44 protein-coding genes and 1 pseudogene (2 of these 45 cut by a window edge) are annotated in these 57,671 nt (G+C 72.6%); 19 read left to right on the top strand and 26 right to left on the bottom strand.

The genetic code is table 11. The annotated features are described in order from the left end of the window. The 6 genes from WMF39_RS39050 to WMF39_RS39025 form a co-directional block, all read right to left on the bottom strand. Positions 1-361, bottom strand: the 5' portion of a protein-coding gene (locus WMF39_RS39050; protein WP_437741550.1) for a PAS domain S-box protein. 1,661 nt of this gene lie to the left of the window's left edge; 361 of the gene's 2,022 nt are visible here — the first part of the coding sequence; its start codon is at positions 359-361; its stop codon lies off the left edge, out of view. Between the two features lie 109 nt (positions 362-470). Beyond that, positions 471-1,493 (bottom strand): Holliday junction branch migration DNA helicase RuvB, encoded by a 1,023-nt coding sequence (gene ruvB / locus WMF39_RS39045; RefSeq protein WP_437741549.1) that lies wholly within the window; start codon positions 1,491-1,493, stop codon positions 471-473. Positions 1,494-1,573: 80 nt separating this feature from the next. Further along, positions 1,574-3,493 (bottom strand): sensor histidine kinase, encoded by a 1,920-nt coding sequence (locus WMF39_RS39040; RefSeq protein WP_437741548.1) that lies wholly within the window; start codon positions 3,491-3,493, stop codon positions 1,574-1,576. Next, the gene (locus WMF39_RS39035; RefSeq protein WP_437741547.1) at positions 3,490-5,052 is read right to left on the bottom strand and encodes a sensor histidine kinase; all 1,563 of its coding nucleotides are present in this window, start codon (positions 5,050-5,052) and stop codon (positions 3,490-3,492) included. Before WMF39_RS39035 ends, WMF39_RS39040 begins: the two co-directional genes overlap by 4 nt. A gap of 85 nt (positions 5,053-5,137) precedes the next feature. After that, entirely contained in the window at positions 5,138-5,713 is a 576-nt protein-coding gene (locus WMF39_RS39030) for a GNAT family N-acetyltransferase (protein ID WP_437711120.1), read from the bottom strand. Positions 5,714-5,717: 4 nt separating this feature from the next. Then, complete coding sequence (locus tag WMF39_RS39025; protein ID WP_437741546.1) at positions 5,718-8,435, bottom strand: serine/threonine protein kinase; 2,718 nt, start codon at positions 8,433-8,435, stop codon at positions 5,718-5,720. A gap of 661 nt (positions 8,436-9,096) precedes the next feature. On the opposite strand from WMF39_RS39025, the gene WMF39_RS39020 reads away from it, so the two are divergent. The 4 genes from WMF39_RS39020 (at position 9,097) to WMF39_RS39005 (ending at position 13,021) form a co-directional block, all read left to right on the top strand. After that, entirely contained in the window at positions 9,097-9,435 is a 339-nt protein-coding gene (locus WMF39_RS39020; protein ID WP_012239819.1) for a P-II family nitrogen regulator, read from the top strand. Positions 9,436-9,609: 174 nt separating this feature from the next. Continuing rightward, on the top strand, positions 9,610-11,022 hold the full coding sequence (gene glnA / locus WMF39_RS39015) for a type I glutamate--ammonia ligase (protein ID WP_437545073.1): 1,413 nt from the start codon (positions 9,610-9,612) through the stop codon (positions 11,020-11,022). A 407-nt stretch (positions 11,023-11,429) separates the two neighbouring features. Next, complete coding sequence (locus WMF39_RS39010; RefSeq protein WP_437741545.1) at positions 11,430-12,515, top strand: serine/threonine-protein kinase; 1,086 nt, start codon at positions 11,430-11,432, stop codon at positions 12,513-12,515. A gap of 158 nt (positions 12,516-12,673) precedes the next feature. After that, positions 12,674-13,021, top strand: a complete 348-nt coding sequence (locus WMF39_RS39005; protein ID WP_437741544.1) for a hypothetical protein — start codon at positions 12,674-12,676, stop codon at positions 13,019-13,021. Positions 13,022-13,135: 114 nt separating this feature from the next. On the opposite strand, the gene WMF39_RS39000 is transcribed toward WMF39_RS39005, so the two are convergent. Both WMF39_RS39000 and WMF39_RS38995 read right to left on the bottom strand, forming a co-directional pair. Beyond that, on the bottom strand, positions 13,136-15,004 hold the full coding sequence (locus WMF39_RS39000) for a permease (RefSeq protein WP_437741543.1): 1,869 nt from the start codon (positions 15,002-15,004) through the stop codon (positions 13,136-13,138). A gap of 174 nt (positions 15,005-15,178) precedes the next feature. Then, positions 15,179-15,631 (bottom strand): Fur family transcriptional regulator, encoded by a 453-nt coding sequence (locus WMF39_RS38995; RefSeq protein WP_437741542.1) that lies wholly within the window; start codon positions 15,629-15,631, stop codon positions 15,179-15,181. Positions 15,632-16,398: 767 nt separating this feature from the next. Here WMF39_RS38995 and WMF39_RS38990 point away from each other — a divergent pair. Beyond that, a complete protein-coding gene (locus tag WMF39_RS38990) occupies positions 16,399-17,307 on the top strand; it encodes a zinc metalloprotease (protein WP_437741541.1) in 909 nt (302 codons plus the stop codon). Positions 17,308-17,382: 75 nt separating this feature from the next. Here WMF39_RS38990 and WMF39_RS38985 read toward each other — a convergent pair whose 3' ends face one another. From WMF39_RS38985 to WMF39_RS38960, 6 genes are all read right to left on the bottom strand, one after another. Further along, positions 17,383-18,183 carry a hypothetical protein gene (locus WMF39_RS38985; RefSeq protein WP_437741540.1) on the bottom strand — a complete coding sequence of 267 codons (801 nt, stop codon included), beginning with the start codon at positions 18,181-18,183 and terminating at the stop codon, positions 17,383-17,385. A gap of 359 nt (positions 18,184-18,542) precedes the next feature. Further along, the gene (locus WMF39_RS38980) at positions 18,543-19,379 is read right to left on the bottom strand and encodes a CPBP family glutamic-type intramembrane protease (protein ID WP_437741539.1); all 837 of its coding nucleotides are present in this window, start codon (positions 19,377-19,379) and stop codon (positions 18,543-18,545) included. Then, positions 19,361-20,512, bottom strand: a complete 1,152-nt coding sequence (locus tag WMF39_RS38975; RefSeq protein ID WP_437741538.1) for a peptidase MA family metallohydrolase — start codon at positions 20,510-20,512, stop codon at positions 19,361-19,363. The genes WMF39_RS38980 and WMF39_RS38975 overlap by 19 nt, the downstream gene beginning before the upstream one ends. Continuing rightward, entirely contained in the window at positions 20,509-21,444 is a 936-nt protein-coding gene (locus WMF39_RS38970) for a hypothetical protein (protein ID WP_437741537.1), read from the bottom strand. Before WMF39_RS38970 ends, WMF39_RS38975 begins: the two co-directional genes overlap by 4 nt. Positions 21,445-21,502: 58 nt before the next feature. Further along, entirely contained in the window at positions 21,503-22,501 is a 999-nt protein-coding gene (locus WMF39_RS38965; RefSeq protein WP_437741536.1) for an NAD-dependent epimerase/dehydratase family protein, read from the bottom strand. Positions 22,502-22,631: 130 nt separating this feature from the next. Further along, the gene (locus tag WMF39_RS38960) at positions 22,632-23,768 is read right to left on the bottom strand and encodes a hypothetical protein (RefSeq protein ID WP_437741535.1); all 1,137 of its coding nucleotides are present in this window, start codon (positions 23,766-23,768) and stop codon (positions 22,632-22,634) included. Positions 23,769-23,969: 201 nt separating this feature from the next. On the opposite strand from WMF39_RS38960, the gene WMF39_RS38955 reads away from it, so the two are divergent. Beyond that, a complete protein-coding gene (locus WMF39_RS38955) occupies positions 23,970-26,213 on the top strand; it encodes a cyclic nucleotide-binding domain-containing protein (protein ID WP_437741534.1) in 2,244 nt (747 codons plus the stop codon). Between the two features lie 75 nt (positions 26,214-26,288). Here the strand turns inward: WMF39_RS38955 and WMF39_RS38950 are convergent, their stop codons facing one another. Together WMF39_RS38950 and WMF39_RS38945 are read right to left on the bottom strand one after the other, a co-directional pair. Next, positions 26,289-27,980, bottom strand: coding sequence for a serine/threonine protein kinase (locus tag WMF39_RS38950; protein ID WP_437741533.1), 1,692 nt, complete (start codon positions 27,978-27,980; stop codon positions 26,289-26,291). A gap of 85 nt (positions 27,981-28,065) precedes the next feature. Beyond that, positions 28,066-29,034, bottom strand: a complete 969-nt coding sequence (locus WMF39_RS38945) for a serine/threonine-protein kinase (protein WP_437741532.1) — start codon at positions 29,032-29,034, stop codon at positions 28,066-28,068. A 455-nt stretch (positions 29,035-29,489) separates the two neighbouring features. Here WMF39_RS38945 and WMF39_RS38940 point away from each other — a divergent pair, with 455 nt between their 5' ends. Next, a complete protein-coding gene (locus WMF39_RS38940; protein WP_437741531.1) occupies positions 29,490-30,200 on the top strand; it encodes a helix-turn-helix domain-containing protein in 711 nt (236 codons plus the stop codon). A 113-nt stretch (positions 30,201-30,313) separates the two neighbouring features. Here WMF39_RS38940 and WMF39_RS38935 read toward each other — a convergent pair whose 3' ends face one another. Further along, entirely contained in the window at positions 30,314-30,841 is a 528-nt protein-coding gene (locus WMF39_RS38935) for a hypothetical protein (RefSeq protein ID WP_437741530.1), read from the bottom strand. Between the two features lie 565 nt (positions 30,842-31,406). Then, entirely contained in the window at positions 31,407-33,221 is a 1,815-nt protein-coding gene (locus tag WMF39_RS38930; protein WP_437741529.1) for a PE-PGRS family protein, read from the bottom strand. Between the two features lie 246 nt (positions 33,222-33,467). Between WMF39_RS38930 and WMF39_RS38925 the strand changes: the two genes are divergently transcribed. After that, entirely contained in the window at positions 33,468-34,616 is a 1,149-nt protein-coding gene (locus WMF39_RS38925) for a vWA domain-containing protein (protein ID WP_437741528.1), read from the top strand. 301 nt (positions 34,617-34,917) lie between these two features. Further along, positions 34,918-37,164: a hypothetical protein gene (locus WMF39_RS38920; RefSeq protein WP_437741527.1), complete on the top strand. Its 2,247-nt coding sequence runs from the start codon at positions 34,918-34,920 to the stop codon at positions 37,162-37,164. Between the two features lie 135 nt (positions 37,165-37,299). Here the strand turns inward: WMF39_RS38920 and WMF39_RS38915 are convergent, their stop codons facing one another. Then, the gene (locus WMF39_RS38915) at positions 37,300-38,136 is read right to left on the bottom strand and encodes a ferredoxin--NADP reductase (protein WP_437741526.1); all 837 of its coding nucleotides are present in this window, start codon (positions 38,134-38,136) and stop codon (positions 37,300-37,302) included. On the opposite strand from WMF39_RS38915, the gene WMF39_RS38910 reads away from it, so the two are divergent. The 3 genes from WMF39_RS38910 (at position 38,135) to WMF39_RS38900 (ending at position 43,459) form a co-directional block, all read left to right on the top strand. Continuing rightward, complete coding sequence (locus WMF39_RS38910; protein WP_437741525.1) at positions 38,135-38,398, top strand: hypothetical protein; 264 nt, start codon at positions 38,135-38,137, stop codon at positions 38,396-38,398. The genes WMF39_RS38915 and WMF39_RS38910 overlap by 2 nt on opposite strands. Positions 38,399-38,580: 182 nt before the next feature. Continuing rightward, positions 38,581-42,624 carry a hypothetical protein gene (locus tag WMF39_RS38905; protein WP_437741524.1) on the top strand — a complete coding sequence of 1,348 codons (4,044 nt, stop codon included), beginning with the start codon at positions 38,581-38,583 and terminating at the stop codon, positions 42,622-42,624. A gap of 94 nt (positions 42,625-42,718) precedes the next feature. Next, on the top strand, positions 42,719-43,459 hold the full coding sequence (locus WMF39_RS38900; protein WP_437741523.1) for a Crp/Fnr family transcriptional regulator: 741 nt from the start codon (positions 42,719-42,721) through the stop codon (positions 43,457-43,459). 69 nt (positions 43,460-43,528) lie between these two features. Here the strand turns inward: WMF39_RS38900 and WMF39_RS38895 are convergent. Further along, a pseudogene (locus WMF39_RS38895) lies at positions 43,529-43,771 on the bottom strand (sigma factor-like helix-turn-helix DNA-binding protein); the annotation flags it as partial. Between WMF39_RS38895 and WMF39_RS38890 the strand changes: the two are divergent. The 6 genes from WMF39_RS38890 to WMF39_RS38865 all read left to right on the top strand — a co-directional run bounded on the left by WMF39_RS38890 (position 43,770) and on the right by WMF39_RS38865 (position 48,281). After that, positions 43,770-44,081, top strand: coding sequence for a hypothetical protein (locus tag WMF39_RS38890; protein WP_437711098.1), 312 nt, complete (start codon positions 43,770-43,772; stop codon positions 44,079-44,081). The pseudogene WMF39_RS38895 and the gene WMF39_RS38890 sit on opposite strands and share 2 nt — an antisense overlap. Positions 44,082-44,270: 189 nt before the next feature. After that, entirely contained in the window at positions 44,271-44,651 is a 381-nt protein-coding gene (locus WMF39_RS38885) for a dihydroneopterin aldolase (RefSeq protein ID WP_437741522.1), read from the top strand. Between the two features lie 43 nt (positions 44,652-44,694). Continuing rightward, complete coding sequence (locus tag WMF39_RS38880; RefSeq protein WP_437741521.1) at positions 44,695-45,414, top strand: molybdopterin-dependent oxidoreductase; 720 nt, start codon at positions 44,695-44,697, stop codon at positions 45,412-45,414. Between the two features lie 35 nt (positions 45,415-45,449). Next, positions 45,450-45,839, top strand: a complete 390-nt coding sequence (locus tag WMF39_RS38875) for a YidH family protein (RefSeq protein WP_437741520.1) — start codon at positions 45,450-45,452, stop codon at positions 45,837-45,839. A 455-nt stretch (positions 45,840-46,294) separates the two neighbouring features. Beyond that, on the top strand, positions 46,295-47,284 hold the full coding sequence (locus WMF39_RS38870) for a hypothetical protein (protein WP_437741519.1): 990 nt from the start codon (positions 46,295-46,297) through the stop codon (positions 47,282-47,284). Between the two features lie 454 nt (positions 47,285-47,738). Continuing rightward, positions 47,739-48,281, top strand: a complete 543-nt coding sequence (locus WMF39_RS38865) for a hypothetical protein (RefSeq protein WP_437741518.1) — start codon at positions 47,739-47,741, stop codon at positions 48,279-48,281. Between the two features lie 33 nt (positions 48,282-48,314). Here WMF39_RS38865 and WMF39_RS38860 read toward each other — a convergent pair whose 3' ends face one another. From WMF39_RS38860 to WMF39_RS38835, 6 genes are all read right to left on the bottom strand, one after another. Then, a complete protein-coding gene (locus tag WMF39_RS38860) occupies positions 48,315-49,403 on the bottom strand; it encodes an AAA family ATPase (RefSeq protein ID WP_437741517.1) in 1,089 nt (362 codons plus the stop codon). Positions 49,404-49,439: 36 nt separating this feature from the next. Further along, positions 49,440-53,369: an AAA family ATPase gene (locus WMF39_RS38855; protein WP_437741516.1), complete on the bottom strand. Its 3,930-nt coding sequence runs from the start codon at positions 53,367-53,369 to the stop codon at positions 49,440-49,442. A 217-nt stretch (positions 53,370-53,586) separates the two neighbouring features. Then, positions 53,587-54,612 (bottom strand): MvdD family ATP-grasp ribosomal peptide maturase, encoded by a 1,026-nt coding sequence (locus WMF39_RS38850; RefSeq protein WP_437741515.1) that lies wholly within the window; start codon positions 54,610-54,612, stop codon positions 53,587-53,589. After that, the gene (locus WMF39_RS38845; protein WP_437748089.1) at positions 54,609-55,601 is read right to left on the bottom strand and encodes an MvdC family ATP-grasp ribosomal peptide maturase; all 993 of its coding nucleotides are present in this window, start codon (positions 55,599-55,601) and stop codon (positions 54,609-54,611) included. The genes WMF39_RS38850 and WMF39_RS38845 overlap by 4 nt, the downstream gene beginning before the upstream one ends. Positions 55,602-55,652: 51 nt before the next feature. After that, positions 55,653-55,889: a microviridin/marinostatin family tricyclic proteinase inhibitor gene (locus tag WMF39_RS38840; RefSeq protein WP_272103913.1), complete on the bottom strand. Its 237-nt coding sequence runs from the start codon at positions 55,887-55,889 to the stop codon at positions 55,653-55,655. A gap of 367 nt (positions 55,890-56,256) precedes the next feature. Beyond that, complete coding sequence (locus WMF39_RS38835) at positions 56,257-56,481, bottom strand: microviridin/marinostatin family tricyclic proteinase inhibitor (protein WP_437741514.1); 225 nt, start codon at positions 56,479-56,481, stop codon at positions 56,257-56,259. A 173-nt stretch (positions 56,482-56,654) separates the two neighbouring features. Between WMF39_RS38835 and WMF39_RS38830 the strand changes: the two genes are divergently transcribed. Beyond that, positions 56,655-57,671, top strand: partial view of an HlyD family secretion protein gene (locus WMF39_RS38830; protein ID WP_437741513.1) — the 5' portion only. Its footprint extends 153 nt past the window's final position; the window shows 1,017 of its 1,170 coding nt (coding positions 1-1,017); its start codon is at positions 56,655-56,657; its stop codon lies off the right edge, out of view.

The raw sequence follows: 57,671 nt of genomic DNA, 5'->3' as shown, positions 1-57,671 counted from the left end.
GCCCGCGGATGCGCGCGATCAGCTCGGCAGGGCGGAACGGCTTGCGGATGAAATCGTCGGCGCCGAGCTCGAAGGCGCGGGCGACGTCCTCGTCCGCGTCGAGCGCGGTCAGCACGACGACGGGGACGTCCTGCGTCCGGGGGGCGTCCCGCACGGCGCTGAGGACCACGTAGCCGTCAGGGGGCGGCATCACGAGGTCGAGCAGCACGAGCGCGGGCACGCTCGCCTTGAGCCAGGCGAGCGCGTCCGCGCCCGAGGTGACCGCGACGGCCTCGATGCCCGCGTCGGCCAGCGCGTGCAGCAGCATCTGCCGGCTGACGGCGTCGTCGTCCACGACGAGCACGGGATCACGGCGAGGCACACGCCAAGCTTAGCGACTCCAGGCTGGAGCGATGAGAGAATTCCGGGTCTTGGCGCGGCGTTGCGCGCGGCGTTGCGCACTGCATTGCGCTGCCCGCGCGGCGCTGGGATCAGGAGAAGAGATCTCCCTGCTTCGTCGCAGGAGCCGCGAGGCCCAGGTGCTCGTAGGCGCGGCGGGTCGCGACCCTGCCGCGCGGCGTGCGGCCGACGAAGCCCTGCTGGAGCAGGAACGGCTCGTACACGTCCTCGATCGTGTCGCGCGGCTCACTGAGCGCCGCGGCCAGCGTGTCGATGCCCACAGGGCCGCCGTCGTAGTGATCGACGATGACGCGCAGCAGCCGGCGATCCATCTCGTCGAGGCCGGCCGCGTCGATCTCGAGCCGCTCCGCGGTCTTCCGCGCGATCTCCATCGTGATCGCGCCGTCGCCCAGCACCTCGGCGAAGTCGCGTACGCGGCGCAGGAGGCGGTTGGCGACGCGCGGCGTCCCCCGCGCGCGCGCCGCGATCTCGCGCGCTCCGCCGGCGTCGATCGGCACATCGAGCAGGCCGGCGCTGCGCTGCACGATGCGCTCGAGCTCCTCGACGGGGTAGAAGTCGAGGCGGACGACGTGGCCGAAGCGCGACAGCAGCGGCGCGGTGAGCAGCCCGGTGCGGGTCGTCGCGCCCACGAGCGTGAAGGGCTTCAGCGCGAGCTGGATCGTCGTCGCGTAGGGGCCGTCACCGGTCATGATGTCGATGTTGAACGACTCGATCGCGGGGTAGAGGCTCTCCTCGACCGCCGGCGTGAGCCGGTGGATCTCGTCGATGAACAGCACGTCGTTGCGCTCCAGCTTCGTCAGCAGGCCGGCCAGCGCGCCCTTGTGCTCGATCGCCGGTCCGCTCGTCACATGGAGGGCGACGCCCATCTCGCGGGCGATGATGTGGGCGAGCGTGGTCTTGCCCAGGCCGGGCGGGCCACAGAACAGCATGTGGTCGAGCGGCTCGCGCCGCCGGCGCGCGGCTTCGACGAAGACCTTGAGGTTCTCCGTGTGCTTGACCTGGCCGACGTACTCGGCGAGCGAGGCAGGCCGGAAGAGGCGGTCGAAGCGATCGTCGTCGCCTGTCTCGGCAGGAGAGAGCGCCCGTTCAGGCATGCCACGGGCGTACCGCGTGCAAGCAGCGAAGGGAAGCGATCCGCGTGGCGGCGTGGGTCGCCGCGGGGCGCTGGTCGAGGTCAGCCGAGCGCAGGGACAGAGGACAGGCGGGGACGCCGGGGGGGCGGGATGCGCGGCAGACGAGCGCGGCAGAGCGGCCGGCCGTCGGGGGCGCCGTCCACCTCGAGAGAGCCGCCGTGGAGCTCGATCACCGATCGCGCGTGGCTGAGGCCCAGCGTCAGGCCGCGCCCGCGCGCCGTGGTCTGCCGGCTGAACAGGGCCTCGAGCTCGTCCGGCGGCACGTCGCGGCTGCCGTACTCGATGTCGATGCGGACCTCGTTGTTGAACTCGCCGGCCATCGTCGCCGTGAGGCGCACGAGGCGGGCCGACGGGTCGGCCGCGCCCGTCCGGAGCGCGTGCGCGACGATGACCGCGATCGCGCGCGTCGCGTAGGCTTGATCGACGGGGATCAGCGGCAGGGTGTCGCCGACCTCGATGACGACCTCGCCGCCGGCGTCGCTCGCGAGCTCGCGCGCCTTGCGCAGCGCGCCCGCGATGAGCCAGCCGACGGACGTCGGCTGAGGCTCGAGCGTGAGCTGCCCGGCCTCGACGCGGGCGGCGTCGAGGATCGACTCGATGAGGCCAAGGAGCTCCCGGCCGCGCGTCGCGATGAGCTCCAGGCTCTCGCGCTGCGCGGGGGTCAGATCCTCCTGGCCCACGAGCTCGGCGAACCCGAGGATGGCGTTCAGCGGGCTCTTGAGATCGTGGCTCACGCTCGCGAACAGGAGGCCGCGCATGCGCTGCGCCGCCTCGCGGGACTCGAGCGCGCGCTCCTGCGCCGCGGCGAAGACGCGGAAGCGCTCGGCGAGGTCCTCGATGGCGTGCCCGAGCCGGGCGACGACGGCGAACCGGGCGGGGCGCGCGATCTGGGTGGCGCCGCGCAGCACGCTGTCCGTGCCGAGCAGGCGCACCTGCTTCGTGGCGTGCACGAGATCGGCCGCGAGGACGCGGCCGAACAGGTTGCCGAGCGCGCCGGCGACCAGCACCGCGAGCAGCGCGACGAGCGCGCCCCAGATCGCGGCAGAGGGCTCGAGGTCGGCGGAGAACCGGGTGTTGACGCAGCCGTAGTCGAGCGGCGTGATCACGGCGATCTGCCCGTCGGCTTCGCGGCCGAAGGAGGGCTCCGAGCCCACGCAGTCGTGCTCCAGGCGCGCGAGGAACCCGAACTCCGCCGCCGAGGCCACGACGTCGTTGCGGCCGGCCGCGTCGATGGCCCCGAGCGACGGGTCGAGCGCCGTGCGCGCGATGAGCCCCGCGGTCGAGCGCCGGCTGCGCTCGATGAACGTCTGGAGGTGCGCGTTCGCGATGAGCACCGCCCCGACGCCGACGAGCAGCACCGGCGTGGCGACGGCCAGGAGCAGCTTGGAGGTGACCCGCCGGCGCGGCGTCTGGTAAAGCTCGGCGGTCTCGAGCAAGGCGCCGATCGCCTCGGCCGGGCTGATCTCGAAGAGGCTGAACGCCGCGGCGCGCGTCAGCACGTAGTGCGGGATCGCGGACGCGCTGAGGATCGTGATCGCGAGGATGAGCAGGCTGACCGCGCGGCCGTCGTCGAGCTTCTCTGGCCTGATCCCGGGGATCATCATGAGGCCCGAGATCGTCGAGCTCGCCAGCACGAAGCGCAGCGCCAGCGAGGTCGGGAGCCCGGCGACCCGCTCGAGCTCCTCGTGATCGATGTCGCGCGAGCCGATCACGAGCGAGCGCAGCAGGTTCTCGTGGGTGCGCAGCCGGAGCAGCGTCAGCAGCGTGGTCGCGCAGATCGCGGCGAGCGCGATCTTGGCGCCGACCGAGAGCACGCTGGCGGCGACGCGCGGCTCCAGGATGAGCAGCTTCGGCGCGAGCGCCGCGATCGCCCCGAACGCGGCGACGCCGACCAGCGCCTGGCGGACGAGCACGCGCCTCGCGAAGTGGATCGCGTCGTCCCTCATGCGCTCCTCGGTCATGCGATCCTCCCCTGGGGGCCGCCGGCGCCGGGGTCGTTCCCCGGCGGCGCCGCCACGTCGGGCGCGGGCGGGGTCGGCGCGAACAGGGGTCGCTGCACGATCCACATCGGCAGGGTGATCGTGAAGGTCGAGCCCCGCCCGAGCTCGCTCTCCAGCTGGATCGTCCCGCCGTGCATCAGCACGAGGCGCCGCGCGATCGAGAGCCCGAGCCCCGTCCCGGCCCGGCGCGAGCGCACGTCGCCGGTCTGCCGGTACTCCTCGAAGACCGCCGACGTCTCCTCCGGCGGGATGCCGGGGCCGGTGTCCTGGACGACGATCGCCGCATAGCGGCCGCGCCCCGTGATGTTGACCGTCACCGAGCCGCGCGCCGTGAACTTGACGGCGTTCGAGACGAGGTTGGTGAGGATCTGCCGCACCCTCCGCGGATCGGCGTGCGCGACCAGGGCGTGGTCCCCGGTGACGCGCAGCTGGAGGGGCTTGTCGCGCGCCGCCGCGGACGCCTCGCGCATCACCTGATCGACGAGGGCGCGGAGGTTGACGGCGCGGCGGGAGAGCTGGAGCTTGCCCGTCTCGAGCGCCGAGAGGTCGAGGATGTCGTCGATGAGCGTGCGCAGGTGCTCGCCGCTCTGCCGGATGACCGACAGCGCCTCGCGCGCGTCCTGGCTGAGCGGCCCGTCGACCTCGCTCTCCAGGACGTGGGCGAACCCGAGGATGGCGTTGAGCGGCGTGCGCAGCTCGTGGCTCAGCCCCGCGAGGAACGCCGAGCGCTCGCGGTCCATCGCGGAGGCCTGCTGGAGGTCCGCCCGGTAGGTGCGCTCCGCCGCGGCGAAGCGGGTGATCAGGAGGTTGAAGGCCGCCGTCAGGAGGCCGACCTGGTCGAGCGACCTGATCGGCACGGGCTCGGCCTGGATCACGTCCGTGGGCAGCGCGCTCTGGCCCTGTCCGCGCGCCATCGCCGTGATGCGCTCGCGCAGGTAGTCGACATCGTCGCGCGCCGACTTGGTGAACGAGAGCGCGACCGCGACAGCCACGCCGAGCAGCAGCACCGTGAGCGCCGCGACGGCGTTGCCGAGCGCGATCGAGTCGGGCGGCGGGCTCGGCGCCGAGACGAAGGTGAGCACCGAGAGGTGAGAGAGCGGCGGGTGCAGCGGGCGCGCCGCGAACCGGACGCGGCCGAGCGAGGTCGTCGTCTCGCCCTTGCCCAGCGTGAGCATCTGGACGAGGCCGGCCCTGGCCGGCGCGCTGAAGCTCTCGTTGATCAGCACGTGGCCGCCTTGATCGACGAGCAGGATCTCCGACCCTGCCCGCCGCGCCGCCTCCCTCAGGAGCGCCGCCCGCTCCCCCTCGATGGTCCCGCGGAGCCGCGCCGAGAGCGTCGCGGCCAGCACCTCGGCGCGCAGGCTCGCGGCCTGATCGCTCATCTTCGCGAGCTGGCCGATGCCGATCAGCGCGATCGCCACCGCCGTGGCGATCCCCACGACGATCACGATCGCGGGCGCGAGCGGCACGAGCGGCGTCGTGCCGCGGGGCCAGCGGATGAGGCGACGACGGCGGGCCAAGGCGGAGTCAGGATGCTAGCGCGCTTCGGGCGGCGCACGGGCCACCTCGGTCGCCCGAAGGGAGCGAGCGCGCTCGTGGGCGGCTTTACCTGGGATCGGTCGCCAGGAGCGCGAAGACGGAGTGGTCGAGCCAGCGACCGTCGCACCACTCGGCCTGCCGGGCGATGCCCTCGAAGCGGAAGCCGAGCCGGCCGATGACCGCGAGGGAAGGATGGTTGTCCGTCGCGGCCGCAACCCGCACCCGGTGCGCGCCCATGTGGCCGAACGCGAACCCGAGCGCGGCCCTCGCGGCCTCGGTCATGAGCCCGCGCCCGGTCGCCTCCTTGCGGAGCCAGTAGCCGAGCTCGCAAGAGCGGTGCAGGTGTACGCACGCCTCGAGCCCGACCACCCCGGCGAGCGAGCGGTGCGCGCGCTCGCGGATGACGAAGCGCAGCGCCCTGCCGTGATCCCAGTCGGCGGCGCACGCCTCGGCGAAGCGCACGCTCGCGGCCGGATCCGTGTGGAACTGCACCCAGGGAAGCCAGCGCTGGAGGATTGCGCGCGAGCCGTTGACCGCGAGCCAGAGCTCGGGCCCGTCGGACGGGTCGATCGGCACGAGGATCAGCCGCTCGGTCTCGATGGGACGGGCGCGAACCTCGCTTCGAGGTGGGAGGATGAGCATGGGGTCACCGGCACTGGATGCGAGCGGCGTAGGGCTCGAGATGACCCGCCTCGTAGTCAAGCCAGGCGACATACCACTCTCCGGGCTTCGCGCCGGGGCTCATCGAAGGCGCCGGCTGATCCCCGCTGATGCGGGCGAATTTCGTGGGCGTGCCGATGCCGTCGCGGTTGATCGACGCGGTGAGCATGCGGCCCCCCTCGAACCAGACCAGCTGGGCCTGCCCGCTCGGCGCGATCGCGATCGACGGGCGCGCGCCCGACTTCGAGAACCGCTTGCGCCAGAGCGGCTGGCCCTTGGCCGGATCGATGTAGGCGGCCGATGCGCCCCCGAGCGGCGCCTCGCCGTGCCAGACGACGAAGCAGCCGCCCGCGCCGCAGGCGAGCGAGGGGCTGTCGCTCCGGACCCGATCGCTGTTCACGAGCGACAGGTCGCCGAGCGCGCGGTCGGCGCGCTTGCCGGGGCTGGCCGGCGGGAGCCCCTTGCCGGCGTTCGCGAGCGGGAGGCGCATGTACTGGATGACCCGCGTCGGCTCGCGATCGAAGCGGAAGGCGAGGTGCATCACGTCGTTCGCCACCGCCACCGAGGGGAAGCGGACGCGCGGCTTCGAGGGGCCCGTCGGGGTGACGTCGGTCAGCCGGATGATCTCGCCCGCCGGATCGAGGTTCGGCGAGAGGCGGCGCATGAAGAGGTCCTCGGAGGCGTTGTCGCCGTCGTCCGACCACGTGATCAGGAACCCCTCGGCGGCGCGCGCGAGCGAGGGCCACGAGTTCCCTCCGCGAGGGAAGGGCGCGACCATCACGGCGGGGCCATCGATCCGCCCGTTGGCGTCGAGCCAGCGCACGTGCACGCCGGCCTCCGGCCCCTTGCCGTCCCAGTACGTGAGCACCAGCCGATCGCCTGCGGAGGTCAGCTCGGGGCGCCCGATGGCGCGGCCCTCGGGCGTCACGTCGAGCGCCGGCGACGACGGCCGCATCGCGCCGTCCAGCGTCGTCGTGTAGGCGTGCTCGGTGCCCTCGTGCGAGTCCGTCCAGGTGACCACCGCGCCGCGCGGCCCGAGCGCGATCGAGGGCCGGCTGGCCCCGACGGCGCGGCCGCCCTCGCGCACCAGATCGTGCGTGCGCGGCCTCGCGAGGCCGGTGAGCGCGCAAGGCGCCTTGCCGCTCGCGTCTTTCAGGGCGACCTGCACGTGCTCGATCAGGGTCCGCGGCACGGGGTGGTTGCCCTTGTCCTGAGCGTCCTTCAGCAGCCTGAGCGCGGCCTTGAGATCGCCGGCGGCGACCGCCTCCTGCGCCTGCGCGACGAGCGGCGGCCACGCCAGGGCGGGCGGCTCGACGCGGGCGTCGGTGCGCGCTGGCACGTTGGCCCCGGCGGACGCCGAGGGGGCGCTGATGGCCGGCGGCGCCGCGCTGCTCGACGAGACGGGCGGCAGGGCCGTCGGCTTGAGGAACTGGCGGTAACCCGCGTAGGCGCCGCCCGCGACGAGCGCGAGCACGCCAAACACGACGAGCGCGCGTCCCGCGCCGCCTCGCTTCGGCGTTGATGCGTGCGCCAGCGGATCGGGGACCGAGGTCTCGCCCGAGCCCCCGGAGAACGTGATCTGCTGCCCCGCGCCCTGGCTCATGCGCCCGGCGATCGCGGCGCCGGGCGCGCCCGAGGTGTCCAGCCCGGCGAACGGATCTCCCCCGCGCTCCGCCGGACCCGACGGGACGGTCCGCCGCGATTCGTTGGGGGTCACACGGACGACCCCCGGCGGGTCGAACGACAGGTCGGCCGGCGCGTCGCCGCCCGGCATGACGAGCCCCGCCTGGGACGGCTCCGCGCCGCGCGGCGGCTGCGCGACGCCGAGCGCGACCGACAGCTCGTCGGCGAACTCCTTCGCGGTCTGGAACCGGCGATCGATGGAGCGGTCGAGCGCCTTCTCGAACCACGTGGTGAAGCTCGCCGGGAGGTCGGGGCGGAGCGCCGCGGGCTGCGGCAGGGGCGCGTTGGCGATCTGCGCGAACGTCATCGCGACGCCCTGCTCGGTCTGCCAGACGGTGCGGCCGGTGAGGCACTCGTAGGTGATGCAGCCGAGCGCCCAGAGATCCGCGCGGTGGTCGACCGCTCCCTGGCCGCGCACCTGCTCCGGGCTCATGTACGCCGGCGTTCCGAAGACCGCGCCCTCGCGGGTGAGGCGCGCCTGCGCGTCGCCGCCGTCGACCGGCGCGTAGAACTTCGCGAGGCCGAAATCGAGGATCTTCGCGCAGAGCCGGCCCTCCTCATCCTTCGTGAGGAAGATGTTCTCCGGCTTGAGGTCGCGGTGGACGATGGAGGCGGCGTGCGCTTTGGTGAGCCCTCGACACACCTGGGACACCACCGTCACGGTCGTCTCGGGGTCGAGGTACCTGATGACGGTCATCCGCTCGTACAGCGACTCGCCTTCGAGGAGCTCGAGCACCAGGAAGGGCCGCCCGTCGTCGAGCTTGCCCGAGTCGTAGACGTCGCAGATGAAGGGGCTGCGGATCGACGCGGCGGCCCGGGCCTCTCGGAGAAAGCGCTCGACCACGACGGCTGAGGTCGTCAGCTCCTGGGCGAGCACCTTGATCGCCACGCGTTTGCCGATGTCGATGTGCTCGGCCTCGTACACGGCAGCCATGCCGCCGCGCCCGATCTCGCGTGTGATGCGGTATTTTCCGGCGAGGACCGTGCCTACCGGGATCTTCGCTTTGTTCGGCAAAGCCATCAGGCAGGGCTGTCCCGCGACTGGATTCGCCAGCGCAGCCTATTCGAGCCGCGTCACAAGAACAATGGCGAGCGCAGCATGACCCGTCGGGGAGGGGCCCGATCCTCTCCCTGGCGCCGCGCGAGCGGGCTCAGCGCTTCCACGAGGGCACCGTGAAAGCGGATTCCACCCCGGGCTGGTCATGGACCAGGGCGGGGCCACCGCTCTGGTGGCGCGGTGCGTAGGCAGGTTCCCACCCCCGGCGCCATCGCCGCGCAGGCGAGCTCTGCCTTGCTCAGGTAGAGCTGTGAAAAAAGTAAGCGGGCTCCGATTTTCTGACGCCCGATGCACTTTTCTCACGCTCGCGCGGTGCGCGAAACATTCCGGAAACATGAGCTTGGGTACACCAGCCTGGACCTTCGGTCGCGCGCCAGCGTCCGGGGTGAAGGGTCGCCGATCCGGCTCCGCTGGATGGGTCCCTGAGTCGTTGACAGTGTCGGGCAAGGCTCGGTGGACCGGGCCGCCCCCGTCACGGATCGGAAGCCGGGCGGCGCCCGGCACATCGATGGGAGGCCGCCGGCGGAGGTGTCCCCCCTTTACCAGCTCTGCTCCAGCGGGGCCTTTCGGGTGAGCGCCCGGGTCTTCTACCCTGGCGCGCACCCGGTCACCACAGGCGTGCGCAATGAAAAAGGTCGAGGCGATCATCAAGCCGTTCAAGCTCGACGAGGTCAAGGACGCCCTCGCCGAGGTCGGGATTCAGGGCATGACGGTGACCGAGGTAAAGGGCTTCGGTCGGACCGGCGGCAAGAAAGAGGTCTATCGAGGGTCGGCGTACGTCGTCGACTTCGTGCCGAAGGTGAAGGTCGACATCGTCGTGCCGGACAGCATGGTCAGCGACGTGATCGACGCCATCGAGAAGAGCGCCAAGACGGGTCGGATCGGCGACGGCAAGATCTTCGTCGTCCCCGTCGAGGAGGCCGTGCGGATCCGCACGGGGGAGCGCGGCGAGGACGCCATCTAGGAGGCGCGCCGCCGGCAGAGCGTCACAGGGCATTCGCGGCGGGTCACAGGCTCGAGGAACGATAGATCGATAGATCGACAGATCGATAGATCGACAACCGAGAAGCGAGCACGAGCCCGCACACCGTCGAGTCACATACAGCGAGAGCAGCGAGTCAGCGAGGTAGAGAAGATCATGAAGGCGAAAGATGTCGTCGCGTTTGCGAAGGAAAACGACGTAAAATTTGTCGATCTCAAGTTCATCGATCTGCCCGGCATCTGGCAGCACACGACCATCCCGGCGTCCCGCCTGAACGAGGATCTCTTCGAGGAGGGGATCGGCTTCGACGGCTCGTCGGTGCGCGGATGGCAGCCGATCAACGCGAGCGACATGCTGATGACGCCCGATCCGTCGACGGCGAAGCTCGACCCGTTCCATGCCCAGAAGACGCTGAGCATGATCTGTAAGATCAGCGATCCGGTGACCGGCCAGCCCTACGGCCGCGACCCGCGCTACATCGCCCAGAAGGCCGAGAACCACCTCCGCGCGAGCGGCATCGCCGACACGTCCTACTTCGGGCCCGAGGCCGAGTTCTTCGTCTTCGACTCGGTCCGCTACGAGAGCTCGCAGCGCGGCGCCTTCTACGAGATCGACAGCGACGAAGCGGTCTGGAACTCCGGCAAGGCCGGCCCGAACCTCGGGCACAAGATCCGGTCGAAGGAGGGCTACTTCCCCGTCGCGCCGACCGACACGCTCGGCGATCTGCGCGGGCAGATGATGTCCACGCTGATCGAGACCGGCATCGGGGTCGAGGTCGGCCACCATGAGGTGGCGTCGGCCGGCCAGTGCGAGATCGGCATCAAGTTCTCGACGCTGACGGCGATGGCCGACAACCTCATGTGGTTCAAGTACGTCATCAAGAACGTCGGCCGCAAGAACGGCAAGTCGGTGACGTTCATGCCGAAGCCGCTCTTCGGCGATAACGGCAGCGGCATGCACTGCCACCAGTCGCTCTGGAAGGAGGGCAAGCCGCTCTTCGCCGGCGACGGCTACGCCGGGATGTCCGACACGGGCCTCTGGTACATCGGCGGCATCCTGAAGCACGCGAAGGCGCTCGCGGCGCTCACCAACCCGACGACGAACAGCTATCGCCGGCTCGTCCCGGGCTATGAGGCGCCCGTGAACCTCGCGTACTCGAGCCGCAACCGCTCGGCGTCGATCCGCATCCCGCTGGCCCCGGGCAACAGCCCGAAGGGCCGCCGCATCGAGGTCCGCTTCCCGGACGCGAGCTGCAATCCGTACCTCGCCTTCGCCGCCATGATGATGGCCGGCCTCGACGGCGTCCAGAACCGGATCGATCCGGGCGACCCGCTCGACAAGGACATCTACGCGCTCTCGCCCGAGGAGCTCAAGGAAGTGCCGCACATGCCGGGCTCGCTCGACGAGGCCCTCGGCGCCCTCGAGCGCGACCACGAGTTCCTGCTCCGCGGCGACGTCTTCACCCGCGACATCCTCAAGACCTGGCTCGACTACAAGCGCGAGCGCGAGGTCGACGCGGTCCGGCTCCGCCCGGTCCCGCACGAGTTCTTCCTCTACTACGACGTCTGATCGCCCCCACCTCCGAGGGCAGCGCAGGGGCCGGCGCACAAGAAAATTGCGCTGTGCCCCTCGCTGCCCGGCCTCTTCATCGCTCGCCGTCGTGTCCGGCGAGCGCCGGTGACGCCGAGTCGAAGCGTCGCGGTATCGGAAAATCCCACGGATCTCTGTGCCCGCGGAGGCGGCGAGGCGGGTTGTCGCCCCTCGCGCCGCGAACTTTTGCTTCCTTCTGGAGCGCGCCGCACCGCGGTACCGCTCGTCCATGGCTCGGGTTATCCTCCGGTCCGGCTCCGATGGGGGCGGCGTAAAGCCAGCTCCTCCTCGGTTCCCTGGTCCCGCGGTCCTCCGGTCCGCCTGTTTCTTCGGTTCCCTCAGTTCCTTCGGCTCCCTCAGTTCCCCAGCGACACCTCGGCGCAGCAGTGAACCCCGGCGATCTCATCCAGTCTCGCTACCGGCTCGTGAAGCTCCTGGGCCAAGGCGCCAGCGGGTCGGTGTGGGCCGCGAAGAACGTGCTCATCGACCGCGACGTGGCGCTCAAGGTGATGAGCCCCGAGGTGGCCGGGGACGCCGTCGCGCTCCAGCGCTTCTTCAACGAGGCGAAGGCGAGCGGGCGCCTGCGGAGCCCGAGCATCGTCGAGATCCTCGACCTCGGCCAGGCCGAGGACGGCTCTCCGTTCCTCGTGTTCGAGCTGCTCGTCGGCGAGGGGCTCGACGAGTGGCTGCGGCGCGAGGGCACCATCGAGCCGGAGGTGCTGGTCGAGCTCTTCCTCGGCCTCGCGCGGGCGCTCGACATGGCCCACCAGCAAGGGATCATCCACCGCGATCTGAAGCCCGCGAACATCCATGTGCATCGCAACCACCTGGGCGAGCTCGTGGGGAAGATCCTTGACTTCGGGATCAGCAAGGTCCTGGAGAAGGAGCACAACTTCTCGCTGACCCGCACGGGCTGCGTCGTCGGCTCGCCGGCGTACATGTCGCCCGAGCAGGCCGCGGGGCGCGAGGACGTGGACGCCCGCGCCGACATCTGGTCGCTGGGCGTCGTCATGTACGAGGCGTTGACCGGGACGACCCCGCATCAGGCGCCGAACTACAACGCGCTGATGGTCCGGATCCTGAGCAAGGACTGCGATCCGATCGCCGCGCGCAGGCCAGGGCTCCCGCCGCGCCTCTGCCAGCTCGTCGAAGCGTGCCTCCGCCGCGAGCGCGACGAGCGGATCGCCTCGGCGGACGCGCTCGCGAAGGAGCTCGAGGCCGTTCTCCGCGAGCTGCGCGCCGAGCGCTTCCGGGGACAGAAGGGGCGGCGCGCCTCGGACATCGGCCTCGGCGGCGACGTCGGCCTCGCGCCCGAGAGCGCGGCGGCGCGGAGCGGCGACGCCGCCGGGACGCTGGGACGGCTCGTGCAGCACGGCAGGCGCCTGCCAAAGGCCATGCTCGTCGCGGCGGGCATCGGGGTGGTGCTCTGGGCAATGGCGCTCGTGCTCATCGGCAGGTACTGGATCCGCTGAGCGCCGCGGCGCCGCAGGGCGAGCGAGCGTGGTCGGCTCGCCCACGGCATGCGCGCCAGGTTGCTCCTTGCGGCGGTGCGCGTCGGGGCCCCATGTTGGCCCCACGTCGAGCCGTTACCCGAGCTCGAAGCGAGCATTGATGGAAAGGATGCAAGTCGATGAACGACCACCAGACGCATGAAGCGCACGCCCATGTTCATGGGCAGGGATGTGGACATCAGGCGTTGCGGCATGAAGGCCACGTCGATTACCTGCACGACGGACACCTGCATCACCCGCACGGCGATCACTTCGATGAGCACGTGCTCTCGGTCGGCAACGAGAACCCTGACGCGTGCACGCCGAGCCATGCATGCGCCGATCACGAGAAGGCGCACACGCACGGGGCAGGCTGCGGCCATCAGGCCGTGCCCCACGGCGATCATTCCGATTACCTCGTCGGGGCGCACCTGCACCATCCGCACGGCGATCACTGCGATCACCACGGCTCGGTCCAGCTAGGGTGATCGCCGCGCCGCCCCGCGCCGGAGCTCCGGCGCGTGAGGTGGAGGCCGCGGGACGACGCGCGAGGGAGAGCGGCGAGCGTGAGCTCCTGGAACGACGTTCCGGGGAGCCCGGCGTCACGCGGGCGGCGCGCCGTGGTCGTCCGGTGCGCCGCTCGCGCTGCAGCGATGTGCGTGTGCGCAGGGCGCATGCGGCCCCTCTGACCCGGACGCACCGGTGTCGCCGGCGCCACGCATGCCGCCGAGCCATGCGCGAGGGCCGAGCCTCATGAAGCTCGAGAGCAGGAGCGCGCCGAGCGCGGCCGCGCAGACCCACGCGATGGTGGAGTGCTCCTGCGACGCGAGGTCGTGGAGGCCCGGGATTGCCGAGAGGGGGACGAAGGCGTTCGCGACGAGGCCGAGCGCGACGGCAAAGGTGACGCTGAAGAGCGCGGAGGCGGCGGCGGCGCGCGCTCCGAACGCCCGATGCAGGCCGCCGAGCGCCGCGATGTGGGTCGCCGGCCCCGCCACGAGAAACGCGAGCGCCGCGCCGACCGGGAGCCCCTTGTGGATCATCACCGCGGCGAGCGGCGCCGCGCCTTGCGCGCACACGTGAGCGGGCACCGCGAGGAGCGCGCTCACGAGGACGTCGTCCGGCGCGCCGAGCGCGCGCGCTGCGGCCGGCGCGATGGCCGCCTCGAGGACGGCGGCGAGCACCAGGCCCGCGACGTACCAGGCGGCCATGTGATCGAGCGCTGGACCGACGGCCTCGGCGACGGCGGCGCGGAGCCGCGCGCCCGGCGATGCCACGGTCCCGGCGACGACGGGCGGCTCGCCGCCGGAGGGCGCGGCGCTCGAGCCTTTCGTCCTGGCCACCCTGGCGACGAGGAGCGCGACCAGCACGGCGAGGAGCGCGCCGCCCGCGACGCGCGCCGCGGTGAACGGCAGGCCGAGCATCCGCAGCGAGAGCAGCGCGCCGGCAGGATCGAGCGCCGGCGCGCAGAGGACGACGGCGACGACCGAGGCGACCGGCGCGCTCGCGCGCGGGAGCCGCTGCATGCGCGGCGCAACGCCGCAGGCGCAGAGGGGCAGCGAGAGGGGCAGCGGCGGCCCGGACGCCAGGCTGCGGGCGGCCCCGGGCAGCGCCGCGCCGCCGCGCAGCGAGCCGATCGAGCGATGCAGGACGCTCGGAGAGAGCGCGCGCAGGAGCCCCGCCATGGCGAGCCCGGCGAGCACGGCGGGCGCCGTCTCGATGAACAGCGGGCCGAGCGACTCGGCGAACGACAGCTCGGACGCGTGCGCGCTCGTGAAGGAGCTCTCCGGGCTGGGGAGCGCGAGCGCGACGCAGAGCCCCGAGGCGAAGGCGATCGCGCTCGCCGTCCGCGCGCGCACCCCCCGAGGCGGCGCCTCGTGCGTGTGGACCACGAGCCGCAGGAGGACGCCGAGGCCGAACGCGATGAACACCTCGAACGACTCGTGGGGGAGGCTCTCCACGGCGCGCTGGCCGAGGAGGGCGCCGAGGACGGTGAGCAGCCCGAGGAGCCCGAGGCGCGCGGCGAGCTGCCGCCAGCCCCAGGCGGGCAGGAAGCGCGCCGCGAGCGACAGCCCCTCGGGCAGCCGGTGCACGAGGACGGCGCTCGCGAAGAGCACCCCGTCCGCGCTGCTGTCAGCCGCAGCCACGGCCAGCGCGAGCCCGGCGCCGTCGAGCAGCCCGTGCACGGCGAGCGCCGAGAACGCGATCTCCCGCCCCAGCACCTCGCCGGTGTCACGCCGCCGGTGCTCCGTGAGCCCGAGCGCCGCGTACCCGAGCGCCGCCCAGAGGAGCGCCTGCGCTCCGATCTCCTCGACGACGTGCGGCAGGTGGCGCGTGAGGACGAGCGCGGGCACGAGGCCGAGCGTCAGCCCGTCGAGCGCCGACGTCGGCAGCGCCTGGCGCCGGCCGAGCGCCACGAGGAGCGGCCCCACGGCGAGGCCGGCGATCGACAGGACGACGACGAGCGCGAGCATGGGCGCGGTGGGCTATGCCCGAGCCACGTAGCCTAATCAATATCAAATTGGTGTTGCAACCAGGATGCGGACAGCAGTCTGTGGTCGCTGAGCGCCGCCGAGCGCCGCGTCATTCACGCGGCTCGGGGCCGCCGGTGGCCGGGGGTCGCCGATGACCGAGGGCTGCTCCGCCGCTCAGGCCTGCACGCACCGATCGCAGCGGCCCTTGAGCTGGATCTGGAGTCCCTTGCGCCGCAACGCGCGCGGCGCGCCGCGCGCCGCCTTGATTTCGATGCTCTCGTCAGGGAGGCAGAGCACATCGCCGCATGTGTCGCACATGAAGTGCGGGTGCTCGTCCGCCGCGTGGGTTCCGGTGGACTCCCGCAGCTCGAACCGCCAGAGGTGGTCGCCCATGTCGGTGCGGCGCACGAGCCCGGCGTTGGTCAAGTCGATCAGGTTCCGGTAGATGGTGGCGCGATCCCACCCTTTCGGGGCGAGCTCAGCAGCGAGCTCCGCGTGGCTGACGGGCGTCCGCGAGCGGCCGAGGCTGTGGAGCACCGCGATGCGCGGCGAGGTGGCCCGCAGGCCGGCCGCCCGGATCTGCTCACGGAGCTCCTCCGCGGACTGACCTGCTTTCGTACGCGCCATGCCAGACATCTACCGTCGCCAGGAGGGTACTGCAATCACGATGCATCGCGCCCGTCGGCCGCGCAGCGCCCGGGTCGGCCGCGTGCCAGTGTGAGCGAGATCGCAGGACCGCCGCCGAGCCCGCCGCGCCACCGCCCGCGAGAACGCAGCGCCTGCCTCGTTCGGACCGCGTGCGCGCGTGCCCGGCGCGGCCCCGACGAGAGGGCCGGCGGCGGCGAGCGCCGACCCGGCTCCGAGAGGATGTGGCAGGCGGAGAGTTTGGATAACGTCGTGCACCTGGCTTCGAGCGTCGCTCGATCTGCACAGACGAGGCGGATGGGCGCGCGGTGCGGCGCTCCTCGGGAAGGCGCCTCGAAATCGGGGTGAGCTCCGCGGGCCCTGATCCCGAAGGCGCGGAGGACATGGAACAGGCGGAACAGCCAGGTCCCCGTCGTCGTCTGATCTCGAGTCGAGGGGCGCTCCCTCGGTCCGCGCCGCTCTCGACGTGTGCTCCATAATGGAGCGATCGATCCAAGTTGGAGCAATCGGCGTGTCCGTTCCACGCGGGCCGCTGCGCCTCGTCATCGCTCTGCATGTCCGGGGGGCCTGTCGGCGTTCGGCGAGAGAGCGCAAGACACGCAAGACGACCAGAACGACCAGAACGACCAAGACATGGAATCTTCCTTGGTCGTCGCGAGTGGAATCAGCCCTTTTGGAATTGAACCGATTGTGATCGCGGATATATATTCATGCTTCCTTTGCGGGGAAATGAACCAAGGAGAGTGTCCATGCGAGCTCGGACGTGTGCGGAAGTATTTGCCTTAGTCTTGATCGCTGCCTTGGGCGTCGCGTGCGGCGCCGACCCCTCGACCCCCGTGGAGGATGCGCCGGCCGTCGTCGACGTCGAGCCCGAGCAGGTCGAGGCGGCGCCGGCGCCCCTGCGGCGCGGCTGCGCGACCGCCGAGCTGAGCGACGTTGAGAAGGAAGCCGTCGAGCAGTTCGTCCGCAGCCAGATGGCGCTCGGGTTCTCGGCGGGCGTGGCGGTCGAGATCCCCGTGCACGTCCACGTCATCAACAAGGGCATCGGCGTGTCGAACGGCGACGTGACGGACGGGATGATCGCGGAGCAGATAGAGGTGCTCAACGAGGCGTACGCGAACACCCGCTTCAGCTTCACGCTGGCCTCCGTCGATCGGACGAGGAACGCGACCTGGTACACCATGTCGTCGGGCTCTTCGGCCGAGCGGCAGGCCAAGGCCGCGCTCCGCATTGGTGGGCCAGACCACCTCAATCTCTACACGGCCAATCCGGGCGGCGGTCTGCTGGGCTGGGCGACGTTCCCCTCGAGCTACGCGGTCCGTCCGACCGACGACGGCGTCGTCTTGCTCCATTCCACGTTACCCGGCGGCAATGCGGCGCCGTACAACGAGGGGGATACGGGTACGCATGAGGTCGGCCACTGGCTCGGCCTCTTCCACACGTTCGAAGGTGGCTGCAACAAGAGCGGTGACGGCGTGGCGGACACGTCGTCCGAGCGCAGCGCCGCGTATGGCTGCCCGCTGAACAGGGACAGCTGCCGGGGAGGTGGGCTCGACCCGGTCCAGAACTTCATGGATTACACCGACGACTCCTGCATGGATGGGTTCACTGCAGGGCAGGCCGATCGCATGTCGGCTCACTGGAATACGTATCGTTGATCGGTGGATGATGTGACGGCGGGCGGCGGGCGACTCCGCCGTTCGCCGGCCGGACAGGCGTCCGGCAGAGCTCGATCACATCGACTTGATCTGGGCCCGGCGCTCGAAGCTCCGGCTCTCGGTGAGGACGCGCGGCGCGGGCTCGGCAGGCGCCGGCCCCGCGCTCGAGTCCCTATCTCCCTGCGCCAGGCGCTGCTGGCGGCGGGTACCGGCCTGTACGCCGAAGTACACGCCGAGGAACGTCACGACGCCCCAGCCGAGCAGGCCGATGGCGATGAGGCCGGTCTGGCGCGACGCATCGCCCCCGAGCTGGCTGATCTCCTCCATAGGCGCCGACAGCTTGCTCACCTCCTTCATCGGCTCGCGCAGCGTCGCGACCTGCTCCATCGGCTGCTTCAGCCCGGCGACGTCGCGCATCGGCGCGTCCAGGGCGGCGACGTCGCGCATCGGCGCGTTCAGGGCGGCGACGTCCGTGAGCGGGCCGCGGATGCCCACGAGGCTCTCGTTCATCGCGGCGATGGTGGCCTCCATCTCGCTCAGCCGATCCATCGACTCCTTGAGGCGCGCGGTCTCCCGCATGCTCTGCTGCATTGCGTCCATCGACCCCTTGAGCTCGGCCAGCCGCTCCATCGCCGCTTGCATCTCGGCGAGCTTCTCCATCGGCTGACGCAGCTCAGCGAGCTGATCGATGCTCTCCTGCGAGCTCCGCAGCGTCTGATTCGAATCCTCGATCGTCGCGCGGGTCCGCCGCATCTCCTCCGTCGTTGCCTGGATGGAGCGCGTGTTCGTGTCGATCATCGTCGCCATGCCGCAGCCCGTCGACACGAGCGCGAGCAGCATCATCGGCGCAATCCGAAGGATCCTTTCGCAGTGCATACCTGATCGTTGGTTCCTCGAAGGCGGCGCGTCAATGTGTGCTTGACGCGGTGCGCTGAAATATGACATAGCCGTGTCCGAGGGGTGAGGCGCTGTGGGAGATCGCGCGCGTTCGCCCGCGATCCGCTGGCGCGGCACGTGCTCTCACGGCGCTGTGAAATGTCGGTGTCGGTCCGGTGGATGTGACGCGCCGAGCGCTGGAAACCGGACGCCGGCGGTGGAAGGGAGAGGCCGAGTGCGCAGCTGCGATGGACGCGGCGCCGCCAGCGCCGATGTCCGGAACTACAACGCGGGTGCGGCGCGCTTCATGCCGGCGCGGCGGCGAGAGCTTCGTGGCGGCCGCGCGGGGCGGGGGCGCTTTACCGTGCTGGACGGTCAGGCTGCAGGGCGCCGGCGCGGAGGGTGAGCGCGGCGAGGATGGCGAGCACGGCCGCGCCGAGCCAGGCAGGCGGGCCGAAGGCCTGCGTGCCCGAAGCGAGGGCGCCGTCGATCCACGTGGCGTCGAGCAGGGCGCCGCGCAGACCAGCGCCCGCGAGCGCGGTGAAGCTCGCGTGGACGGCGACCGCCGCGAACACGCCGCGGCCGCGCAGGAAGAGCGCCGCGGCGAGCGCGCCGAGCGTGGTCGCGAGGGCGAAGCTCGACGGGGACGCGCCCGGCGCGAGCCCGAGCGCGGCGCCGTGCGCGAGGGCGGAGAAGACCAGCGCGGGGCGGGGCGAGAGGCCGGCGCGCGCCGCGGCGGCGAACGGGATGCCGGTGAGCAGGAGCTCGTCGCGGACAGCGAGGGCGATCGCGCGCGCCAGGGCGAAGCCGAGGCTCGCCGAGGGCGCCCCGGCCTCGACGGTCACCCACCCCAGCACCGCGGAGACGCCGAGCGTGATCAGCACGGCGAGCGCGCCCAGCGCAGCGCCGAGCCCGACGCGACGGGCGAGGCGCGCGCGGCGGCCTGGGCCCTCCGGCTCCAGAGGGTCGGTCCACTGCACGCCGGCCCGCGCCGCGACGGCGTCGGCGACGACCGCGCCGGCGAGCGCCGCCGCGAGCGGGCTCGACGACAGGAGCACGGACACGATCTGCAGGGCCGCGGCGAGGCCGATGAGCCAGGCCGCGCCGAGCGCGAGCTCCGTCAGGCGGCGCTGCGGTCCGGCGGGATCGGGCCGAGGAGGGGTCTCCTCCGTGGCGTTCAGTGGAGCGTGTGCCACTGGCCGTTGTGCTCCACCTTCGGGACCTCCGCGTCGCCGTCGACCTCGTTGCGGTGACGCGCGCCCAGGGTGGCGACGAGCTGGACCGTGGACGGGCGCGCGGGCCGGTGGCGTACCTCCGACGCCGCGCGGAGCCGGCGGCGCGGCGCGGGAGGCGGCGGCGACCTCCGGCTGCGGAGCCGCTGCACGGCCAGCCGGCCGGAGACCAGCAGCCCGATCGCCAGCAGCGAGCCGGCCAGCACCGGGACGAAGCCGTAGCGGCGCGCGACGCTGGCGCGCCACGCGAGCTCGATCTCGCGGCCCGTCGAGACATAGGCGGCCCCGAGCGCGGCCTCGAGCGGCACGCCGCCGCGCGCCTGAGCCAGCGCGCGCACGAAGCTCTGCCGCCGCTCGTCATCGACGAGGAAGCGGACGATGTCGGCCGCCTGCGCGTAGGGCAGCGAGCCGGCCGTGTCCTCGGCGCCTGTCAGGTTCGCCTCGAGCTCGTCGAGCGGGAGGAGGCGCCCCCGGAGCGCGGCGACCGAGAGCACCTGCGCGCGACGAGCGCCGCGGTCTCCGGCCACGTGGGCGGCGAACCCCTCGTGGAACCAGCGCGGGACCACGGCGCCGCCCGTCACCTCATCCAGGGCGAGGTGCGCGAGCGCGTGACGGAAGGCGCCCTCGAGATCGGGCGTCTCGGCGCCGAGCCGCGGAGAGGCGCTCAGGACCGCGAGCCGCAGCGCGCCGAACGAGATCGCCGTCACGGGGCCAGCGAGGCCCCCGGGGACGAGATCGTCGAGCTCGGCGGGCACATCCGCGATCCGGACCTTCACGGGGGCGGTCAGCACGTCGCGGCCGAGCAGGGCGCCGAGCTCGGCGCGTAGGTCGCCGGCGCGGGCGATCAGCGGGCGGACACGGTCGCGGGTGGACGGGTGATAGGCGAACTCGATCCAGCCGAGATCCTCGGTGTGGTACGCCGGCGGCGGCGGCGGCACGAGAAAATCGGCGCTGCCGTCGCGCGACGCGGCGGGCGCGTCGTAGACGCGGGGCGCGGCGCCGGCGAGCCGCGCGGGCGCGGCGATGATCGCGACGCAGAGGAGCGCGGCGAGCCTCAGCCCCAACCCCGCTGGGTTGCGCCGGGAGGAGCGCGTCATGGCGCGATCCGGCCCCGGAGGTGCACGGTGTCGCCGTCATCGCCGCCCGTCTGGGCCAGCACCAGCACGACGATCCCGGTCGCGACGACGCCAGCGAGCGGCCCCCAGAACCAGGGGGAGCTCCACGTCGAGCGCCGCTCCGACGGCCCCGACGAGCTGGCGCCGCCGTCCGCGGACCTCGGCGCCGCCTGGGCGACGTCGGCGCGAGGTCCGCGAGGTCCCGAGGAGCCCTGTCGCGATGAGGTGGGCGCGGGCGGCGTCGCGGCGCGACCCGCCGCGCCTCCGCTCCGTTCGTCTCCAGCGAGCAGCGCGCGCACGGCCGCGCCCGCGCCCGGCCAGCCGAAGATCGCCCCGGCGGGGGCGGCCGCGCCGTCGGCGGTCCGCTGGACCGTCGCGCCGAGCTCGAGCGGCGCGTAACTCGCGCCCGCGACCCGGAGCACGCGCGCCACGGGGTGGCCGTGCGCCGTGCTCACCGCGACGACGAGCGCCGCGCCTGCGCCCGCGCCGAGCGACGCGAGCAGCCCGCGCGCGACCGGCTCGGACTCGGCGCGCCCGGCGGAGCTGCGCACCTCCGCGAGCTCCTTCACGGCGGCCGGCGCGTCCGGGCGCGGCGGATCGCCGGCGAGCACCTGCGCTGTCGCCTCGTCGATGGGCGGGCGGAGCGCGGGGTCGCCGTAGATCGCGCGGGCGAGCGAGCGAGCCGCCTCGGCGCTTGCGTCGTCCACCGCCACCACGACGGCGCCGCGCAGGGCCGACCGTGCGGCGGGCGCGTCCGGCGCGCCGCGCGCAGCCGGCGCCGCCGCCGCGCTGCCCGCGTCCGGAGCCGCCGCGGCGGCGCCGTCTCGAAGCGGCTCCTGGGCCTGCGCGGGCGCCGCCGTCAGGCCGAGCGCCATCGCGACGAGGCCCGGGGCAACCGGCGGACAGCGGAACATGCAATTACGGTACGGAGGCCGCGGGCGAGCGTCAAACGGCGCGCGGCGCGGCGTCACGTCACAGCCAGCCGTGCTCGCGGTACCAGGCGACCGCGCGGCGCGTCCCCTCCGCCCAGCTCACCTCGGGCGCCCAGCCGAGCTCCCTGCGGGCGTCGCTCGAGTCGCAGACCCAGTGCGACGCGGAGAGCTCGTTCAGCTTGTCGCGCGTGAGCATCACGGCCTTGCCGGTGAGGCGGCCGAGCCCCTCGCTCGCGAGCGCGGCGCCGCGCACGAGCGAGAACGGGACGCCGAGACGGACGAGCGCCCGCGCGCCGAGCGCCGCCTCCACGTCCGCCAGCATGTCGCGCCACACATACACGCTTCCGTCGTCGATGAAGTAGGCGCGGCCGCTCGGCACGTCGCTCTCGATCGCCCGGATGCACGCGGCGGCCGCATCGGAGGCGTAGATGACGCTGAGCGTGTTCCTGCCGTCGCCGAGCATCGGGAGGAAGCGGCGCGCGACGCTCTGGAAGAACGCGAACGACTCCTGGTCGCGCGGGCCGTAGATCATCGGGGGGCGCATGACGACCACGGGCAACGCGCCCTTCTCGGCGAGGACCAGCCGCTCGGCCTCGAGCTTCGAGCGCCCGTAGCGCGTCACCGGGGCCGGGCGCGCGTCGGCGGCGATGGGGCGCCCGTCAAGGCTCGGGCCGATGGCGGCGAGGCTCGAGACGAACACGAACCGCCGCATCGTCCCCGCCGGCGCCGCCTTCGCCGCGTCGAGCAGGTTCCGCGTGCCGTCGACGTTGATCCGGAAGAACTCCGCCTCGTCGCGCGCCTTGACCAGCCCGGCCGAGTGCACGATCGCGTCGACGCCCGGCGGGCCGACGACCGCGCGGCGGACGCTCTCCGCGTCCTCGACGGCGCCGTACGCGAGCTCGACCCCGCGCAGCGACGACAGGAACCTCGTGTCCGACGAGCGCCGCACCAGGGCGACGACGCTGTGCCCCTGTTGCACGAGCTGCTCGGCGACGTGCGAGCCGAGGAACCCGCTCGCGCCCGTGACCAGCACCCTCATCGATCCGCTCCTCCTTTCCGGTCCCGGCGCGCGCCGGCGGCTCGACGTGGCGCCGGCGCTGGCGCCCACGTCGAGCTGCCGGCGCCCGCGTCGAGCCGCCCGCGCCGCTCGGCGCTGGCGCGCGCGTCCATCACAGCGCCCGCTCGTAGACGCGGTATTTCTTGTGGACCCGGCCGCCCATCAGCCGGATGCCCGCGTTGATGGCGGCGTTGTCCTCCAGCGTCCACCCCAGCTCGCCGCCCTCCATGCCGAGCAGATGCGCCGCGCGGTTCATCTCGACGTAGAGGAAGGCGCTGAGCCCGGCGTAGCGCCGCACGTGGCGCCACTTCTTGCGGATGCCGAGCACGACGAGGCGCCCGCGCTTCGGGCCGCGCACGCGCAGCCGCCACAGCAGCTTGAAGATGCCGCCCGGGAGGAGCTTGCCGTGGAAGTCCTTGATCAGCTGGTTGAGGTCGGGCAGCCCGAGCGACACGGCGGCCGGCTCGCCGTCGATGAACGTGATCTTGGTGAGCTCGGGCATCAGGATGAGCCGCACGTCCTTCGACCACTTGACGAGCTCCTTCTCGGTCATCGGGACGAAGCCCCAGTTGTCGCTCCAGGCGTCGTTGTAGACGTCCATGAGGATCCGGATGTCGCGGAGCAGGTTCTTCGGATCGCCGCAGCGCGTGTGCACCTCCGGCATCGCCAGGACCTCGGCGTGGGCCTTCTGCGCCCGGGCGGGGACCTTGCCGACCTCGTAGCCCCACGCGTAGAGGTCCTTCACCTTCTCGAGCCCCGCCTGCTCGATGAGCCGGCCCTGGTGCGGCCGGTGGTAGGGCATCATCATCACCGGCGGGAGCTCGAAGCCCTCGATGAGGCAGCCGATCTCCTCGTTGGTCGAGAGCGAGTAGGGGCCCCGCATGCGCTTCATCCCGCGCGCGCGCAGCCAGCCCGCGGCCTCGGCGAGCAGCGCCCCGGCCGTCTCGGCGTCGTCGATCGTATCGATGAACCCGAACGAGCCGGTCTCGTCGCGGTGGACCCGGAGGTGCTCGTGATCGACCTGCGCGGTGATCCGACCCGCTGGCCGGCCGTCCTTGTACGCCACCCACGCCGTCCCCTCGGCGTGCTCGAAGAACGGGTTCTTCTTCTTGTCGAGCCGATCGGAGATGTCCAAGTCGAGCGGGCGGATATAGTTGGGCTCACCCTCGTAGACGGTGTCGACCACGTTCAGGAAGTCCTTCAGGACCTTCTTGTCGCCCTTCCGGAGCTCGCGGATCTCGATAGCCATAGGGCTTGAGCCCGTACCTTCCGAGACGCGGCGCTGCAAGGGGCTCGCACCGACGTGGTCTCGGCCCGATCGCGGAGCGCCGCGCCCCGCGCTGATCGCCCGGCGGCGCGCGCCGCGCTGATCGCACGACGCCGCGCGCGCGAAGCCGGTAAGCTCTCGCGGAGGGCCTGTCCGGCCCCCGGCAACTCAGGTGGACGCAGCATGATGACCCCGAAGGAGTTCCAGAGGCAGTTCAAGCGGCTGCTGATGAGCCGTGTGGAGGGCATGGACTGGGAAGACAAGCTCGCCCGGGTCCGCCAGTACCTGCGCCAGCTCGAGGCGCGCCAGAGCCCGGAGGAGGAGTCGGCCGAGCTCTCGCCGTCGCTGGAGCTCATCCCGTTCGAGCCCGGCAAGCGGCCTGTCGACGAGGCGCTCTATCCGGGGCACGGGTGCAGCGAGCGCGTCGGCTGCATCAACACCTCCGGCGACCCGTCGGAGCTCGGCGACGAGGTGTGGCTGCTCTACCGGCTGCGCGATATCTACGCGTTCGTCGCCCCCTTCGAGCGCCCGTTCGAGGTGACCATGTCGGCGTGGTTCCTCCCCGCGAGCCCCGACGGCGGCGAGCCGTGCCCGGTGCCCGGCCTGATGGACGTGCCGCTCAGCCCGCAGATCGTCTCGACCTCGTCCTACCCCGTCCCGAAGCTCGAGCCCGCCCCGTGGAACTCGTTCCACCAGACGGTCTACGTGGCCACCATCGTGCCGGCGCGGCAGCTCGTGCCGCACCCCCCCGGCGAGGAGACCGGCGGCGGCTATTTCTGGGGCGACCTGCCCGAGTCGTTCCGGCGGCGCGTCACCGACGGCTTCGAGCCGTTCACGTTCGCGAGCCTGTTCCGGCAGCAGCTCCGCGTCGAGATCAAGCTCAGCGAGGCGGGCAGGACGGTAGCCTCCGAGGCGACGGACATCGAGATCTTCGACACCGGCCGCTTCGGCTCGCTCTACGCGCGCCTGCTCGACCGGCTCGTCAAGGCGGACACGGAGATCCAGCAGCGGGCGCTCGGGATCGACGAGCTCCACGTCGGCTATCACCCGTGGTTCCCCGTGCTGACCATCGGCATGGACAAGGCGCTCCTGTACCTCCGGGCCATCCATCAGGACCTCGAGCAGCACCGGCGCAACCTCCCCGACCCCCGCTGGCTGCTCCGGGTGGGCCTCTACCTCGAGCTGCTCACGTGCCTCGGCATCTTCGAGGCCGTGAAGCACGACTACCCGGACATGCTCTCGCCGGGGGAGCGCGAGGCCTTCGAGGAGGGCGCGGCGTTCGCGCCGATCCGCGCGTCGATCGACGTCGCGGCGTGGGCGCAGGTCTGGGACATGCGGCACATCGCGCCGCGCGCGGCCGGCTTCTTCGCGGCCGGGCCCGTGAGCCTGACGAACCTGATGCGCAAGCAGAAGGCCACGCTCGCCTTCCTGCACGCCCACCACGCGGACCTGCAGAAGGCGATCGAGCTCGCCGGCCCCAACCTCTGGAACGCGCAGGAGACCTGGCACCGGGTGTTCCGCGACGCGGAGCGGGCCGTGCTCAAGAACAACGTGCTCGCGTTCCCGGAGCTCGCGCACATCGATCCGCGGTGGCGCGACTTCGCGCTCTGGCACCAGCGGGGGGACATGCGGCTGTTCGGGATCAACCTGATGCCCGAGGCGCTGACGGGGCTCTTCGGCGACCAGGACGGCATCTTCCCCGCGGCGTGCCGGCAGTACCGGAAGTCGATGAACGACGTCGCCCGGTGGGCCGCCGAGCGGAACCTCATGGATTACACGGGCGACGAGTGCATCCCGCGGAACGCGAGCCTGCTCGAGGCGTACATGGAGAAGAACCCGTCGCACCTCGCCGCGCTGCAGCGGCGCGACGGCCACGGGGCCGCGCCGTCGATCGAGCTCGAGGAGCCGAGCAAGGCGGCGCGGGAGGCGAGCGCCGAGGACCTCATGATGCTGCTCCGGCGGACGCCGGTCTTCAAGCCGCTGCTCGATCGCGAGCTCCGCAAGCTCGCGACGAAGGCGCGCCGGATCGAGTACGGACCGCTCGATCGGATCGTGCTGCAGGGGCAGCGGGACTCGTCGATGTTCGTCGTCGCGTCCGGCACCGTCGAGGTCCTGGTGCGGCACCCCGACGGGCAGGACGCGACGGTCGCCGCGCTCGAGAAGGGCGCCGTCTTCGGGGAGTTCGCGCTGCTCACGGGCGAGGAGCGCACCGCGACGGTGCGCGCCGTCGACGAGGTGGTGCTCTACCAGATCACGAAGGAGGCCCTGCAGCCGATCATCGAGGCGCGCCCGCAGCTCGTGATCGAGCTGAGCTTGCTCATGGCGTCGCGCCAGGCCCACCTGCGCGACGCGGCCGAGCGCTACCTCGAGGCCGAGGAGAAGGTGCGGAGCCTCGCCGGGCGCATCCGGCGGTTCGTCCTCGGCTGAGCGCGCTCAGCCCTTCGTGGCTGGCCTCGCGCTCGGCCCTTCGTGGCCGGCCGGCGTCGCTCGGCCCCCTCGCGCTCAGCCCTTCAGGAGCCACGCGACGGCGTCGGCCTCCGCGGTGAAGAACGAGTACTCGGGCAGCCCCATGGCGGCCGACAGGCGGGAGATCTGCATCTTCGAGAGCGCGCTGTTCACGAGGTTCGCCGCCTTGCGCATGCCGTGCTCGACGGCGTAGGCCATGGTCTGCTCGACGTACGGGCTCACCTCGGGCTTCTGCGGGGGGAAGTCCGCGATGTCGGCGAGCACGTACCAGGGCTTCCCGAGGTTGAGCAGCGTCGATGCCTTCTGGCGGAACTCGTCGAGGTACGCCTTGCCCTCGTCGATGTCCCAGAACCCCCACACCTTCACGTGGAGGACCCCCGTCGACGTGTCGGGCCTGATGTTGAAGCGCCGCTGCGGGGCGCGCTCGCGCCTCGACGTGAGCTCGGACCTCCTCGACGGCTCGCTCCCGGAGAGGCCCGTCCGGCCCGGCGGGTCCAGGGGGGGCGGCGTCCGGGGTCGGGTCTCCGCGAACTTCGAGGCGGCCGACGGCGCGGGCGGCGCGGAAGAAAACGAGGGAGGGACGGAGCGCGAGGGCGGATTGGGTGCCGACGGCGCAACGGAGCGCGAGGGCGGGCTGGGGTACGAGGCCGGACCGGGGCGTGAGGGAGGCGTCTTCGACGACAGCTCCGGCACCGTGACGGTCGGCACCTCGGCGAAGCCCTTCGCCGTGCCGGGCTTCGAGGGCAGCGTCGGGTCGGTCGGGCTCGGGTTCGCGCTCGGCGCGGGCGCCGCCGGCTCCGGCAGGAGGATGACGCGCGAGGCCCGCGGGAGGGCGACGTCGAGCGCGGCGGCGAGCGCGCTGACCGCGACGGACGCGCGCTCGAAGCGGTCCTCGGCCTTGAGCGCCGTCGCCTTGAGGAACCAGCCGTCGAACTCCTTCGGCAGCGCCGCCGAGGACCGCCGCGCCGCGCGCGCGCTGGGCGCCTCCATCGCGCCGCGCAGGAGCTCCCCCGCGAGCATGTACGGGGACGCGGTCGCCTCGGCCTCCTGGGCCCAGTACGACTCGCCGACGAGGAGCGCGTACGCGACGTGCCCGAGCGCGTAGATGTCGGCGCGCGGGCCGACGTTGCGCTCGGCGCGGATCTGCTCCGGCGCCATGTACACGGGCGTGCCGAGCATCTGCCGCGTCAGCGTGGAGGCGTTGTGCTGCTCGATGACCTTGGCGATCCCGAAGTCGAGGATCTTCACGCACGGCGAGCCGTCGTCGCGGACCGTGACGAACAGGTTGTCCGGCTTGAGGTCGCGGTGGACGATGCTCGCCGCGTGCGTCTTGTCGAGCGCGAGCGCGGCCTGGAACAGGTAGAGCGCGACGTCCTCGGCGGGGAGGGCGCCGCGCTTCTTGACGAGGCTGCCGAGCTCCTCGCCGCGGAGCAGCTCCATGACGAGGAACGGGGTGCCGGTCTCCTCGTCGACGCCGGCGTCCGAGGTCCTGACGATGTGGTCGCTCTCGATGACGCCGGTGATGCGGGCCTCGAGGGCGAAGCGGGCGCGCAGCTCCTCGCTGTCGAGCAGGCTGGGCAGCATCACCTTGAGCGCGCGGCGTGTCGCGGTGACGTCGTCCATCACCTCGTAGACGGCGCCCATGCCGCCCGCCTTGATGACGCGCAGCACCTGGTAACGGTTGCGAAACCGCGTATTCGGCTGCAACAGGCCGGGCGAGGAGCTCATCCTGCGGCCCTCGGTTCAGGCATGGTTTGCACCACGCTATCAGCGCCGCTTCCCGCGTCGCAAGGCGGTCCGGTGAGGAACGTGCTCAGCGCAGGATCGCGCCTCTGCCGGTAGGCTCACCGCCGGATCGATCGGCGTGGTCGAGGTGCGGCTCCAGCGCGCTCCAGAGCGAGCGGACGTCCTGGAAGCGCTCCTCGGGGGCCACGGCGAGCGCCCGCGCGACCCACGCGTCCACCTCGGGGAGCAGGTCGGGCCGGAAGGCGTGCAAGCTCGGCCGCGGGCCGCGGGCGGCGGCGAGCAGGATGTCGACCCGGCTCGCGCCGGCGAACGGCACGCGCCCCGCGAGCGCGCGGAAGAGCACCGCGCCGAGCGAATAGATGTCGATCCGGTGGTCGATCTCCTGGGGCCGGCCCTTCCATACCTCGGGCGCGATGTAGCTGGGCGAGCCGGGGATCGCGCCCTCGCGGGTGAGGGGGTCGGCCTGCATGACCTTGACAAGGCCGAAATCGAGCAAACGCACGCGCCCCCGCCCCGCCGTGCCGGCGCGGGCCGGCGCGCTCCCGCGGTGCGGGGAGGTGGAGGAAGGAACGCCCGTGTCGTGGTCGAGGACGAAGATGTTCGCGGGCTTCAGATCGCGGTGGACGATGCCGCGCGCGTGCGCGGCGTCGAGGGTGTCGACGATCGGGCGGAACAGCTCGCGGATCTCGTCGAGCGGGAGCCGCTGGTTCCGCGCCTCCAGCTGGCGCAGCGCCGTCTCGAGATCGCTGCCCTTCAGGAACTCCATGACGATGTAGAGGGTGCCGTCGGGCGCCTCGCTGAACGCGAAGACGTGCGTCGCGCTGGTGCCGGCCAGCTCCCCCATGGCGCGGGCCTCGCGCCGCAGGCGGGCTTTCAGGGCGGGATCGCTGGCGAACTCGGGCCGCAGGTACTTGACGGCGACGTGCGCGCCGGTTTCCTGGTCCAGAGCGCGGTAGACCACGCCGTGGCCTCCCTGGCCGACCACCTCGATCAGCGTGTACCGGCCGTCGATCACGTCGTCGATGTCGTGGTCCATCGGCAAGTCCTCGGTGCTTGAGCGCGCTGCGTCAGCGTGCCGCACAGCGAGCCCAGGTTGTAGCCGCTTCGGCGCGCTGGCGGTAGGGACGGTTGGGCGCCGACCTGATTCGCCGGCCGGGGGCGGACCGGAGGCGGAGAGGGGCGGGGAAGCGCGGGCGACCGGGGGACGCGGCCCGCGGGAAGGCGCCTGCGGGGGAAGAGGCCTGTGGCGAGCGAGCCTGCGGGGAGCGAGCGTGCGGCGAAGCGCGCTGGGAGGAAGCGCGACCCTGGTCGGAAGGGCGAACGCGTCGAGGGGGAAAGCGAATGCGACAGGGACGTCACGGATCGGGTTCAGGCGATATCCTAGGAGTGACGGAAATCGCCTGATGATTGATCACACTCATCATGACGCAGCGACGAATTTGGTTGGTTTGCCGACCCTGAGATCCCGTGTAGAGTGGCGCCCATCCTCCTATGAGATCCGTCCGACAGAACAGCGACCTTCCCCGGGTGAACGGCGCGCTGCCGGTCGCGCTCGACGTGCAGCCGGCCAGGCCCGGCGCGCAGGAGCAGGAGCTGGAGGAGGAGTGGACCTATGAGGTCGCTCACCACGACTCGCCGCCGGATCTCACGCATGTTGTCGGGGAGAACCTTCGGCGGTTGAGGACGCGGCGCGGCCTCTCGCTGGAGCGGCTCTCGAAGATCTCCGGCGTGAGCCGTGCGATGCTCGGCCAGGTCGAGCTCGGCCGCAGCGCGCCCACGATCAACGTCGTCTGGAAGATCGCCCGCGCGCTCAGCGTGCCGTTCTCGGCGCTCGTCAGCGCTCGCTCGGCGAGCGGCCCGATGCTGCTGCGCGGGGATCGCGCGAAGCGGCTGACATCGCACGACGGCAAGTTCACCTCGCGCGCGCTCTTCCCGTTCGATGCGCCGCGAACGGTCGAGTTTTACGAGCTCTGCCTGGCCCCGCTCGGCGTGGAGAATGCCGATCCCCACCCGCCCGGGACGACCGAGAACATCGTGGTCTGTCAGGGGACCGTTGAAATCAGCGTCGACGGACAGCGGTTTCTGCTCGCGACGGGCGACGCGCTCGTGTTCCAGGCGGATGTCCCGCACGTCTACCGCAACCCGGCGAACGTCGACTCGCTGATGTACCTGGTGATGACGTATTCGCTGCCGGCGCCCTGAGGCGGGGCGCGTTCCTCGCCGAGGAAAGGGGAAGGGGCGGCGGAGGGGCGGAGCAGCGCGAGGACGTCGGTGAGCGCCGACGCTCCGCTGCTCCGAGGAGGTTTGCGGCCGCGCTACTTGGCCATGGCGGGGGTGCACATCATCATGGGCATCCCGCCGCACATCATCATCATGGGCATTCCGGCCGACATCATCTTCGTCATGGCCTCGCAGCGCTCCTTGAGCACGTCCATCGACATGCCCTCGGGCGGCATCATCTTGCAGATCATTCCGTCCTTGGTCATCTCACACGACATCTTGCACATCATGGGCGTGCCCATGCCCATCATGCCGGGCATCATGCCCATCATGCCGGGCATCATGCCCATCATGGGCATCATCGGCATGCCCATGCCCATCATGCCGGGCGTCATTGGCATGTTCATGCCCATCATGCCGGGCATCATTGGCATGTTCATGCCCATCATGCCGGGCATCATGCCCATCATGGGCATCATCGGCATGCCCATGCCCATCATGCCGGGCATCATTGGCATGCCCATCATGCCGGGCATCATGGATGCGCCAGCGGCCATCTCCGGCGTCGACATCATGGGGGACATCGTCTGCGGCATCATGGGCATCTGCGTTGCAGTGGTCATGGGGGCTCCTGTCGTCAGCGCTCGTTGCTTCCGGGGAGCCGTTCTAGCCGGTCGGCGTGCCGTCGCAACGCGTTAACACGGGCGCCTGTCGCTTTGCTCCAGTCTAGCGGAGGCGCCTCCACGGCGTTGGAGGCGCCGGCGCCCTGGGCGGACGAGTCTCCACGATAGCGACGGCCGCTCCGCCAGGAGCGCGCTGGAGCAGCGTCCGGGCGAGGCCGGGTTTGCGGCGGTCATGAGGGTTGAGGTGGCGACCGGCGGGGTCGTGCGAGCGTCAGCACAAAGGGCTCGGCGCTGCTCCGGTACCGATGATGCTGTCTCGTGCATCGACTCGCCTTTGATTGGAATGCAATCCAGCGGACGGGCGGAGTCATGTCGGCGCATAAGAGCCACGGTGACAGGACTGGCAGGCTCGTTCGCTCCGGGAGCGATCGAGTCCAGATCGCCTTTCAGGGGTCACGTTGCCGTCGACACGGCCGGCGACATCATGCTTGTCGCCAGGGGCGCAAGCGCCATGGACTTCGGAGCAGACGTGTGGGAGATAGCTCCTCGAACTCAGCAGCGTTGATCAGTTGATCTGCAGGTTCGCGGCCGCCTTACCTTCCTGCCCCGCGCCCGCGGCGCCGCCGCTCGGGGTCGTGCCGCCGGCGCCGCCATACCCGGGGGTGCCGGTCGAGCAGCTGTTGTCTCCGAACGTGAAGCCGACGCTCGCGGCTCGCGCCAGGCAGGCGCTCGGGCCGCCGCCGCCGCCCGCGCCCGGGCCGCCGTCGCCGCCATTGCCACCCCTGCCGCCGACGCCGCCGTTTCCAGCGTCATCGGGACCGGGGCCGCCAGGGCCGCCGTTACCCCCGAGCTGTGGCGCTCCGCCGTTGCCGCCGTTGCCGCCGTTGCCTCCCTTTCCGGTCGTGATCTCGTTGCGGGAGACGACCACCCGTCCGGCCGCCGCGAAGACGCCAAAGCTCCCGCCTCCACCGCGGCCAGCAGTGCCGTTGCGGCCGCCGAGCCCGCCGCATCCGCCGCTGCCGCCGCCTCCACCGCGATCATCAGGGCCTACCTCGCACGAGCCGCCACCGCCGCCGCCCGCGCCTCCACCGCCGCCGCCGTTGATTCCCGGTCGCCCGTTGGTGCCGTTCGCGGGTTGGTAGACGCCCGAGGCGATGCTGCCGAGATTCGCGCCCCCCGTCCCCGGCATCCCCTGCGACCCCGCCATGCCTGGCGTGCCATTTTGTCCTGGCGACCGGGTCCTGAAGCAGCGCAACGGGGCGCCCCCCGCGCCGCCCGTCGCGCCCTGGCTGCCGGGATGGCCCGCCGCTCCGGTGTTCGAGCCATGTCCGCCATATCCAGCTCTCCCGCCAGGCTCGTCGCATGTGGGCGCCGGGCCTGCATTGCCGAGGCCGCTGCAGTCATTGCAGCCCCGCTCTCCCGCATTCCCCGCCGTCGCCGTCCCCTCCATGTGCGCCGCCCCGTTCGTCCCCGCGGCGCCGGCCCGGCCCTCCTCCACGTTGATCTGGTTGAACCGCACGAAGAGGTCCGCCGTCCCCCCGCCGAGGCGCACTCCATAGGTGCTCGCGCCGGCCGACGACGGGCTCAGCGCCTCTATCGAGAGGCCCTCGATGTGCGTCGGCTGCGTGATCGACGGCGCGTGGAACACCGTGCCTGTCGCGCGCACGGTGGTCGTCACCGAGCTCGTCCTCCGGAACTTGAAGTCAGCGTTGGCGTGATCGAACCCACCGTAGATGCTGATGCCGGACACGACCGTGACCGCCTCCTGGTACAGCTCGCCCGACAGGCAGATCGCCGGCACCGCGCCCGCCTGCGCCACCTGGATGGCCTTGGCGATCGTCTCCACCGGCGCGTTGCGCGTCCCGCTGCTGGCGTCGTCCCCCGTGCTCGCCGAGACGTAGATGCACTGCTCCACGAGCCCGTCGCCGCCGTCGCAGTTGTCGTCGATGAACTCGGCGTCGATCGGATCCTCGCCCGCCTCTCCCGCCGCGGTCGGCGTACACACGTATTCACAGCCGCACTCGCCCGTGAGGCGATTGCCGTCCACGTCGTGTGTGCCCGGCAAGCACCCCAGCGCGCACGGATCCGTGACCCCACCGCCGCCCCCGCCCGCCTCTTCGCTGCCCCCCTCTCCACCCGAGCCGCCCTCACCCCCGCCCGAGCTGCCCTCGCTCCCGCCCGAGCCGCTCGCGGCGGCGGCGCTGCTCGATGACGCCGTCGTGGTGCTGCTGCTCGCGGAGGACTCGCCGCCCGCGCCCGAGCCGCCTCCCGTGCCCTCGAACGGCCCGATGGGGTCGTCGATCGAGCTGCTCTCCGCGCAGCCGATCGCCGAGAGCAATGCGAGCAGAGATGCCGTCTCGAGGAAGAATTGTGCGCGCATGCTTAATTCTGCACCTTCGCGCGCTTTTCGAAAAGACTTTGTCTTGCTCGTTCCCAATCACAACGGGGCTGTGCGCCACATTGCGGCCGGCATCAACAGCCGTCCGCCCACGCCGTTATGTGCTGCGCCGGCGCGAGCCAGCTCACGATTCCGCGATTCGCCCCTCGCGCCTGTCACCGTCTCCGGTACTCTGTGTCTGCGTACCTTCCCGCTTCCGCGCCGTCCTCGCTGTCCTCTGTTCATCCCATGCGCATCGAATCGCTCCACCCCACCTCGCTCGCTTCCATGGTTGGGCTCGCCGTCGCCATGGGGCTTCATGGCGCGTGTGCACCGGACTCAGGAGCTGGCCTTGTCTCGTCCTCTTCCTCTTCGGACGGAGCTGACTCGGGCGGGACCTTTGATCCGGATGGCGGGCTGTCGACCGACGCGCCTGTCGAAGTCCTCGATCCGGACGCCGCGTGTGGCCTTGTCACCGAGGAGGCGATCGCGGTCCCGCTCAATCTCTACATCATGATGGACAAGTCGTCCTCGATGGCGGGCAACGACCCCATGGTGGCCGACAAGTGGACCAGCGCGAAGGCCGGCCTGACAGCGTTCGTCAACAGCGCGAGGTTCGCCGGCGTGCGCGTGGCGCTGCGCTTCTTTCCGCGGGTGGCGGACGACGTGCCGGCCTGTGACCACGAGGCGTACAGGGAGCCGCTGGTCCCGTTCGGTCCGCTCCCCGACAACGCGGGCGCCATCGTCGCGGCCATCGAGGCCGAGTCGCCGAACGGAGCGAGCACGCCCGTCTATCCGGCGCTGGGCGGCGCGCTGCTCCAGGGCATCGACGTGGCGAAGAACCACCCCGGCGAGGCCTCGGCGGTGCTGCTCGTCACCGATGGGCAGCCCCAGGGGCCGGCGGCCCAGTGCGCCGGGGTGAACCCGGAAGACCCGGACGCCATCGCGGATCTCGCGGCGGCGGGCGCGCGCTACGGCACCCCCGTGCGCACCTTCGTGATCGGGCTCCCGGGCGTGAACCAGAGCTTCGCCAACCAGGTCGCGGCCGCGGGAGGCACCGACGCCGCCGTCCTCGTCGGGGCGACCAACATCGCCGTCGAGTTCCAGAACGCGCTCGCGAAGGTCACGGGGCAGGCGCTCCCGTGCGAGGTCGAGGTCCCTTCCCAGGTGGCCGGCGGACAGGTCGCGTTCGACGACGTCAACGTCCTCTTCGGGCTCGACGGCGCATCGCAGGAGATCCTGCCGCAGCGCCCCGGCTGCGACGGCCCAGGCTGGCGCTACGACGACCCGGCCTCTCCCGCGGCCCTCGTGCTGTGCCCCGATACCTGCGAGGCCGCCAGGGGCGCCTCCATCGCGAAGATCCAGATCCTCCTCGGCTGCGAGACCGTGATCCTCTGACCGAGCGCAGCAGAAGGACCGCTCGATCTCGAAGGAGAGAGGGCGAACCGCCGATGTCGTGGAGATGACGGCGGGAGCGACGGAGAGGCCCAGGAACATGCGGCGCAGACGCGAAGCGTCATGGGTGAGGCGGCTCACCACGCTGACGGCGTGGAGGCGCGGATCGTGGGGCCGGCACGAAGGCGTCGGACCGGCGCGCGCGGGCGGCGCCCGGCGGCGCCCGGCGCGGTGAGCGCCGCCTTGCAACTCTGCACTGCGCTTTGTGGACTCCGGGCCCCCAGAGCCGTAAGAGGACGGAACCATGACGAAGGAGTCCTCCCTCGCTGCCGCAGGCTCGCCGCGGCACGCCGCCCCCGCCGCGCTCCATCCCGCCCTGGTGCTGAGCGCCTACCTCGAGCCGCTCGTGCGCGGCCGGCGGGTCGCGGTGGTGGGTGACGCCACCATCGGCCTCGCCGACCGGCTGCTCCAGCGCGGAGCCCGCCTCGTCCATGCCTACGACCCGGACGCCGCGCGCGTCGCCGAGAAGCTCGCGCGGACGGCGCCCACCCGGCAGCCGCACCCGAACGTCGCCGTGTTCGACGGCGACCTCGGCGTGCGCGACGGCGCCTTCGACACCCTCGTCATCCCCGATCTCTCCCTCTTCGGCGATCCCGCCGAGGTCGTCCGGCGCGCCCGACGCCTCACCGCCGCGAGCGGCGTCGCCGTCATCGCGTCGCCGAACCCGGAGGCCGCGCGGGGCCTGCTCCCCGCGGGCGCGAGCCGCGGCGCGGCTCCCGGCTACTACGCGCTCTACGACCTCGTGGCGCTCCAGTTCAAGCAGGTGCGGATGGTCGGCCAGGCGCCGTTCGTCGGCTACACGGTCGCGGAGTTCGCGCCGAAGGGCGAGCCCGAGGTCAGCGTGGACACGTCGATCCTCGACGCGTCCGAGGAGCCCGAGTGGTTCATCGCCGTGGCCGGCGAGCGCCTGCCCAGGCTCGACGCGTTCGCCGTGATCGAGCTGCCGTTCGCCGACTTCCCGGGCGCGAGCGCCGGCGCGTCGCCCGAGGCGCTCAGCGAGGCCGAGGGCCGCGCGCAGCGGCTCGGGGGCGAGCTCGCGGAGCTGCGCACCCGGCACCAGCGCGACCGCGAGGACGCCGGGGTCCGCGCCGAGAGCGCGGTCGCCACGGCCGCGCGCCTCGCCGAGGCGGAGGCCGAGATCGAGGCCAGGGCGGCGCGCCTCCGCGACGTCGAGGCCAGGGCGGGCGACGCCCACGTCCGGGCCGAGCGCCTGTCGCACCAGATCCGCGACATGGAGGAGGAGCTCCGCAGCCAGCGCGATCGCGCGACCCGGCTCGCCAAGCAGCTCGACGACGAGAAGCGGGTGCGGACCAAGGTCGAGCTCGAGCTCGGCATGATCCGCAACAAGCCGGAGATCGCCGGCGCCCGCGACCGCCTCGACGCCGTGACCGCCGACCTCGAGGCCGCGCGCGCCCGGATCGCCGAGCTCGAGGCGCGGCCCGCCGTGGCGGCGCCCGACCCGGCGCTCGCGGCGCGAGTGGGGGAGCTCGAGGCCGCCGCCGCGGGGGCGCGGCGGGAGCTCTCGAAGCTCACGTCGGAGCGGGACACGGCGCGCAGGCGCGCGCAGGAGAGCGAGCGCGCGCTGGAGGAGGCGCGGCGCGCAGGGGGCAGGGTCGAGGAGCTGGAGGCAGCCCGCGCCGAGCTCGCGCGCGACCGCGACCGGCAGAAGGAGCGGGCGGACCGGAACGAGCGCGAGAGCCGCGCGCTGGAAGACCAGCGGAGCGCCCTCGACGCGCGCAGGCTGCTGCTCGAGGCGCGGATCGTGGAGCTCGAGCAGACCGTCGTCGCGCTGGAGCAGCGGGCATCGGAGCTCGAGAAGCGCGACGCAGGCGAGGCGGCGGCCGCGGAGATCGCGGGCCTCGAGGAGGCGCTGCGCGACCGGGGCCACGTCATCGCGTCGCTCATGGCGCAGCTGCGCGAGAGCGAGCGGGTGGGCAAGGAGCTCGTCGACGAGCTCGGGACGGTCTTCGCGTCGGCGTCGGCCGACGACGGCGGGCCGGGCCAGGCGGCGGACGGCGGGCAGGGCGGAACGCTCGCGGGGCAGGGCGGGCCGGGCGGCGCGGTGGAGGCGCTGCGGCAGCAGCTCGACGCGCTGGCGCGGAGCGCCGCCTCGAGCGAGGCCGACCTGCGCGCCGCGGGATGGAAGATCGCGCAGCTCGAGCGCGAGCTGACCGAGGCGCGCGACACGTCCGGCTCTCCGCCGGCGCTCCACGAGGCGCTCGAGCAGGCGCTCGTCGCCGCGCAGGCGGAGATCGCGGCGCTGCGCCGGGCGGCGGAGCGGGACGACGTGGCGGTGGCGCCCGAGGACGTGGCGGTGGCGCCCGAGGATGTGGCCGTGGCGCCCGAGGACGTGGCGGTGGCGCGCGAGGACGTGGCTGGCGCGCGCGGGGATGTGGCCGTCGTGCGCGACGATGTCGGCGTGCCGCCGGAGGTGATCGAACAGACGGTGCTCCTCCAGCAGGTCGCCAGCGCTGTCGAAGCGAGCGTGTGAGCCGCGGTCTGGACCGGGGCGGGCGGTGCCCCCGGTCCAGATCCGAAACCGCGGCCTGCGCGCCGCATCGATCCGCGCGCCCGCCGTGACGCCGACGCGTGGTCCCGGGCGCAGCCCGACGCGCGGCGCGCGACGTCACGCCGGGCCGGACAGGTTCGTGCTCTCGGCCGGCGACGCGCTGGCGAGCGGGGAGCGCTTCTCGCCCGCGAAGGCCTTCTCCACGAGGTAGTCGCCCGGCTCGCCGCTGTTGCCCTCCTCGAAGCCGCGGGACTCCAGGAGCGCGGCGGTGTCGGCGAGCATCTCCGAGCTGCCGCAGAGCATCAGCCGGTCGTGCGCGGGGTCGAGCGCGGGCAGCGCCAGATCGGCGAAGATGCGGCCGGACTCGATGAGCGCGGTGATACGGCCCTCGGTCTTGAACGCCTCGCGGGTGACGGACGGGTAGTAGCGGAGCTTGGGCCGCACGATCTCGCCGAGCAGCTCGTCCGCCGCGAGCTCGTGCTCGAGGTAGCGCGCATAGGCGAGGTCCTGCGCGCGACGGCACGTGTGCGTGATGACCACGCGCTCGAAGCGCTCGTACGTCTCGGGGTCCTTGACGACGCTGAGGAACGGCGCGAGGCCGGTCCCGGTCGCCAGGAGCCACAGGGTCCGGCCCGGCCGCAGGTTGCCGATCGTGAGCGTGCCGGTCGCGCGCTTGCCGACGAGGATCGTCTCGCCGACGGCGATGTGCTGCAGGCGCGAGGTCAGCGGGCCGTTCGGCACCTTGATCGAGAAGAACTCGAGCGTCTCCTCGTGGTTTGCGCTCGCGAGGGAGTACGCACGGACGAGCGGCTTGCCCGCGACCACGAGCCCCATCATGCAGAACTGCCCGTTCGCGAAGCGGAAGCTCGGCGAGCGGGTGGTCTTGAGCGTAAAGAGCTTGTCCGTCCAGTGGTGGACCTCAAGCACCGTCTCTTCTGTGTAACCGGGTACCATGTCGTTCATCCTTGTCGGTGCGAAAGCATCGCGGCGAGGTGGTTCGAAAGAGCGCGCTCCCCGATCAAGACAGCGGGGCGGCGCCGTGGTGCGCGAGCGCGCCGAGCTCTACCGCAAGGTCGTCTTCCATGAGTTCGCCGCTTCACATAGCAATGATGCAAATGATAATCAAGATCACCATCGACCCATGGGGCCGTCCTCGGTGGCTCCGCAGAGCGTGGCCACGTTGTCGCGCACGATCTCGTGGCGCGCCGTCCTCTAGGGGCGACGGCGCTCCTTGACGATGCCCCTGGAGCCGCTGGCCACACGCCGCGGAGACCGCATGCCGCGGGTCGGGCGACGACGGCGGGCCGGGCGGGGCGCTCACGGGCCGGGCGGGCCAGGAGCGCTGCGCCGCGCGGCGTCTCTGTGCGCACGCGGTCGCTCGCGCTAAGGACCGGGCCGATGCGCGCTCCTCGCCCCCTCTCCACGCTCGCCCGGCTCGCCGGCGCCGCCGCCCTGGCCCTCGCGCTCGGCGCCTGCGGCGCGGTCACCGCGCCCGGCGCGAAAGACCCCATCGCCTCGCTCCGCGACGCCGGCGCGCATTCGGCCGACGGCGAGGTCGTCGGCCGCTGGCTCCTCGGAGAGCTCCTGGTCCCGGGCGGCACGCCTGCCGGCGCCAGGGAGGCGCGCAAGCGCCTGGAGGGGATCGGCGCGAAATCGATGCTCGCGTCGCTCGGGCGCGCGATCGACGACCAGGGGCACGGCCGCAACGCGCGCGCGGCGGCGGCCTACCTCGATGCGCTGGACGCCGCCCGGGTGAGCGCGCACCCCGACGCCCCGCTCGTGGGCTGGTTCGCCGCGAACCGCCTGCTCGGCCTGCGCTCCAGCGTCGCGGGCCTCTGGAAGAAGTCCCGCGAGGTCGTCCTTCGCGCCATCGACCACCCGGGCAAGCTGGGCTGGCGCGCGCGCGGAGAGCTCGTCGAGTGGTGGAGCCTCGACGGGCTGCCCGACGAGGCCGCCGCGGCGCGCCCGGACGGCGCCGCCGGGACCGCCGACGACGCCCGCGGCGCCGCGCCCGCCGTGCCGCTCATCGACCACGCGGCGCGCCGCTACGGGTGCATCGAGAACGCCCGCTTCGCCGGCCCGTTCGGCCACCTGGCCGCGAGCGACCACCGCGTCCACTACGAGGCGGAGCGCGCCGGCCCCTGGCCACCCGTGTTCCCGCGCGATCCCCACCGCAGAGGCCCGCCGCGCGTGCTCGGCGCCGAGCGCCGCGGCTGCCAGCTCTCGGCCGTCGCGCCGGAGGGGCCCGGCGAGGGCGGGGCCAGCGGAGGCATCTTCTACGTCGAGACCTTCGTCGACCTGCCCGCCGAGCGCGAGATGCTCATCGCCGTCCAGGGGGCCTACGCCATCCTCGTCGACGACGTCGAGGTGCTGACGCGCGACACGAAGCAGTGGGGGATCTGGCCCCGCTTCGGCGTCCGCCTGCGCCTCGGCCCCGGCCGGCACCGCATCCTCGCCCGCGTCGGGGGCCGCGACACCTCCATCCGCCTGCTCGCGCCCGACGGCACGCCCCTCGGCGTGGCCACGTCCGCCGATCCGACGCCGCCCTATTCGCTCGTCCCGCCCGAGGTCCTGCCGGATCCCAACCCCATCGAGCCGTTCCTCACGGCGCTCGGCGTGCCGCCGCAGCCCGCGCCGAAGGTGGCGCGCGCGCTCGGCCTGCGCGGCGCGCCCCCCGCCGAGCGCGACGTGGGCGATCCGATCGCCCGGTACCTCGCCGCGACCATCGCGCACCTCGAGGGCCAGGACGACGTGAGCGCCGTGCTGATCGAGCCGCTCGTGGCCGATCCGGCGCGCGCCACCGGCCCCGCGCTCGCGGCCCAGGCGGTCTTCCTCGAGAAGGACCCGATCTTCCCGGCGTCCGACGGGCAAGACCTCGTGAAGGACGTGCGCGCGCGCGCCGCGGAGAAGGACCCGGAGCTCTGGTACCCCCGCCTCTGGCTCGCGCTCGAGGAGGCCGACAAGGTCGGCCTGTCCGAGATGACCCGCACGATCGAGGCCCTCGCCGACCGCTTCCGGGAGGTGCCCGACCTCCTGAAGACGCTCGCCGGGATGTACTCGCGGCTCGGCTGGCGCGTCGAGCACGTCCGCACCGTGAAGGAGGCCGCCGCGCGCTTCCCCGACGACATCGAGGTGCTGGGCGCGCTCCTCCGGATCCACGACGGCGACGGGCACATCGCGCAGGCCGACGCCCTCGCCGCGCGCATCCGGGAGCTCGATCCCGACGCGGAGATCGAGCTGGAGAGGGCGATCGATCGCCGCGACTACGCGGCGGCGATCAAGGAGCTCCAGCGCCTCGGCTCCGCCCGCAAGGACCGCAAGGACATCGCCGCGCGCATCGCCGACCTCCTGACCCGCGCCGGCAAGCGCGCCGAGTCGTTCGAGCAGCTCGAGCGCGCGCTCGCGAAGTCGCCGGACGACGCCGACGCGCGCCTCGCGCTCGCGGACGCGCGCTTCGCGCGGGGAGAGCGCGACGCGCTCCAGAAGGCGCTCATCGAGGCGATCCGCACCGGCGCCGACACCTCGGGCCTGCGCGACGCGATCGAGCTGCTCGACGGCACGACGGAGCTCAGCCCGTACCGGCTGGACTCGAAGAAGGTGATCGCCGAGCACGAGGCCTCGGGCGAGGTCATGCCGGGCACGGCGGCGCGCGTGCTCGACTATGCGGCCATGTGGGTCCACGAGGACGGCTCGGCGCGGATGCTCCAGCACGAGATCATCCGGATCCAGTCGCGGGAGGCCATCCAGGAGCACGCGGAGCAACGCATGCCCGAGGGGCTCGTGCTCAAGCTCCGCACGGTCAAGCGCGACGGGTCGATCCACGAGCCGGAGTTCATCCAGGACAAGCCGACCGTGACGATGCCCCACCTCGAGGTGGGCGACTACATCGAGGTGGAGAACCTGTTCGTGCTGCGCGGCGACGGGCAGGGGGGCCTCACGTTCCAGGGCCCGCGCTGGTTCTTCCGCGAGGAGAAGGTCCCCTACTGGCGGAGCGAGTTCATCGTCGTGTCGCCGAAGAGCCGGCCGCTCGACGTGGAGGCCTCCGGCACCGTCCCGGCGCCGGAGATCGTCGAGTCCGGCGCGCTCGTCACGCGCCGCTACCGGGTCGACAAGAGCCCCGCGCTCCCGGAGGAGCCGGCGAGCGCGCCGATCTCGGAGTTCCTTCCGAACATCCGCATCGGCTGGGGCATCCGCCTGGACAGCACGATCGCGCGCATGGTCGACGCGGCCGCCGACGAGACGCCGCGCGATCCGCGGCTCGTGCGCATCGCGCGGGCGATCGCGCGTACGCCGCTCGCGCCGCGCTCGCCGGCAGCGGGCGGCGGCGAGCAGGGGAAGGCCGCCGGCGCCGCGGAGGGGGCGCGCGGCGAGGGCGGGGCAGCGGCGCCGTCGAAGGACGAGCAGGCGCGCCGGATCTACCGGTGGGTGCTCGCCAACGTGGAGCCGGGGCGCGAGGACGACGGCCGCCGCGTCGTCATCGGCAAGAGCGGCAACCGGACCGAGGCGTTCCTCTACCTGTGCCGCCTGGTCGGCATCGACGCCGGCTACGGCGTCGTGAGCGACCGGCTCACCGCGCCGCCGCGCGGGCCCATGAGCGAGGCCGAGACGTTCAACGCGCTCGCCGTCCGCCTCGACACCGGGGACAAGCCCGGCGCGGGCGCGGTGCGCTGGATGTTCGTGCGCGACAAGTTCGCGCCGTACGGCTACCTGCCGAGCTCCCTCCGCGGGCAGCCGGCGATCGTGCTGAAGCCGGGGACGCCGCGCGAGGTGACGCCCTCGTCCGGCGCGCACGACGGCGTGGTCACGGAGGGCGTCGCCGAGGTGGCGAGGGACGGCTCGGCCTCGCTGGCGATCGAGCAGCGCTACGAGGGCAAGCTCGCGATCGCGCTGCGCTCGGCGCTGGAGTCGCTCCCGGACGCCCAGCTCAGGGACGCCGTCGAGTCGCGCCTCCTGCCGCAGATGGTGCCGGGGGCGCGGCTCCAGGCGATCGAGATCAAGGAGCTGAGCGAGATCGACCGGCCGCTCACGCTGAAGATGAAGATCGCCGCCGCGAGCTTCGCGCGCGCGCAGGGAGGGGAGCTGGTCATCACGCCGCCCTTCGGCGTGCGCGTGGCCAGCCTCGCCAGCCTGCCGGTCCGCGAGACGCCGCTCTACCTGTCGGAGCAGATCGCGACGCGCTCGGAGGTGCGGCTCCGCGTCAAGCTCCCCGCGGGCGCGCGCGTGATCACGAAGCTCGCTCCGTCGACGGCGGACGACGCGGGGCGCGCCGTGCGGGTGAACGATCGCGTGGACGGGGGCGCGCTGGTCCTCGATCGCTTCCTCGATCTGCCCGCGGGCCGCGTGCAGCCCGATGCCTATACGAAGTTCCAGCAGTTCGCCCGCGCGGCGGACAGCGCGCTCGACCGGGACATCGTCGTGCAGCTCGACCGCGACGGACGCTGAGCGAGGCGCTCCGTTCGCCCTGCGCCGGGCCTCGGTCGCAGGGGATTCCTGTGTGTCAACCCACGCGGGATGGATTACTCTTTTGTTCCCTACCGTGAGCGATCTGGATTCCCAGTACGCGCAGGATGCTGGCCGCCAGCCCATGGATCCCGTGAAGGCTCGGGTGGCGCGCGCCTTCCGGCTCTCCTCGCTGTTCGCGCAGGTGGATCGCGAGGTACGGGAGGCGGTCACGGACGCCGCGGTGCTCGAGGTGGTGGCGTCCGACGCGGCGATCTTCGAGCAGGGGGCCCCCGCGGACACGCTGGTGGTGCTCGGCCGGGGGCGCGCGCGCGTCGAGCGCGTCAACGAGGCGGGGGCCGCGTTCCCGCTCAGCTACCGCGGCACGGGCGACGTGCTCGGCGAGTCGTGCCTCGGCGGGCTGGAGACGCGGACGGAGCGGGCGATCGCGATGGATGAGGCCGAGGTGGTCCGGGTGCCGCTCTCGCTCGTCCGCGAGCTCTGCGCCCAGCACCCGGGGCTCGGGGGCGCGGTGTTCGCGCTGCTCGTCGCGCGGCAGCGGGAGACCGAGGACCGGATCGAGTCGATGCTCTTCAAGAACGTGGGAGGGCGCCTCGCCGAGTTCCTCCTGCACGCGGCGGAGCGGTGGGGCGTGCCGACGCCGCGTGGGACGCTGATCTCGGCGCCGATCACGCACGCGGAGATCGCCCAGGTGATCGGGTCGACGCGCGAGACGGTGACGCTGACGCTCGGGGCGTTCCGGAAGGAGGGGGTGCTCGACGCGGCGGGGCGGCGCCTCATCGTGAAGGACCGCGAGGCGCTCACGCGTAAGCGCTAGGGGTGGCGTCAGCCCGCGGCGGCGCGCGGCGGCTCCTGGAGCGTGGCGCGCAGCTTGTCCAGCGCGCGAGAGGCGGGATTTGACGGTGCCCACCGGCACCGCGAGGCGCTCGCCGATCTCCACGAGGGCGAGCCCCTCGGAATAGGCGAGCTCGAGCACCGTGCGCTGGTCCTCCTGGAGCGCTGCCACGACGCGCCCCGCGACGGCGGCCTCCGCGTCGGCGAGCCGGCGCGCGCGCCGTTCCCAGTTGACGTGGCGCACGAAGCGTCGATACGCCTTCGCGAGTCGACCCCGCAGGAAAGGACCGCTCATGCCGAAGCTCAGCTCCGGGACAGCCATCGCCGTCGCATTTCTTTTCGGTTGCTCTGCGTCGTACGTCGCGCCGCGCTTCCTGGTGCCACCGGTGCAGGCGGGGACCGATCCGCCCCGGTGGGAGGTTCGGTGCGTGGACGTGGAGACCGCGCGCGTCAGCGACAGTCAGGTGTTCGAGGTGACCACAACGGCCGGATGGAACCCGGTCCTCAAGCGGTTCGGGCAGGAAGGCTGGGAGCCGGTGCAGTTCCTGCGCAGCGAGATGACCGCGAAGATCGAAGCCGTGTGCTTCAAGCGGCCTCTCCTCTGACGTGGCGCACGTGGCGCACGTGGCGCGCAGCCGCCGCGCGCCTTGAGGGCGGTCGCGCCGGGAAGGCCGCCCGCGCCGGGACACGCCGAGACGGCCGCCGCGCGCCGGGAAGGCCGCGGCGAGCGGGCGAGCGTGCCGCCCGGCATTCTTGCGGCGGAAGCCGGCCGGAAGGCGTGCTAGGGGGCGCCGATGGAGTCCGCGATCCAGACGTACCGGATCCGCCTTGACGGCATCCGCTTTCGCGCCAAGCACGGCGTGTCTCGCGCCGAGCGCGACCTGCCCCAGGATTTCGTCGTGTGCCTGGAGGTGGAGCTCCCGATCTCGCTCTTGCCTCGAGCGGACACGCGCGCGCGCGTCTTCGATTACGACAGGCTCGCGAACCTCGTCGTCGAATCGGGCACGAGCGCGTCGTACAAGCTGCTCGAGACGCTCGCCGAGCGCATCATCGAGCGCGTGCTCGACGACACGCCGGCCCTGCTCGTGACCGTTCAGGTCAAGAAGTTCGGCCCCCCGACGTCGGTGTCGGTGGATGCCGCATCCGTGGAGCTCTCGGGCCGCAAGGTCGGATGAGCTCGCTCTTGCAGGCGTCCAGAGCTCTCGCCATGGTCACGTCATGGGGGACGACGCGGGGCGGCGGGCGAGGTCGTTGATCGAGCGCAAGCAGGCGTTCGCCGCGCGGCACGCGGCGCGCGGCAAGGGCGCCTTCGACGGGCGCGCGCCGATGGGCAGCGGGCCGCCGAACCGGCACGGGATGCCGAGGCTGCCGATCGGTCAGCGCGAGGTGAAGAACTGGCCGGTGCTCGATCTCGGCGATACGCCGGACATCCCGACCGAGCGCTGGCAGCTCGAGATCGACGGGCTCTGCGAGGCGCCGCGGACCTACTCCTGGGAAGAGTTCATGGCGCTGCCGCAGACGCTCGACGTGTCCGACTTCCACTGCGTGACCACCTGGAGCCGCCTGGACAACCACTGGATCGGCGTCCGGTTCGCCGCCCTCGCGGAGCGCGCGCGCCCGCTCGCGGACGCGCGCTTCGTGCTGATCGAGGCGAGCGACATCGCGCCCGGCACGCAGACCCCCTACACGACGAACCTGCCGCTCGAGGAGGCCATGCTGCCCGACGTGCTGCTCGTCCACACCTGGGAGGGCAAGCCGCTGCCGCGCGAGCACGGGGGCCCGGTGCGGATGATCACGCCGCAGCTCTACTCCTGGAAGGGCGCGAAGTGGATCCGGCGGATCACGTTCACCACGGCGGATCAGCCGGGGTTCTGGGAGGTCCGCGGCTACTCGAACACGGCGTATCCGTGGTTCGACGATCGGTACGGCCGCCGCTGAAGCGGGGCGCCGCGCGACGAGGAGGGCGAGCCACCATGCCCGGCGAGGAGAGCGTGAAGCGCACGGAGGCCTACGCGAGGGAGCACCTGGCCAACGAGCGGACGCACCTCGCCTACGTGCGCACGGCGATCGCGCTGCTCAGCTTCGGCATCACGCTCAACCGGGTCAGCCTCTACTTCCTCGAGGTGGGGCCGCCGGCCGCGCCGGGAGGGCCGCGGTCGTTGCTGCGCGAGGTCGTGGGCGTCGGCGCGGGGATGGTCGTGCTCGGGATGGCGCTCATCGCGTGGGCCGCGATGCGTTACCTGCGCGTCGCTCGCGCCATCGATCGGGGGGAGTATCGCCCTGACCGGACGGCGATCCTGATCTTCACGGCGGCGATCTTCCTGGCCGGCGCGGCGAGCATCGCCTGGCTGTTCGCCTCGTGAGCCGGAGACGAGGCGTCCCGGTGCGACGCGACGCGACCCGGTGAGCAGGGGCGCGCGGCGACGGACGTTCCCTCCTCGCGGCCCGGCGGAGAGCACGGTGTCCGTCAGCGGCTTTCCGTTGACGAGCACCGTTTTTCCTCCCTTCGACCTCGTGCCTGCCCTGCTGGAAGGCCGCCTCGCCAGCGGCGCATTCTGGCGAAAACTTGCGTGACGCCCGTGGGCCCGACGCGGCATAGTGCGCTCCTCGGATGACAGGCAAACGACACCCCGGCGGATTGGGGCCGCCAGGGTGCCGGCGCCTCAGCCTCGTGCCGGAGGACTGGAGCATGGGTAGGCCCATCGCGTCTTGGTTTGTTGGTTCCATTCTTCTCATCGGCCCAGCGACGTTCTTTGCATGTGGTGACGGGCCCTATATAGGCGGAAAGTGCGCGACCACGGATCACTGTCAGTCGGACGTGCAGTACATTCCAGGCACGATCTGCGTCGATGAGCACTGCGTATGCGGCGACCCGGGCAAGGTCATCTGTTGCGCGCGCGGCGAGAAGAAGCCGGGCTGCTTCGAGGAGTGCCGCACCTGCGACGAGTGCGCGGAGGGCACCGCGGAGTGCTCCGGGGTGCCCGTGCCGCCCGGCGGCTGCGAGAGCGACGCGGAGTGCCCCGAGGTGCCCGTGCCGCCCGGCGGCTGCGAGAGCGACGCGGAGTGCCCTGGCCCGCCGGACCCGCGGTGCGGCGCGGGGCGGTGCGTGGACGGCGCGTGCGCGGTGGAGATCCACAAGGGCCCGCTCGAGTCGCAGCTCCGCGGCGACTGCAAGATCGAGGAGTGTACCGCCGACGGCCGCGTGGTCAGCGCGGCGGCCCAGGATGTCTACGATGATGGCAACCAGTGCACCCTCGACGTCTGCGAGGTCGATGAGCCGCAGCACCTCCTGTTGAACGACGTCACGTGTCCCGCATCGGGCGAGGGGCGGTGCCATGAAGGCGCCTGCGTGCAGTGCTTCGATGAAGATCCGACGCTGGACTGTCCCGGTGGGCTCGCGTGCGACGGTGTCTGGTGCGTGCCGGGCCATTGCGTGAACGACGCGCATGACGTTGGCCTTGGGGAGACCGGCTTCAACTGCGGTGGCCCGTGTCGCCCTTGCCAGGCGGGCGATCACTGCCGTGTCGCGACGGACTGCACGAGCCGTGTGTGCACGAACGAGAGCTGCAGCATCCCGAACTGCAGCGACGGGGTGAAGAACGGCCGCGAGTCAGGCATCGATTGCGGCACGACGTCGTGCCCGCGCTGCGAGCCGGGCCGGGGCTGCGAGACCGGCGCGGACTGCAAGAGCGGCGTGTGCTGGGCCGGCGTCTGCGAGGCCCCCACCTGCACGGACGGCGTGAAGAACGGCGACGAGGCCGGCGTCGACTGCGGCGGTGAGGCGTGCGCCGGGCAGTGTCCGGAGTGAGCGTGTCGCCGGCGGCCACCTCGGGGACGGCGACGCCGGGGCTTCCCGGATCACTCCCTGAACCGTGAGCGTTCACCCGCGGGCGTTCAGCAGCACCTCGACCGCATCGGGAAGCGAGCGAGTGGCTTCTCGACAACCTCACCCTTGATAGCCCATCACCGCGGCGGGCCGCTCTCTGACGCCCGCATCGGGAGCTCTCCGCCGTCTGTCTCCGCGGCGAGCGCGTTCCAGGAACCAGCTGCCCTGCTCGACGCCGCGGAGGCGGCGCCGCTGCTTGGCGCCTGAGAGCACTCGCGCCTCGCAGGCCGGCGCGCGACGGGCGCAACCTCTGGACGGTACGACCCACGTCCATCGGGACGTCCCCGCCCGGATCCCGGTTGACGTCCAATTTCACCGTCAGTAGGACGGCTCGCGTCGTCACGTCGCTCGTCCGCTGGGGGAAAGGGGAGGTACCATGGGCACAAGAGGCTGGCAGAAGATCCCATGGGCGGTCGTGGTCGTCCTCCCGCTCCTCGCCGCACCGGCGCGAGCAGGAGCGGCCGAAATCAGCGCCGGTGCGAGCCTCGGGTGGATTCAGATCGGCGCCGATTCTCGCCCCGCGGTGGGTCCACAAGCGGCGATATCCTGGCCCTTCGAGCGAGACTTCTTGTTCACGGTCCACGACCTGTGCACCATCCTCCTGGCGACCCAGGACGGCGGGCTCGGTGTCTACAATCAGACATCACTCGACGTCGGAGTTACGTGGGAGGACGGTCATTTCAGTCTGGGGCCATCGATCGCGCTCTACGACATGCCGTCGTGCGGCGTCGCCTTGTGCGGGCGCGTCGCCGGGGTGGCGATAGGCGGGCATGCGCAGGTCAACTCGTACTTCGCAGGGCCGCTGGGCTGGTCGACGAGCGCCCATGTGCAGTGGCTCGGCGGGGATAGTCCTGTGCTTCCGGGCCACGCGGCCTTCGTCGTCGTCGCTGGTCCCGTGCTTCGATGGATCATCGAATGAACACGAGGAGACCTCTGTCGTTGATGGCGGACGTCATTCCTCCTCCGCCGCGCCGCTCGCCAGCACTGTCTCTCCACCATTCTTGCCAAGCTCGATGAGCCGGCAGGGCGTCGCCTTGCGGATCCGCTCCGCCAGCGGGCGGGAGTGCGTCGTGATCCACAGCTGGCTCCGGGATGCCGCGTGCACAAGGAGATCCCCGAGCGGCCCGAGCAGATCCGGATGCAGGCTCGTCTCCGGTTCGTTCAGCGCCATCAGCAGCGGTGGCCTCGGGCTCAGCAGCGCCGCCAGGAGGCAGAGATAGCGCGCCGTGCCGTCCGAGAACTCGCGGGCGTCGAGCGGCCGCGACATCCCTGGCAACCGGAGCTCGACGCGGAACCGCCCCTGCGTCGAGGAGACCTCGAGCGACGCGCCAGGGAACGCGCTGGAGACGGCATCCTTCAAGGCGCCCCTGTCGCCGATATCGAGGATCGTCGCCAGCGCCGCGGCCAGATCGTGGCCATCGGTGCTGAGCACAGGCGTCCGCACCCCGACCTGCTCGACCCGCAACGGCGCGCCGGAGTCGGTGCGGAAGTGGTGATAGAACCGGAAGTTCATCAGCTTTTGCCGCACCACCGAGAGCAACGGAAAGCGGTGCGGCTCCACCACCTGCGCCAGCACCGACTCGGAGCCCCAGAGCGAGAAGGGAAAGGTCACGCGGTGGCCGTCCGCGTCGCGCGCGAAGGCCGAGCCCGCGGCCCGCTCCAGCATCGGCAGGCGGCGGCGCTTGTCGAGCAGCCAGAGGTTCTCTTCCTTGATGTCCGGGTCCAGCTCGAACGGCCCTCCAGGCGGCGGCGTCAGCCCGCACTGAAGCTCGTAGACGAGCTGATCCAGCCGTACCCGCAGCGTCATCCGCACCGGGCCTTTGCTGCGCTGGCCGGCCCAGAGCACCGAGGGCATCCCCCCCTCCTCGGCCAGCGTGCGCGCAAAGGTCCCGCTCGCCGCGGAGCCGAGCAGCACCATGGTGCGATAGAGGTTGGTCTTGCCGACGCCGTTCGGTCCGACGATGACGTTGACCTGCGCGAGGGGGAGGGTCAGCTCGCGGATCGAGCGGTATCCCGCGACGTGGAGCTCCTGGACCGTCATCCCGCCCAGGATAGCCTATCGCGGTGACCGGCCTTGCTACCGCAGGCGGTGCTCGCGGAGCACGTCGGCCGGCACCGCCTCGCGCGCGAGCTCGCAGAGCCGCGCGTGGTGCGTGAAGAACAGCACCTGCGTCGTCCCCGCGAGCTCGCCGAGCACCGCGAGGGCGGCCCGGGCGCGGTCGTCGTCGAAGTGGATCAGGATGTCATCCAGGATGAGCGGTATCGGCTCGCCCGTGCGGGCGTGGTGCTCGAGGCTCGCGAGGCGCAGCGCGAGGTAGAGCTGGTCGCGCGTGCCGTCGCTCAGGCCCGTCACGTCCACCTCGCGCTGCACCGGCGCCCTCGCGGGCTCCGCCGCTGCGTCCGCGGGCGCCTTCGCGGGCTCCGCCGCTGCGTCCGCGGGCGCCTTCGCGGGCTCTGGCGCTGCGTCCGCGAGCGCCTTCGCGGGCTCCGCCGCGCCGTCCGGCGCGGGCGCCCTCGCGGCCGCTGCCCCGCCGACCGCCGCGCCGGACGCCGCCGCGCGGACGCAGCGGATGATCGCCTGCTCGCTCTCGTCGTAGCCCACCCGGAGGCCGGCGAAGGCGCCCAGCGTCAGGCGGTGGAAGAGCGCGCTCGCGCGCGCCAGGATCGGGCCCTGGTTGCGCTCGCGGTAGCGCTCGATCTCGCGCTCGAGCAGCACCGCGGCGAGGCGCGCCCGCACGTAGCGGCGCACCTCGCCGCGCAGGTGCGAGAGGCAGATCTGCGCCTCCGCGGCGGCCTCCGCGGCGCCCACCGTCGCCCGGAGGTGCTCGCGCTCCTGCTCGAGGCTCCCGAGCGCCCTGTCGATCCGGCGCCGCTCGTCCTCGAGCGCCGCGAGGCGCTCCTCCGCCCGGTCGAGCTCGAGCGCGAGCGCGTCCCGCTCCACCCCGGCGGTCTCCTGCTCGAGCGCGGCGATGCCCGCGCCCTCGCCCGCCTCGAGGAGCTTGCCCTCGTTCTCGACGAGCTCGCGGTCGAGCCGGCGCGCCTCGCGCGAGCGCTCCTCCGCCAGGGAGAGCGCGGCGACGTCGTCGGCGTCGTCACCGCCGCGCGGGACGCCCGCCGCCTCGAAGAGCTTGGCGAGGCGCGCCTCGGCGGCCGCGCGGCGCGCCTCCTGCTGATCCAGCTCGCGGCGCTTGTCGGCGAGGCTCCGCGCGATCTCGCCGCGCTCGCGCAGGTCGGCGCGCGCCTTGTGGTGGCGCTTGATCAGCTGATCGGCGGCCTGATCCGCCGGCAGCGGGGCGAGATCCGGCGCGTGCCGGGACGCGAGCTCCGCGACGTCGGCCCCGAAGGCCCGGGCGTCGCGCTCCATGCCGCGCACCCGGCGGCGCTCGTGGGCGGCGCTGTCCGCCTTGCGGAACAGCGCGCCGAGCTCGTCGAGGATCGCCGTGGCCTCGTCCGCGGAGGCGTCGCCGGGCAGGCCGAGCGGCCGCACGCCCTCGGCCCACTCGGCTCGCCACGCCTCGAGCGCGCGCGCGTGCTGCGCCTGCTCGCGCTCGAGGTCCTCGATCTCGCGCTCGAGCTCCTTGCGCTCCCGCAGGAGCTCCTTGCGCTCCCGGGCCGCGCCCTCGATGGCCGCGAGCTCCTGCTCCGCGGCCTCGACGAGCGCCGGGAGGTGCGCCGGCGCGTCCTCCAGCGCTCCGGCCGCGTGGCCGCGCGAGCCCGCGCCGGCCGCGTCGCCGCGCGAGGCGCCCGGCGCGGCGCGTGCGCCCTGGAGCGCCGCGTGGAGCTCGGCGGCGTGCGCCTGCATCCGGGCCCGCAGCGCCTCGGCCTCGGCCTCCGCGGCGCGCAGCCGGTCGACCGTGGCGGTCAAGGCCGCGTAGCGGCCGAGCCAGCCGCGCATCTCCTCGGGGGAGCGCGGGGCGACGCCCGCGGGCCGCCACAGATCGAGCCACACGGCCTCGGCCTCCTCGGCCCGGCGCGCCAGCGCGGCGCGCTCCGCGGCGAGCTGCGCCTGGTCCGCCTGGGCCCGCGCCTCGTCCGCGAGCAGCCGCGCCAGGCGGGCGACCCGGTCGGCCTCGCGGCGCAGCCGATCGGCGAGGGCGTCGGCGGCGCGGACCAGGTCGGCGTAGTCGTCGGGCTTCCCCCGGGCGGCCGGCGGCTCGTCGCGCGCGGCGAGCGACGGCCTGCGCCGCCCTCCGGGCGAGGCGGGCGCGTCCGCGCCGATGTCGAAGAGCGAGGCGGTGTGGATCGACGCGGCCGCCGCGCGGGCGCCCGCCTTCGCCTGGAGGGCGCGCACCAGCGCCTTGAAGGCGGCGTCCCGGCGCTCGCGCGCCTCGGCGAGGTCGGCCTCCGTGGGGACGGCGCCGGCGCGCTGGAGCGCGTCGATCTCGCGGGCGCTCTCGCGGAGGCGCGCCTCGATCTCGGCGGCGCGCTCGCCGAGCCGCTCGCGCTCCCGGGCGAGCGCGCCCCACTGCGCGGCCGCCTGGTCGACCGTCTCGGGGAGCGGGACGGGCAGGGCGCTCGCCTCGGCCGCGGAGAGCGGCCGGCCTTCGGGCGCGCCGCCCGCGTCGAGGCGCGCCCGCTTCGCGGCCGCGCCGAGGCCGAGCCGATCGCGCTGCACGTCGGCGTCGCGGGCGAGCTGCGCCGCCGCGGCGGCGGCCTCGCGGAGGCGGTGCTCGAGGTCGCCCTGCTTCTGCGCGCGAGAGAGCGCGCCGCGGAGCGGGGCGGGGTCCTCGCCCGGCGGCAGCTCGGCCAGCCTGCGCGCGCAGGCGTCGCGCCGCGCGCGGTGCGCCGAGAGCAGCCGCTCCACCTCGCGCGGCTTGGCCTCGGCGGCGCCGCGCTCGCGGGCGAGCTTCTTGATGCGCGCCTCGGTCGCGACGTCGACGCGCATCGCCTCCAGCCGCTCGGGGTCGTCGCCGCCGGCGAGCGAGGCGTCCCGCCCGAGCCTGCGGAGGATCGCGCGCGCGTCCTCCTCGACGCCGTGGAGCTCCGCCCGGACGCGCGGCAGGTCGACGGCGGCCTTGCGGTGGCTGCCGAGCCGGGTCACGAGGCCGTCGATCGCGCTCGCGTCGAGGTCGGCGAGCGACGCGGGGACCTCCAGCGCGGCGTGGCGGGCCTCGAGCTCCGCGATGTCGGCGCGGAGCCGCGAGGCCTGGGCGCTCGCGTCGGCGGCGCGATCCTGGGCGTCCTCGCGGTCGCGCTGCGCGCTCTCGGGCAGCAGGACGACGTGGCCGAGGGCGGCGCGCCGGCCGAGGATCGCGCGCCGCGCCTCCAGCAGCGGGAGCACCCGGAGCGCGCGCCGGAGCCGCTTGTCGGTCGACCGGAGCGCGCGCAGCTCCGCGTCGACGCGCTCCTGCTCGGCCCGCTGCTCGTCGATCTCCTGCCGCTTGCGCGTCCAGTCCGCGGGCGGGTGAGCGGCGCTCCTCGCCCCGTTGCGGGCCGCCTCGAAGGCCTTGATCGCCTCGTTGAGGGGGCGGGTCCTCGCCTGGGGCGTGAAGATCTCGTCCGCCTCCTGGCGCAGCGTGGCGAGCTGCTGCTGCAGCCCCGGCCCGCCGAGCCCCGCGCCGAACAGGCTCTGACCGACGTCGCCCTTGCCCTGGAGCAGGGCCTCGGCGCCCTGGCGGAGCGTCTCGTGGGTGAGCCCGAAGGAGGTCCGGAAGAGCTCCTCCGTCACGCCGCCGAGCACCGGCGCGAGCGCGGCGTCGTCGAGGGGGTTGTCGTCCGGGTCGCGGAGCGTCTTCACGCGCCCCTTGCGGCGGACGAGCGCGAGCGCGGCGTCGCCCCTGCCCGCGAGCCGGCCGCCGACGCGGAGATCGGTGTTGTGGTGCACGTGGGCGTCGGGCGTGATGTGCGGGATGCCGTAGAGCAGGCCGCGGATCGCCCGGAGCGCGGTGCTCTTCCCGGCCTCGTTGGGGCCGTAGACGACGTGGAGGCCCGGCGACGGCGAGGAGAAGTCGAGCCGGAGATCCGTGAAGGGGCCGAACGCGAGGAGGTGGAGCTCTAGGATCTTCACGAGATCGCTTGCCGGGCGCAGGGGGCGGTGCCCTCCCCTGAACGGATAGCAAGTGCGGAACCTCCGGGCGTTGTCAAGCCGCACCGCGCGGCGCCGGGGCGCGTTGCGCGGCGCCCGTCCGTCCGGTGAGGGGAGCGACAGGTCGTGTCGTGCTGGAAGCGGCAGGCGGGCGGGCGGAGGGCACCGAGCGTCCGCTCGGCGGCGCTGCGCCGCCGGATCAGCGGGGCTGCGTCGCCGGCGTGTGGAGGAAGGCGCTCCACGAGCCGCGCCGCGGCGCCTTGCCGAGCAGCACCTCGGCGAGCGCCTCGCTGATCGGGAGCCCGGGGTTCCGCTCCAGCCAGAAGAACTCGCCGGACGGGTTGACCTCGAGGAAGACGTGCCGACCGTCCGGCGTGCGGAGGATATCGATCGCGCCGTAGTTGAGGCCGAGCTGATCCATCAGCCGGAGCACGCCCGTCTCGACGTCGGGCGGGAGCATGTCCTTGCGCCAGGCGTCGATGAGCTCGATCCCCTGCCGGCGCCAGTCGACCTCGGCGCCGGGCGCCGCCTGCGAGTCGACCGAGGCCGTGAAGACGCGCTCGCCCACGACCGTGACCCGCAGCTCGCGCGCCTTCGGGATGTTCTCCTGGAAGGTCATCGGGCAGAGCGAGAGCCCCCGCATGTCCGCGAGGTCCTTGGCCTCGAGGGCGTTCGTGAAGACCACCTGCTCCTCGCCGTCGCGGTAGACGGCGAACGACGAGAGCATCTTGGCGATCACCCCGCCCGGGCAGGTCGCGGCGAAGGCCCGCGCCGCCTCGGCGTCGTTGGTCGTGAGCGTGCGCGGCGTGTCGAGGCCGACCTCGCGCGCGATGTCGAGCTGCACCTGCTTGTTCGACGCGAAGCGCACCGCCGGCAAGGGGTCGACCTGCGGGACGCGGAACGCCGCGAGCATGCCCTCCGCTGTCTGCTTCGCCTCGTGGACCGACGCGCTCCGGAGCTGCGGATCCATCGACGAGGGCAGCCTGGCGCCGTAGGCGACCCGGCGATACCAGACGGCGGTCACGTCGCCGAGGTCGAGGGCGCCGTCCCGGGTGGTCAGCGTGGAGCGGCCCGCCCCGGCCCCCGACGAAAGCGAGAGCCGCGCCCCCGCCGGGAAGGCGTCGGTGTCGAAGCGGAAGGCCCGGCCGCCCAGGCTGGCGATCGCGGCGGCGACGCGGTCGATGCACTCGTTGTCTTCGCTGTGCGTGATGATGAGGACTGTCACCGGTTCTCCGTCGGAGCGAGCAGCGCCTCCGCCAGCGCGTCGGCGATCGGCAGGCCGAGATCCCGCTCCAGCATGCCCCACTCGCCGGCGGGGTTCACTTCGAGAAAGACGTGCTCTCCGTCCGGCGTCCGGATGAGGTCGACGGCCCCGAAGACCAGCCCGAGGGCGCGAAGGAGCGCGCCGAGCTGCGCTTCGACGTCGCGCGGGAGGGCGTCCGGCTCCCACCCGATGCCGATCTCGCTCACGTCCGGGTGGCGCCAGTCGACCGCGACCGACTCGTAGCGGGTCGCGTCGAGCGCGCCCGGGAAGCACCGGCCGTCGACGCAGGCGACGCGGAGCTCGCGCGCCTTGGGGATGCGCTCCTGGAAGATCATGGGGCTCTGGCGCAGCCCGGAGAGGGCGTCGAGATCGGACTCCGCGACGGCGTGCGTGAAGACGAAGGGCGCGCCGCCAGCGAGGCTGGTCGAGAAGGGCGTGAGCATCTTGGCGACAACGTTCCCCCCGAGGCGCGCGAAGAGGCCGCGGACCTCGGCCGGGTCGTTCGTCACCACCGTCTCGGGGACGCGAAGGCCGACCGACGCGGCCGCCGCGAGCTGGCGCAGCTTGTCCTGGGCGCGCTCCTCGGCCGCGGGCTCGTTGATCCAGCGCCGCGCGGGGAGCCCGCGCAGCCAGCCGGTCAGCGCCGCCATCGACTCGCGCACGCACGCGCCGCGGTACTCCTCGGGGATGCCCTCGCCGAGGTCCGGCGCCCAGAGGCGCCGGAGCCAGACCGCGGAGATCTCGTCTCCGCCGATCGCGGCCCCGGCGTCCTCCAGACGGCGGCGCACGCCGCCCGGCCCGAGCGCCGTCGAGAGCGTGATGTCGCGAGGGAACCGGTCGACGTCCAGGCGGACGGGGCGAGCGCCGCGCCTTCGCAGCGCCTCCGCCACACGCCCGATCCCGAAGTCGTCCTGTGAGTGCGAGACCAGGAGGACGCTCGCGCTCGCCATCGTCACGTCAGGGTACCTCTCTCGCACCGGCGCGGGCGGTCCATGCGGTGATCAGGCCTCGTCGCCGTCCGACGGGTACTTCAGCGTGGTGAAGATGGGGTCCTTCCCGCCGCCCCCGCCGTCCTCCTGGTCCGACGGGTACTTCAGCGTCTGGAAGGGCGGCCTGCCGGCCTTGACGCCGGTACGGACGCGCTTCTGATCCTCCAGGAAGCGAGCGAAGAACGGCACCGCCTCGGCGTCGTCCTTCTGCTCCTGCTGCTCGGGCTCACGGTTGTCGATATCGGCCATGGGATACCTCCAGATGGTTGCGTTGCCGCGGCGACGGAGCCGCCGAGGGCAAGAGGGCTAACATAGCGAGCAGCCAGGCGGGGGCGCAAGCCCGAGGGCGATTTTCGGCGCTCTTCAGCGCTTTTCAGCACGATTGCAACGGCTCGACGTCGCAATTCCGCGATCCCGTGATTCTTTGATTCCGCTGCTGCGGCGATCTTTCAATCACGGGCGCTTTACTGTGTTGAATCGTGTTGAGCTTGGTTACGCGTCGTCACGCTTCGTTAAGCGTCGTCACGCGTCGTTGCGGAAGGGACGCGATGTTGCGGGCGATTTCGGTGGGTTCCGCTCGGCCGCGGGCGGTTACCCGCCGCGCGGCGTTCGCGGTTCACTTCACGGCCAGCTCTTCGTCGCCGTCGGAGGGGTACTTCATGGTGACGTTCTCGTCCCGGTCCGACGGGTACTTGAGGGTCTGGTAGATGCCGCCGGCTTTGACGCCGGTCCGGATGCGCTTCTGATCTTCCAGGTAGCGAGCGAAGAAGGGCACCGTCTCCGCCTGCTCCGTTTGCTCGTTCTGCTCGTTCTGCTCATGATTACGATCGATATCAGCCATGGGGGACCTCCAGATGGAATGGAATGACTATCTCGCGGCGGAGCCGCGGAGGAGAGCATTCATTCAATCGGCCCGCGCTGCACGTGAAGTTTTGCCAGGCTCATCGCCTTCGCCCCGTCGATGGGTGCGACTTCCTGCGCATCCTTCGCTCGTGTACCTTGGCGCGACCCCTCATGCCCGCCGGGTTCTCACGCTCGATCCACGCGATCGCGACCGACGGCCATCGCGGCTCGATCGTCGGCGCCGCGATCGGCGCGCTCCTGCTCGGAGGCTGGCTCGCGTGGTTCTTCCTCGCGCGCGTCGGGCAGTACGAGGCGAGCGTGAGCGCGCGCCTCGAGGTGGGGCAGGCGGCCCACCGCGTCGAGGCGCCCCTCGGCGGGAGGGTCGCCTCGGTCCGCCTCGACCTCCTCGGGGCCGAGGTCGCCGCGGGCGACGTCCTCGTCGAGCTCGACGTGGAGCCGCTCCGCCGCGACATGGACGACAAGCAGGCCCGGCTCTCGGCCATCGCGGGGCAGATGGGGCCGCTCCGGGCCGAGATCGCGGCGCGCTCGCGGGCGCTGCGCGACGGGGCGGAGGCGGCGCGCGCCCGCATCGACGAGGCGAAGGCGCGGCTCAAGGAGGCGGAGGCGGGCGCGCGCTTCCAGGAGCTCGAGGCGGCGCGGGCCGTTCGCCTCCGGCAGGACGGGCTCGTGTCCGAGGCCGAGGCGGCGCGGCTCGCGGCCGAGGCGCTGTCGCGGCGCTCGGCGACCGAGGCGCTCGACCGCGCCGCCGCGCGGGCCGGCGTCGAGCGACGCACCGGGCAGAGCGAGCAGCAGGCCGAGCTCGCGCGGCTCGACCGCGAGGTGGCCTCGCTCGAGGGGGAGCGGCTCGTGCTGGAGGCGACGATCGCGGGGCTGCTCGCCGAGATCGAGCGGCGCAAGATCCGCTCGCCCATCGCCGGGCGGGTCGGTGAAATCACGGTGCTGCGGGCCGGCTCCTTCGTGCGCGAAGGGGACGTCGTGGCCGCCGTCGTCCCGCCCGGCGAGCTCAGGGTGATCGCAGAGTTCCCGCCCTCCTCCGTCGGGCGGATCCGCGCGGGGCAGGCGGGACGCCTGCGCCTCGACGCGTTCCCCTGGACCGAATACGGCACCCTGGCGACCACCGTCGAGCGCGTCGCCAGCGAGGCGCAGGAGGGCCGCATCCGCGTGGAG

It is taken from the genome of Sorangium sp. So ce1504, assembly GCF_051521635.1.
Classification (GTDB): Bacteria; Myxococcota_A; Polyangia; order Polyangiales; family Polyangiaceae; genus Sorangium; species Sorangium cellulosum_B.
The sequence above is the reverse complement of the archived record's forward strand: the minus strand, read 5'-3'. Positions and strand labels throughout refer to the sequence as shown.

Excerpts from the sequence above, each read along its gene's own strand:
- ruvB (WP_437741549.1), bottom strand. The coding sequence starts at position 1,493 with ATGCCTGAACGGGCGCTCTCTCCTGCCGAGACAGGCGACGACGATCGC.
- WMF39_RS39040 (WP_437741548.1), bottom strand. The coding sequence starts at position 3,493 with ATGACCGAGGAGCGCATGAGGGACGACGCGATCCACTTCGCGAGGCGC.
- WMF39_RS39030 (WP_437711120.1), bottom strand. The coding sequence starts at position 5,713 with ATGCTCATCCTCCCACCTCGAAGCGAGGTTCGCGCCCGTCCCATCGAG.
- WMF39_RS39025 (WP_437741546.1), bottom strand. The coding sequence starts at position 8,435 with ATGGCTTTGCCGAACAAAGCGAAGATCCCGGTAGGCACGGTCCTCGCC.
- WMF39_RS39020 (WP_012239819.1), top strand. The coding sequence starts at position 9,097 with ATGAAAAAGGTCGAGGCGATCATCAAGCCGTTCAAGCTCGACGAGGTC.
- glnA (WP_437545073.1), top strand. The coding sequence starts at position 9,610 with ATGAAGGCGAAAGATGTCGTCGCGTTTGCGAAGGAAAACGACGTAAAA.
- WMF39_RS39005 (WP_437741544.1), top strand. The coding sequence starts at position 12,674 with ATGAACGACCACCAGACGCATGAAGCGCACGCCCATGTTCATGGGCAG.
- WMF39_RS39000 (WP_437741543.1), bottom strand. The coding sequence starts at position 15,004 with ATGCTCGCGCTCGTCGTCGTCCTGTCGATCGCCGGCCTCGCCGTGGGG.
- WMF39_RS38995 (WP_437741542.1), bottom strand. The coding sequence starts at position 15,631 with ATGGCGCGTACGAAAGCAGGTCAGTCCGCGGAGGAGCTCCGTGAGCAG.
- WMF39_RS38990 (WP_437741541.1), top strand. The coding sequence starts at position 16,399 with ATGCGAGCTCGGACGTGTGCGGAAGTATTTGCCTTAGTCTTGATCGCT.
- WMF39_RS38985 (WP_437741540.1), bottom strand. The coding sequence starts at position 18,183 with ATGCACTGCGAAAGGATCCTTCGGATTGCGCCGATGATGCTGCTCGCG.
- WMF39_RS38975 (WP_437741538.1), bottom strand. The coding sequence starts at position 20,512 with ATGACGCGCTCCTCCCGGCGCAACCCAGCGGGGTTGGGGCTGAGGCTC.
- WMF39_RS38970 (WP_437741537.1), bottom strand. The coding sequence starts at position 21,444 with ATGTTCCGCTGTCCGCCGGTTGCCCCGGGCCTCGTCGCGATGGCGCTC.
- WMF39_RS38965 (WP_437741536.1), bottom strand. The coding sequence starts at position 22,501 with ATGAGGGTGCTGGTCACGGGCGCGAGCGGGTTCCTCGGCTCGCACGTC.
- WMF39_RS38960 (WP_437741535.1), bottom strand. The coding sequence starts at position 23,768 with ATGGCTATCGAGATCCGCGAGCTCCGGAAGGGCGACAAGAAGGTCCTG.
- WMF39_RS38955 (WP_437741534.1), top strand. The coding sequence starts at position 23,970 with ATGATGACCCCGAAGGAGTTCCAGAGGCAGTTCAAGCGGCTGCTGATG.
- WMF39_RS38950 (WP_437741533.1), bottom strand. The coding sequence starts at position 27,980 with ATGAGCTCCTCGCCCGGCCTGTTGCAGCCGAATACGCGGTTTCGCAAC.
- WMF39_RS38945 (WP_437741532.1), bottom strand. The coding sequence starts at position 29,034 with ATGGACCACGACATCGACGACGTGATCGACGGCCGGTACACGCTGATC.
- WMF39_RS38940 (WP_437741531.1), top strand. The coding sequence starts at position 29,490 with ATGAGATCCGTCCGACAGAACAGCGACCTTCCCCGGGTGAACGGCGCG.
- WMF39_RS38935 (WP_437741530.1), bottom strand. The coding sequence starts at position 30,841 with ATGACCACTGCAACGCAGATGCCCATGATGCCGCAGACGATGTCCCCC.
- WMF39_RS38930 (WP_437741529.1), bottom strand. The coding sequence starts at position 33,221 with ATGCGCGCACAATTCTTCCTCGAGACGGCATCTCTGCTCGCATTGCTC.
- WMF39_RS38925 (WP_437741528.1), top strand. The coding sequence starts at position 33,468 with ATGCGCATCGAATCGCTCCACCCCACCTCGCTCGCTTCCATGGTTGGG.
- WMF39_RS38920 (WP_437741527.1), top strand. The coding sequence starts at position 34,918 with ATGACGAAGGAGTCCTCCCTCGCTGCCGCAGGCTCGCCGCGGCACGCC.
- WMF39_RS38910 (WP_437741525.1), top strand. The coding sequence starts at position 38,135 with ATGTCGTTCATCCTTGTCGGTGCGAAAGCATCGCGGCGAGGTGGTTCG.
- WMF39_RS38915 (WP_437741526.1), bottom strand. The coding sequence starts at position 38,136 with ATGGTACCCGGTTACACAGAAGAGACGGTGCTTGAGGTCCACCACTGG.
- WMF39_RS38905 (WP_437741524.1), top strand. The coding sequence starts at position 38,581 with ATGCGCGCTCCTCGCCCCCTCTCCACGCTCGCCCGGCTCGCCGGCGCC.
- WMF39_RS38890 (WP_437711098.1), top strand. The coding sequence starts at position 43,770 with ATGCCGAAGCTCAGCTCCGGGACAGCCATCGCCGTCGCATTTCTTTTC.
- WMF39_RS38885 (WP_437741522.1), top strand. The coding sequence starts at position 44,271 with ATGGAGTCCGCGATCCAGACGTACCGGATCCGCCTTGACGGCATCCGC.
- WMF39_RS38880 (WP_437741521.1), top strand. The coding sequence starts at position 44,695 with ATGGGGGACGACGCGGGGCGGCGGGCGAGGTCGTTGATCGAGCGCAAG.
- WMF39_RS38875 (WP_437741520.1), top strand. The coding sequence starts at position 45,450 with ATGCCCGGCGAGGAGAGCGTGAAGCGCACGGAGGCCTACGCGAGGGAG.
- WMF39_RS38865 (WP_437741518.1), top strand. The coding sequence starts at position 47,739 with ATGGGCACAAGAGGCTGGCAGAAGATCCCATGGGCGGTCGTGGTCGTC.
- WMF39_RS38860 (WP_437741517.1), bottom strand. The coding sequence starts at position 49,403 with ATGACGGTCCAGGAGCTCCACGTCGCGGGATACCGCTCGATCCGCGAG.
- WMF39_RS38845 (WP_437748089.1), bottom strand. The coding sequence starts at position 55,601 with ATGGCGAGCGCGAGCGTCCTCCTGGTCTCGCACTCACAGGACGACTTC.
- WMF39_RS38840 (WP_272103913.1), bottom strand. The coding sequence starts at position 55,889 with ATGGCCGATATCGACAACCGTGAGCCCGAGCAGCAGGAGCAGAAGGAC.
- WMF39_RS38835 (WP_437741514.1), bottom strand. The coding sequence starts at position 56,481 with ATGGCTGATATCGATCGTAATCATGAGCAGAACGAGCAGAACGAGCAA.